This window comes from Janthinobacterium sp. UMAB-56 (genome assembly GCF_900095265.1).
Classification (GTDB): Bacteria; Pseudomonadota; Gammaproteobacteria; order Burkholderiales; family Burkholderiaceae_D; genus Janthinobacterium.
Genome location: NZ_LT607652.1, coordinates 1 through 57671, shown reverse-complemented (window position 1 = coordinate 57671; position 57671 = coordinate 1). Strand labels below are relative to the sequence as shown.

At 59.4% G+C, this 57671-nt stretch carries 49 protein-coding genes, 1 tRNA gene and 4 pseudogenes (1 of these 54 running past the window's edge); 29 read left to right on the top strand and 25 right to left on the bottom strand.

The genetic code is table 11. The features are described 5' to 3' along the window. The 3 genes in view from K0F85_RS03310 to K0F85_RS03300 are tightly spaced (each overlapping or abutting the next) and all read right to left on the bottom strand, a layout consistent with a single transcriptional unit that may run on beyond the window. Positions 1 to 988, bottom strand: the 5' portion of a protein-coding gene (locus K0F85_RS03310; protein ID WP_219114552.1) for a cyclopropane-fatty-acyl-phospholipid synthase family protein. The gene continues 218 nt to the left of window position 1, outside the view; the window shows 988 of its 1206 coding nt (coding positions 1-988); the start codon lies at positions 986 to 988; the stop codon falls past the left edge of the window. Continuing rightward, the gene (locus K0F85_RS03305; protein ID WP_219114551.1) at positions 985 to 1761 is read right to left on the bottom strand and encodes a DUF1365 domain-containing protein; all 777 of its coding nucleotides are present in this window, start codon (positions 1759 to 1761) and stop codon (positions 985 to 987) included. The genes K0F85_RS03310 and K0F85_RS03305 overlap by 4 nt, the downstream gene beginning before the upstream one ends. Further along, positions 1758 to 3041, bottom strand: a complete 1284-nt coding sequence (locus K0F85_RS03300; protein WP_219114550.1) for an NAD(P)/FAD-dependent oxidoreductase — start codon at positions 3039 to 3041, stop codon at positions 1758 to 1760. Before K0F85_RS03300 ends, K0F85_RS03305 begins: the two co-directional genes overlap by 4 nt. Positions 3042 to 3136: 95 nt before the next feature. On the opposite strand from K0F85_RS03300, the gene K0F85_RS03295 reads away from it, so the two are divergent. The 5 genes from K0F85_RS03295 (at position 3137) to K0F85_RS03275 (ending at position 8603) form a co-directional block, all read left to right on the top strand. After that, positions 3137 to 3742 carry a TetR/AcrR family transcriptional regulator gene (locus K0F85_RS03295; protein ID WP_219114549.1) on the top strand — a complete coding sequence of 202 codons (606 nt, stop codon included), beginning with the start codon at positions 3137 to 3139 and terminating at the stop codon, positions 3740 to 3742. After that, positions 3739 to 4998, top strand: coding sequence for an AMP-binding protein (locus K0F85_RS03290; protein WP_219114548.1), 1260 nt, complete (start codon positions 3739 to 3741; stop codon positions 4996 to 4998). The genes K0F85_RS03295 and K0F85_RS03290 overlap by 4 nt, the downstream gene beginning before the upstream one ends. A gap of 119 nt (positions 4999 to 5117) precedes the next feature. Continuing rightward, positions 5118 to 5507, top strand: a complete 390-nt coding sequence (locus K0F85_RS03285; protein ID WP_219114547.1) for a phosphonate transporter — start codon at positions 5118 to 5120, stop codon at positions 5505 to 5507. Further along, positions 5504 to 6865 carry a sensor domain-containing diguanylate cyclase gene (locus K0F85_RS03280; protein ID WP_219114546.1) on the top strand — a complete coding sequence of 454 codons (1362 nt, stop codon included), beginning with the start codon at positions 5504 to 5506 and terminating at the stop codon, positions 6863 to 6865. Before K0F85_RS03285 ends, K0F85_RS03280 begins: the two co-directional genes overlap by 4 nt. Beyond that, positions 6855 to 8603 carry a bifunctional diguanylate cyclase/phosphodiesterase gene (locus tag K0F85_RS03275; protein WP_219114545.1) on the top strand — a complete coding sequence of 583 codons (1749 nt, stop codon included), beginning with the start codon at positions 6855 to 6857 and terminating at the stop codon, positions 8601 to 8603. Before K0F85_RS03280 ends, K0F85_RS03275 begins: the two co-directional genes overlap by 11 nt. Positions 8604 to 8746: 143 nt before the next feature. Here K0F85_RS03275 and K0F85_RS03270 read toward each other — a convergent pair whose 3' ends face one another. From K0F85_RS03270 to pepN, 5 genes are all read right to left on the bottom strand, one after another. Continuing rightward, complete coding sequence (locus K0F85_RS03270; RefSeq protein ID WP_257572494.1) at positions 8747 to 9193, bottom strand: BLUF domain-containing protein; 447 nt, start codon at positions 9191 to 9193, stop codon at positions 8747 to 8749. Between the two features lie 471 nt (positions 9194 to 9664). Beyond that, the gene (locus K0F85_RS03265; protein ID WP_219114544.1) at positions 9665 to 9877 is read right to left on the bottom strand and encodes a hypothetical protein; all 213 of its coding nucleotides are present in this window, start codon (positions 9875 to 9877) and stop codon (positions 9665 to 9667) included. A 170-nt stretch (positions 9878 to 10047) separates the two neighbouring features. Beyond that, positions 10048 to 10123 (bottom strand) — tRNA-Thr (locus tag K0F85_RS03260). A gap of 115 nt (positions 10124 to 10238) precedes the next feature. After that, positions 10239 to 11240: a class 1 fructose-bisphosphatase gene (locus tag K0F85_RS03255; protein WP_219114543.1), complete on the bottom strand. Its 1002-nt coding sequence runs from the start codon at positions 11238 to 11240 to the stop codon at positions 10239 to 10241. Positions 11241 to 11274: 34 nt separating this feature from the next. Further along, positions 11275 to 13929: an aminopeptidase N gene (gene pepN / locus K0F85_RS03250; protein ID WP_219114542.1), complete on the bottom strand. Its 2655-nt coding sequence runs from the start codon at positions 13927 to 13929 to the stop codon at positions 11275 to 11277. A gap of 196 nt (positions 13930 to 14125) precedes the next feature. Between pepN and K0F85_RS03245 the strand changes: the two genes are divergently transcribed. Beyond that, positions 14126 to 14755 carry a DUF4136 domain-containing protein gene (locus tag K0F85_RS03245; RefSeq protein WP_219114541.1) on the top strand — a complete coding sequence of 210 codons (630 nt, stop codon included), beginning with the start codon at positions 14126 to 14128 and terminating at the stop codon, positions 14753 to 14755. Between the two features lie 176 nt (positions 14756 to 14931). On the opposite strand, the gene K0F85_RS03240 is transcribed toward K0F85_RS03245, so the two are convergent. From K0F85_RS03240 to K0F85_RS03225, 4 genes are all read right to left on the bottom strand, one after another. Next, complete coding sequence (locus K0F85_RS03240) at positions 14932 to 15921, bottom strand: quinone oxidoreductase (protein WP_219114540.1); 990 nt, start codon at positions 15919 to 15921, stop codon at positions 14932 to 14934. Between the two features lie 23 nt (positions 15922 to 15944). After that, on the bottom strand, positions 15945 to 16334 hold the full coding sequence (locus tag K0F85_RS03235; RefSeq protein WP_219114539.1) for a methylglyoxal synthase: 390 nt from the start codon (positions 16332 to 16334) through the stop codon (positions 15945 to 15947). A gap of 29 nt (positions 16335 to 16363) precedes the next feature. Continuing rightward, complete coding sequence (locus tag K0F85_RS03230; protein ID WP_219114538.1) at positions 16364 to 17284, bottom strand: DMT family transporter; 921 nt, start codon at positions 17282 to 17284, stop codon at positions 16364 to 16366. 93 nt (positions 17285 to 17377) lie between these two features. Further along, positions 17378 to 19861: an alkaline phosphatase gene (locus K0F85_RS03225; protein ID WP_257572493.1), complete on the bottom strand. Its 2484-nt coding sequence runs from the start codon at positions 19859 to 19861 to the stop codon at positions 17378 to 17380. Positions 19862 to 20004: 143 nt separating this feature from the next. Here K0F85_RS03225 and K0F85_RS03220 point away from each other — a divergent pair, with 143 nt between their 5' ends. The 9 genes from K0F85_RS03220 to rng all read left to right on the top strand — a co-directional run bounded on the left by K0F85_RS03220 (position 20005) and on the right by rng (position 28030). Beyond that, positions 20005 to 20730, top strand: a complete 726-nt coding sequence (locus K0F85_RS03220; RefSeq protein ID WP_034786485.1) for a YebC/PmpR family DNA-binding transcriptional regulator — start codon at positions 20005 to 20007, stop codon at positions 20728 to 20730. A gap of 71 nt (positions 20731 to 20801) precedes the next feature. Next, positions 20802 to 22070 (top strand): phosphoribosylamine--glycine ligase, encoded by a 1269-nt coding sequence (purD, locus tag K0F85_RS03215; RefSeq protein WP_219114537.1) that lies wholly within the window; start codon positions 20802 to 20804, stop codon positions 22068 to 22070. Between the two features lie 140 nt (positions 22071 to 22210). After that, positions 22211 to 23005, top strand: coding sequence for a hypothetical protein (locus K0F85_RS03210; protein WP_219114536.1), 795 nt, complete (start codon positions 22211 to 22213; stop codon positions 23003 to 23005). 116 nt (positions 23006 to 23121) lie between these two features. After that, positions 23122 to 24036, top strand: a complete 915-nt coding sequence (hemF, locus tag K0F85_RS03205) for an oxygen-dependent coproporphyrinogen oxidase (protein ID WP_219114535.1) — start codon at positions 23122 to 23124, stop codon at positions 24034 to 24036. Then, the gene (nadD, locus tag K0F85_RS03200; RefSeq protein WP_219114534.1) at positions 24033 to 24728 is read left to right on the top strand and encodes a nicotinate-nucleotide adenylyltransferase; all 696 of its coding nucleotides are present in this window, start codon (positions 24033 to 24035) and stop codon (positions 24726 to 24728) included. Before hemF ends, nadD begins: the two co-directional genes overlap by 4 nt. Then, positions 24729 to 25418 carry a ribosome silencing factor gene (gene rsfS, locus K0F85_RS03195; RefSeq protein ID WP_219114533.1) on the top strand — a complete coding sequence of 230 codons (690 nt, stop codon included), beginning with the start codon at positions 24729 to 24731 and terminating at the stop codon, positions 25416 to 25418. It abuts the gene before it with no gap. A gap of 6 nt (positions 25419 to 25424) precedes the next feature. Further along, on the top strand, positions 25425 to 25895 hold the full coding sequence (gene rlmH / locus K0F85_RS03190; RefSeq protein WP_034747108.1) for a 23S rRNA (pseudouridine(1915)-N(3))-methyltransferase RlmH: 471 nt from the start codon (positions 25425 to 25427) through the stop codon (positions 25893 to 25895). A gap of 7 nt (positions 25896 to 25902) precedes the next feature. Then, positions 25903 to 26523 (top strand): nucleoside triphosphate pyrophosphatase, encoded by a 621-nt coding sequence (locus K0F85_RS03185; RefSeq protein ID WP_219114532.1) that lies wholly within the window; start codon positions 25903 to 25905, stop codon positions 26521 to 26523. Positions 26524 to 26566: 43 nt separating this feature from the next. Further along, complete coding sequence (gene rng / locus K0F85_RS03180; RefSeq protein WP_010401074.1) at positions 26567 to 28030, top strand: ribonuclease G; 1464 nt, start codon at positions 26567 to 26569, stop codon at positions 28028 to 28030. 59 nt (positions 28031 to 28089) lie between these two features. Here rng and K0F85_RS03175 read toward each other — a convergent pair whose 3' ends face one another. The 5 genes and pseudogenes from K0F85_RS03175 to K0F85_RS03155 all read right to left on the bottom strand — a co-directional run. Next, a complete protein-coding gene (locus K0F85_RS03175) occupies positions 28090 to 29208 on the bottom strand; it encodes a hypothetical protein (protein ID WP_219114531.1) in 1119 nt (372 codons plus the stop codon). A 1-nt stretch (position 29209) separates the two neighbouring features. Continuing rightward, the gene (locus tag K0F85_RS03170) at positions 29210 to 31039 is read right to left on the bottom strand and encodes a carbamoyltransferase (RefSeq protein ID WP_219114530.1); all 1830 of its coding nucleotides are present in this window, start codon (positions 31037 to 31039) and stop codon (positions 29210 to 29212) included. Between the two features lie 11 nt (positions 31040 to 31050). Then, positions 31051 to 31419, bottom strand: coding sequence for an SxtJ family membrane protein (locus tag K0F85_RS03165; RefSeq protein WP_219114529.1), 369 nt, complete (start codon positions 31417 to 31419; stop codon positions 31051 to 31053). 452 nt (positions 31420 to 31871) lie between these two features. Then, positions 31872 to 32094, bottom strand: a pseudogene (locus K0F85_RS03160) (transposase); the annotation flags it as partial. A gap of 110 nt (positions 32095 to 32204) precedes the next feature. After that, positions 32205 to 32550 (bottom strand): annotated as a pseudogene (locus tag K0F85_RS03155) (transposase); the annotation flags it as partial. A 470-nt stretch (positions 32551 to 33020) separates the two neighbouring features. Here K0F85_RS03155 and K0F85_RS29195 point away from each other — a divergent pair. From K0F85_RS29195 to K0F85_RS03130, 5 genes are all read left to right on the top strand, one after another. Then, positions 33021 to 33173 (top strand): DUF5989 family protein, encoded by a 153-nt coding sequence (locus tag K0F85_RS29195; protein ID WP_219114528.1) that lies wholly within the window; start codon positions 33021 to 33023, stop codon positions 33171 to 33173. A 23-nt stretch (positions 33174 to 33196) separates the two neighbouring features. Beyond that, entirely contained in the window at positions 33197 to 34153 is a 957-nt protein-coding gene (locus K0F85_RS03145; RefSeq protein ID WP_219114527.1) for an SGNH/GDSL hydrolase family protein, read from the top strand. Between the two features lie 6 nt (positions 34154 to 34159). Then, positions 34160 to 35524: an MBOAT family protein gene (locus tag K0F85_RS03140; protein ID WP_219114526.1), complete on the top strand. Its 1365-nt coding sequence runs from the start codon at positions 34160 to 34162 to the stop codon at positions 35522 to 35524. A gap of 75 nt (positions 35525 to 35599) precedes the next feature. Next, on the top strand, positions 35600 to 36388 hold the full coding sequence (locus K0F85_RS03135; RefSeq protein WP_219114525.1) for an AraC family transcriptional regulator: 789 nt from the start codon (positions 35600 to 35602) through the stop codon (positions 36386 to 36388). Positions 36389 to 36467: 79 nt separating this feature from the next. Beyond that, on the top strand, positions 36468 to 37091 hold the full coding sequence (locus K0F85_RS03130) for a LysE family translocator (protein ID WP_219114524.1): 624 nt from the start codon (positions 36468 to 36470) through the stop codon (positions 37089 to 37091). Here K0F85_RS03130 and K0F85_RS03125 read toward each other — a convergent pair. Both K0F85_RS03125 and K0F85_RS03120 read right to left on the bottom strand, forming a co-directional pair. After that, complete coding sequence (locus K0F85_RS03125) at positions 37067 to 37606, bottom strand: hypothetical protein (RefSeq protein ID WP_257572492.1); 540 nt, start codon at positions 37604 to 37606, stop codon at positions 37067 to 37069. The two genes, K0F85_RS03130 and K0F85_RS03125, sit on opposite strands and share 25 nt — an antisense overlap. A 72-nt stretch (positions 37607 to 37678) precedes the next feature. Beyond that, the gene (locus K0F85_RS03120) at positions 37679 to 38704 is read right to left on the bottom strand and encodes a LacI family DNA-binding transcriptional regulator (protein WP_219114522.1); all 1026 of its coding nucleotides are present in this window, start codon (positions 38702 to 38704) and stop codon (positions 37679 to 37681) included. Positions 38705 to 38911: 207 nt separating this feature from the next. Between K0F85_RS03120 and K0F85_RS03115 the strand changes: the two are divergent. From K0F85_RS03115 to K0F85_RS03100, 4 genes and pseudogenes are all read left to right on the top strand, one after another. Then, a pseudogene (locus K0F85_RS03115) lies at positions 38912 to 40150 on the top strand (malic enzyme-like NAD(P)-binding protein); the annotation flags it as partial. Between the two features lie 83 nt (positions 40151 to 40233). Beyond that, positions 40234 to 41613: an O-antigen ligase gene (locus K0F85_RS03110; protein WP_257572491.1), complete on the top strand. Its 1380-nt coding sequence runs from the start codon at positions 40234 to 40236 to the stop codon at positions 41611 to 41613. Between the two features lie 49 nt (positions 41614 to 41662). Next, complete coding sequence (gene msbA, locus K0F85_RS03105; RefSeq protein ID WP_219114520.1) at positions 41663 to 43396, top strand: lipid A export permease/ATP-binding protein MsbA; 1734 nt, start codon at positions 41663 to 41665, stop codon at positions 43394 to 43396. Between the two features lie 35 nt (positions 43397 to 43431). Then, entirely contained in the window at positions 43432 to 44532 is a 1101-nt protein-coding gene (locus tag K0F85_RS03100; RefSeq protein WP_219114519.1) for a glycosyltransferase family 9 protein, read from the top strand. Between the two features lie 15 nt (positions 44533 to 44547). On the opposite strand, the gene K0F85_RS03095 is transcribed toward K0F85_RS03100, so the two are convergent. The 4 genes from K0F85_RS03095 to K0F85_RS03080 all read right to left on the bottom strand — a co-directional run bounded on the left by K0F85_RS03095 (position 44548) and on the right by K0F85_RS03080 (position 48931). Then, the gene (locus tag K0F85_RS03095) at positions 44548 to 45159 is read right to left on the bottom strand and encodes a response regulator transcription factor (RefSeq protein ID WP_257572490.1); all 612 of its coding nucleotides are present in this window, start codon (positions 45157 to 45159) and stop codon (positions 44548 to 44550) included. Next, complete coding sequence (locus tag K0F85_RS03090; RefSeq protein ID WP_219114518.1) at positions 45146 to 46741, bottom strand: ATP-binding protein; 1596 nt, start codon at positions 46739 to 46741, stop codon at positions 45146 to 45148. The genes K0F85_RS03095 and K0F85_RS03090 overlap by 14 nt, the downstream gene beginning before the upstream one ends. Positions 46742 to 46859: 118 nt before the next feature. Next, on the bottom strand, positions 46860 to 48248 hold the full coding sequence (locus K0F85_RS03085; RefSeq protein WP_219114517.1) for an ATP-binding protein: 1389 nt from the start codon (positions 48246 to 48248) through the stop codon (positions 46860 to 46862). Further along, positions 48245 to 48931, bottom strand: coding sequence for a response regulator (locus tag K0F85_RS03080; RefSeq protein ID WP_219114516.1), 687 nt, complete (start codon positions 48929 to 48931; stop codon positions 48245 to 48247). The genes K0F85_RS03085 and K0F85_RS03080 overlap by 4 nt, the downstream gene beginning before the upstream one ends. 157 nt (positions 48932 to 49088) lie before the next feature. On the opposite strand from K0F85_RS03080, the gene K0F85_RS03075 reads away from it, so the two are divergent. The 4 genes from K0F85_RS03075 (at position 49089) to K0F85_RS03060 (ending at position 52005) form a co-directional block, all read left to right on the top strand. Continuing rightward, a complete protein-coding gene (locus K0F85_RS03075) occupies positions 49089 to 49910 on the top strand; it encodes a MipA/OmpV family protein (RefSeq protein WP_219114515.1) in 822 nt (273 codons plus the stop codon). 104 nt (positions 49911 to 50014) lie between these two features. Beyond that, positions 50015 to 50548 carry a universal stress protein gene (locus K0F85_RS03070; RefSeq protein WP_219114514.1) on the top strand — a complete coding sequence of 178 codons (534 nt, stop codon included), beginning with the start codon at positions 50015 to 50017 and terminating at the stop codon, positions 50546 to 50548. Between the two features lie 46 nt (positions 50549 to 50594). Further along, positions 50595 to 51596 carry a VirK/YbjX family protein gene (locus tag K0F85_RS03065; protein WP_257572489.1) on the top strand — a complete coding sequence of 334 codons (1002 nt, stop codon included), beginning with the start codon at positions 50595 to 50597 and terminating at the stop codon, positions 51594 to 51596. A gap of 178 nt (positions 51597 to 51774) precedes the next feature. Beyond that, the gene (locus K0F85_RS03060) at positions 51775 to 52005 is read left to right on the top strand and encodes a DUF6139 family protein (RefSeq protein WP_219114513.1); all 231 of its coding nucleotides are present in this window, start codon (positions 51775 to 51777) and stop codon (positions 52003 to 52005) included. Between the two features lie 63 nt (positions 52006 to 52068). On the opposite strand, the gene dnaE is transcribed toward K0F85_RS03060, so the two are convergent. Beyond that, entirely contained in the window at positions 52069 to 55608 is a 3540-nt protein-coding gene (gene dnaE / locus K0F85_RS03055; protein WP_257572549.1) for a DNA polymerase III subunit alpha, read from the bottom strand. 137 nt (positions 55609 to 55745) lie between these two features. On the opposite strand from dnaE, the gene K0F85_RS03050 reads away from it, so the two are divergent. Next, positions 55746 to 56627: a sulfurtransferase gene (locus tag K0F85_RS03050; RefSeq protein WP_219114512.1), complete on the top strand. Its 882-nt coding sequence runs from the start codon at positions 55746 to 55748 to the stop codon at positions 56625 to 56627. Positions 56628 to 56809: 182 nt separating this feature from the next. Here the strand turns inward: K0F85_RS03050 and K0F85_RS03045 are convergent. Then, positions 56810 to 57552: pseudogene (locus tag K0F85_RS03045) on the bottom strand (DDE-type integrase/transposase/recombinase); the annotation flags it as partial. Between the last annotated feature and the right edge of the window lie 119 nt (positions 57553 to 57671).

The window sequence follows — 57671 nt, the reverse complement described above, 5'->3', positions numbered from 1 at the left end:
TGCGGGCCGCCTGGCGTTCGAATCGTTCGACACTGGGCAGCATTCCGCCGGGGAAAATGTACTGCTGGATGAAATCGGTGCTGCTGCGGTAACGCGCAAAATACTGTTCACCGATGGTGATCGACTGTACCAGCGCCTGTGCACCGGGCTTCAACCGCGCAGCGACGGTATGGAAATACTGCTGCCAGTACTGCTCACCCACGGCCTCGAACATTTCAATCGACACCACGGCGTCGTACTCGCCACGCAGGTCGCGGTAATCGCACAGCTCCAGCTGCACGCGGTCGGCCAGCCCCAGCTCCTGCACGCGGCGCTGCGCCACCTCCAACTGCGACGGCGAAATCGTCACGCCATGCACGTGGATCCCTTGCTGTGCCGCATGTTCAGCAAAGCCGCCCCAGCCGCAGCCGATTTCCAGCACACACTGACCGGGCCGTAGTTGTAGCGTGTCGATGATACGCTGGTACTTGCGCCGCTGGGCGTCCTGCAGCGTCAGCTCGTAGTCGCCGTCGAACAGCGCGCTGGAATACGTCCAGCTGGGATCGAGCCAGAACTGGTAGAAGTTGTTGCCAATATCGTAATGCGCGTGGATATTGCGCTGGCTGCCCTTGCGCGTGTTGGGGCGCAGCCAGTGCCGCAGCCGGTACCAGCAGCGCGCCAGCGCGCCGCCGAACACCAACTGGTCCAGCGACGCTTCGTTGCGCAGCGCCAGGCGCAACAGCGCGGTCAGGTCGGGCGTGCTGGCCCAGCCAGCCGCGTAGGCCTCGGCAAAGCCGATGTCACCCGCGCGCAGGATACGCTGGCAGGCGCGCCAGTCGTGCAGCTTGAGCGTCGCGCCGGAAGACGCATGGGCGTCGCCGAACACCATGCGCGTATCGCAGGGGGTGATCAGTTCCAGGTGCCCGTGACGGATATTGTTCAGTAGCCTGAGGAATAGCCGGGCGCCAGCGGGGGCGGACAGCGTGGCGGTGGACAAGGTGCGATTCATCGGACAGTCTCCTGGTGCACGGTGGTTTGATGGGCGGGGGCAGGCGGCTTGCTGAAAAACGGCACGTGTTTCAGCCAGAGCCTGAACGCCTGCCAGTGAATGCGGAACACGATGCCCAGCCCCAGAAGCGGATAGCTCAGCAGGGCAAAAGCCAATGCGCTGTCGGTCATCGGCACGGGGCGGCCGCTAAGCGCGGTGCGCAGTAGCACGCCGTCGCCGTCGTGATAATCAAGCCCGGTGCAGTGGCTGGCACCGTCCAGGCGGAAGCGGAAGCGGTAGTGTCCCCGCACCTCGCAGAACGGCGACACGTGCATCTGCTTGACAGCAGTGGCCGTGGACGAGCCACCCTCCGTGTGGGCGATGCGCATCAGGTAGCGGTGGCTTTCGCCGAAGGTGTTGTTAACCTCGGCCAGCACGACGCGCAGCTGGCCAGCCGCGTCGTGGCAATGCCAGAAGCTGACGGGATTAAATACATAGCCAGCAACGCGGGGAAAGGTTTGCAGCCAGATTTCGCCATCCGCATCGATGTGGTGGTCGCGCAGCAGAGCGCGTATCCATTGTTCCAGACTGGAGCCATCGCGCGGGCCATAGTCGCGCCGCCGTATCGACAGCGGCCGCAAGCGGTCCACGCCGAACCAGCGAGAATGACATTCGTCCAGCCGGGCCAGGTTCAAGCGCACATAAAATAGCGGATAGACGAAGCGGTGCGGCACCGGACGCAGGCGCGTATGCGTCACCTGGCCGTGCAACAGTTGGGCGGCCGGCTGCTTCATGACAGCACACTCCATACTGGCGCCGTGTCAAATGCTGCGGAGATGCGCAGTGCCGATTTCAGGCCGTCTTCGTGGAAGCCATAGCCGGTCCAGGCGCCGGCGAACCAGGCACCGCCCTTGCCCTGGATCTGCGCCAGCTGCTGCTGCGCGCGTACGGTGGCCAGGTCCATCACCGGGTGGGCGTAGTTGAACTTCGCCAGCAGTTTGCTGTCGGCCGGCAGAGTGTGCGGGTTGAGCGTTACGATCACCGGTGCATCGAATGGCAATGCCTGCAACTGGTTCAGCCAGTAGCTCACGCACACTGGACGCTGCCCGTCCGACTGTGCGCCCGCCAGGTAGTTCCAGGCCGACCAGACCTTGCGCCGCCTTGGCATAAGATTCGCGTCTGTGTGCAGGTAGGCCGTGTTGGGCTGGTAGCGCACGCCGCCAAGGATGGCGCGCTCTGTCTGGCTGGCGTCGTGCAGCATGGCCAGCGTGGTCGGCGCGTGGGTGGCGAACACGACGGCATCGAACTCGTCGGCGACCGCGCTGCTGCTCCACACCTGAACGCCGCCCGCGCTGCGCCGCACAGAATACACCGGCGTGTTCAGACGAACGTCAGGCAGCGTGGCGGCGATCTTGTTGACATAGTGGCAGGCTCCGCCTGCGACCGTGCGCCACTGTGGACGGTCGTTGACCTGCAACAGACCGTGGTTGAGACAGAAACGCAAAAAGGTCGCCGCAGGAAATTGCAAGATATCGCTTGGCGAACTGGACCAGATTGCCGCCGCCATCGGCAGCAGGTAGGCGTCGCGGAAGCGCGCGCCATAGCTCTCCTGCTGCAGAAGTTGTCCCAGCGTCAGCGGGGTCTGGTTCGACAACTGCAGAAAACGCTCCGCGTTGCGGTTGAAATGCAGGATGTCCCACAGCATGAGCAGGAAGGTAGGTGAACCGACGTTGACGCGCTGCGCGAACACGGTATCTAGGCTTGCGCCTGCCCATTCCAGCGCGCCGCCGTCCATGGACACGCCGAACGACATGTCGCTGGCGATACTATCTACACCGAGCTCGTCGAAAAGCGCCACAAGGTTGGGATAGGTCCGCTCGTTATAGACCAAAAAGCCCGTATCGACACCATGGCAGCGCCCTTCCAGCGTCACGTCCACGGTGTTGGTGTGGCCGCCGAGATAGCCGGCGGACTCGAATAGCACGACGTCGTGCTTGCGGTTGAGAAAATAGGCGCTGGCCAGGCCTGAAATGCCGGAGCCGATGATGGCGATACGTTTGCGTGGCGGGCTCATGTCGTTTTGTTGATTATTCTGACCATTTTTTACTGACGTGCTAATATTACTACCTCCAAATAATAAAAGCTACTGATTAGTATCGAAAATTACCAATGAGTATCCTTCCAAGACTAAGCTTTAAAAATCAAGCATTTAAGCTGCGCGAGAACGCTATCCTTGATGCCGCAACGGCGGTACTGAGCCAAAAAGGCTATGACTTGATGACCATGGATGACGTCGCCGGTACCGTTGGCATCTCCAAGCCCAGCCTTTACAAGCACTTTAAATCAAAGGAAGAGCTAGTCGGTGAAGCGCTGATACGGCTGCTTGACGGCGCGCTCGATTATGTCGCCGCGCTGGACACTGCGCTTACTCCCCTGCAGAAATTGTCGTCCCTGCTGGAGTGGGCGTTGCGTGTGCGCCTGAACGGCGGACTGCCGTTCCTGCCATCGACCAGCCCGCACGTGCGCGACATGTTGATCCGCAATGTGAAGTACATGCTGCGAGTAATGAAACTGAACCGGCAGCTCGAGGCCTTGGTGAAGCTGGCACAGCAGCAGGGGCAGTTGAACCGAGAACTGCCCACCGACGTTATATTATTCAGCTATTACGCTCGAACCTGTGACCCTGCGGTCGAGTATTTGCAGAAATACACCAAGATGGCGCCTGACGATATAGTCCGCCACATGCTCAGAGTAGCGCTTGAAGGCTTAAAGTGAAACAGACTCAAGCAGCATACCGGCACTGCGCCAACTGGTGGCATGACGGGGAGTTGCTGCGCCGTTTTGTGTCGGACTTCATGCACGCTGAATTGATCATGATGCGGCGCGGAAGCGCCGGTTTGCCGTCGTTGCCGTGGCCGGGAGGGCTGCAGCTGGAAGCTGACTTAGGTATCGACTCACTGGAGCGCTACGCCCTTGCGACGGCAATCTCCGCTTGTTTACATCTGCACGAGAGTGGCGCCGACCAAGCGTTGCTGGGGTGCACGACGCTGGAGCAGTGGATCGCCTGCGCCAGTAACGGCCTGGACCATTACAGCGCCGAGCTGAGCTTTAAAACCTCCGGCAGCAGCGGCGTGCCCAAGTGCTGCCCCCACAAACTCGACATGCTATGGCAAGAGGCATGCTTTTTCGCAGCACAACTGCCGCATGCGCGGCGCGTCATCTATACCGTTCCTGCGCATCACATTTATGGCTTCCTGTTCAGCGTGCTACTCCCACTGGCATGCGGCCCGGTGCGCGCCTCGCTGATCGATGCGAGAAATATGCTTCCGATGGAGTTGATCGCGCAGGCCACGGAGGGGGACGTGATCATCGGCTACCCGGAACTTTGGTCCGCCGTTGCCCGACACGCGCCCAGTTGGCCTGGTGGTGTTGCGGGCGTGACGTCAACCGCGCCATGCCCGCGCGACGTGGCACTGCAACTGACCGCGTCCGGCTTGTATATGGCAGAAGTATACGGTAGCAGCGAAACCGCAGGTGTGGGCTGGCGCACCGATGCGCGCCGGCCCTATGTCTTGCTGCCGCACTGGCGGCGCTCTGCGTCCACCGACACTTTGCTGCGTCAGGCACCCGACGGCACCGAACTGCGCTGCGACTGCCAGGATCAGATCGACTGGCAGGGCGAGAATAGTTTCGTCCCCGTGGGCCGGCGCGACCAGGCAGTGCAGGTTGGTGGCAGGAATGTTTATCCGGCGCAGGTGGCAGAGATGCTCAAGCGCCATCCTGGCGTAAGCGAGGCCCACGTGCGGCTGATGCGTGCGGACGAAGGGCACCGGCTGAAGGCGTTCGTGGTGGCCGAGCACTTCGGCGGGGCCGAGCGCCTGCCGGACCAGTTGGCGTCCTGGGTCAGGGAGCGCTTGCCGCCTGCGGCGCGCCCGGTGTCGTTCACGGTCGGTGCCGCTCTGCCAGTGAACCTGCAGGGCAAGCTTACCGACTGGATCATCAGCGATGGTCCAGGGGCAGATGGAGCGTAATATGGATGGACAAGCCACGCTTGTATGGACGCGCTGCTGGGTGAGGTTTGGAGACACCATACAGCTTGATGAACACGATAACAGAGATCCTCTTGCGATCCGTACAGGAGTTGGCAACAATGAACATGCATGAAGAATTACAGTTTGACCAGCCTGGCATCACCATGCTGCTGGAAACGATGGATGAAGTTGCGCTGAATGCGCTCGGCTTCGGTGTCATCGGCTTCGGAAAGGACGGTCGGGTTCAGCGCTATAACACCTTTGAATCGAAGGCGGCCGGACTCAGCGTGGAGCGCGTGCTGCTGCAGGACCTGTTCATGGTGATCGCGCCGTGCATGAACAATTTCCTCGTCGCGCAACGGTTCGTGGACGCGCACGAAAGCGGGCAAGCCCTGGACGACACGATCAACTATGTGCTGACACTGCGCATGCGTCCCACAAGGGTCAAGCTGCGTTTGCTGTCGGATCCAGCGGCCGATCTATCCTACGTCCTGGTGCACCGCTTATGAGCAGCCTCATCCATTCTGAGGAGTCTCAGGAATACGAAGCATTGCTTCAGTTTCTGTACATGGCGCCGGTAGGCCTGGTTCAAATCTCGTCGGACGGTACCATCATCATGCTCAATCCGCTTTCGGCCCAACTGCTGATGCCGCTGAGCCGAGACGGCGAGCTGACCAATCTGTTCGATGCTCTCGCGCCGGTTGCACCCGACCTGCAACTGCAGTGCAGTCAGTTTTGTGCAAACTATGGCCAAATCTGCGACGCAACCCGGCTTTACCTGCACGCGGATGGCGCGGCTAGCGGCCCGCAGGTGCTATCGTTGAGTATGCTGAAGCTGGATGCGGAGCGGCTGATGGCGGTACTGAACGATATCACCCTGCAGGACAGGCGCGAACGACAGCTGCGCACGACGGATGCTTGGCTTAACGCGATCATGACTAATATTGCCGACTACGCGTTGGTTAGCTTAGACAAGCGAGGTCGCATCGAGTCCTGGAATGAAAGCATTGGACGGGTCACCGGCCATACACCGAGCATCAAGGGGCAGCCATATGCAATTTTTTACCCCTCCGAGGCGACCACCCCAGAACAGCAACTGGACCGTTTGCGGGAGGCAGACGAGAACGGCTGGGCCTTGGATGAGGGAGCGCGGCTACGCGCCGACGGCCGAGAATTCTGGGGTAGCGCAATGATCTCGCCACTGCCCATCCGTATCGATGAGAGCTCTCAGCCCATTCAGATGAACGATGAAGAAGCTGCCTATTGCATGATCATTCGGGACATTTCAGATAAGCGTGATGCCAGCGAGAATCTTCGCAAGGCGGCTTATTGCGACCACCTCACCGGCCTGTCAAACCGCCGCGCTTTTTTCGACGCTGCAGATCTGGAGATACTGCGCCGCAAAAACGCATTGCGGCCTGTGTCGTTGATCATGCTCGATGCCGACCATTTCAAGGCGATCAACGACCAATACGGTCACCCGGCAGGCGATGCAGTGCTGTGCCATCTGGCTGCCACGATGAAGAGCGTATGTCGACAGGTTGACGTACTGGCGCGCATCGGAGGCGAAGAATTTGCGGTGATTTTGCCCTCTGTGGATCTGACCGATGCAATGGCGGTGGCGGAGCGTCTAAGGGCACAAGTACAACTCATTCCCGCCATATATGAACAGCATGTCATCGCATACACTATTAGCATAGGCGTTGCGGCAATGGACGACAGCCTGACGGGATTCGACGGACTGATGAAGCGCGCCGACCAAGCCCTGTATGCAGCGAAACGCCGAGGTCGAAACCAAGTCGCATTCTTGGACAGTGATGCAGCTGATTTTCCTACGAAACATATAGGAGTAGGCCATGAGCGGTGAAAGTGACAGTGCCTATGAGGCTTTAATACAGTTTTTGTACCGTGCTCCTGTTGCGCTCATACAGCTGCAAGTAGACGGCAGCATAGAGATGCTCAACCCTATGGCCTCACAATTGTTAATGCCGCTTTCTCAGGATGGGGATCTTGTCAATTTTTTTCAGGTACTACAGCCGTATGCACCGGATCTGCAGCGCCTGTGCACTAACTTCAAACCTGAGCAAGGACTGATCTGCGAGGGTATGAGGGTCGCGGTAAATGAGAATCAACGACATCATCCTGACAGTCCCGCAGTATTGTCACTAGGCCTACTTAAAGTTGATGGCAATCGCTTAATGGCAATATTACTGGACGCTACTCATGAGGTAGTACGAGAGCAACGCCTACTGGCTAGTCGTCTCGCGAGTGCAGCAAAGCTGGATGCGTTGACACAGTTGCCTAATCGCGCGGGCGCACTCGAATTGTTACATACGATGACACAGCGCACACGTGCCCCCAGCGGCGATGATTGCGCTGTGCTGTTCATCAACTTTGATCGTTTTAAGCAGATCAATGACACCCTGGGCAATGAGGTCGGAGATCAGGTCATTGTTCTTGTGGCGGAACGCCTGCGCACGACAGTAAGATCGAGTAGCCGGCCACCTGTAAAGCGTACTTCGGCTGAGCTGACAACAAGAGTGGGAGGCGACGAGTTCGCAGTGATATTGGATGGACTTGCTGATCGTAGCGTTGCATCACGTATTGCTGCGCGATTGCTTGACCGCCTGAGCGAACCATACCGTATAGGGAATCATGAGCTCACGTGTACGTTCAGCGCAGGTGTAAGGATACTAGACTCTGAAGCGTATGAAGCTGATGATCTGCTTCGCGACGCTGCGATTGCCATGGCCGTCGCCAAGGCCGGAGGAGGGAATCGTTTTGAGGTATTTAGACCGCAGATGCGCGAGGATGCGTTGTTGCGCGGAGGCATGGAAACAGATCTCCGATATGCAATAGAGCGAGGAGAATTATATAATTTATATCAGCCTGTGGTAGGGCTCTTGGCTGGCGGGAAGTTTGATCCGGTTGCAGGCGTCGAAGCCTTGGTAAGGTGGCAACATCCGGTACGAGGGGTAGTCGGTCCCGTGGAGTTCATCGGCATCGCCGAGGACTGTGGCCTGATCGGAGCAATCGGTGAAAAAGTGTTGGAAATGGCATGCCGCGATTTTGTGCGCTGGGAGCAGCGATTGGGAACGCGAGCACCCCGGCTACTTGCAGTAAATTTATCACGTGCGCAGCTCAGCCAAGAAGATTTGTGCTGCAAGGTTAATGCCATTCTCGCAGCCAGCGGAATGGAGCCAGATAAATTGCAGTTGGAGATTACCGAAAGTTTGGCGGCTCAGGGAAAAGACATCCAAGAACAGTTACTCCGTCTGAAAGAGCTTGGGGTCAAGCTCGCCCTGGATGATTTTGGAACCGGTTATTCCTCCTTATCGAGCCTGCACCTATTGCCCGTCGATACCGTCAAGATTGACCGTTCATTTGTTACCTTAGCCGGTACCAGCCGCCATCATGAAGTTTTAATAGAAGCAACTGTGAAAGTTGCGCGTAGCTTAGGCATGAATACAGTCGCGGAGGGAATAGAGACTGCACAGCAAGCAGCGGTGGTTTACGCGCAGGGATGCGACAAGGGCCAGGGGTATCTATATAGCCGACCTCTCACCGGAGAGGCAATTGAGGAATGGTTAAGTAAAATGGCTTAGCGTAAGAAGTACTGCATATAGGCCACCTGCCAGATGTTCGCTTGCGCCTGAGGTGCTGCTAATCAAAGCTGAGATGCTGAGTATCCAGCTTACTCCTGGGCATTGACCAACGGCCGCCACAAGCAGGGTTTTCTGGTCAAACCCTACTTCGCGTCTCTCAGCCTCTTTGCAAACTCGCGCATCGTATCCGTGAACGTATTTACATCGATGGCCTCTAGACGGCGAGCGCGCAATTTGGATATATATTGAAATTGCAATGGATCGCTCTCGATACCCCCCATCGACCATTTCTCAAAAATCCGATTAGTCGCTGGCGAAATATACAGAATCTGTGCGCCGCTGTGTCTGGGATCATCCAGAATCTTCACATACTTCCGTAGCACCTCCTGTTCCGGCCCTTCTAAAACTTGCATGAACAGTCCGCCACCGTGGATTAGAATACCAGTGATACAGTTGGCCGAATTATTTCGACGCGAGGAAAGCAGGATGTCCTGCACTTGCTTATCTGATATTAAGGGGACGGCACTGCTGAGATATAGAAGTCGAATCATTGAGCTACCTCCGGCGGTCGGCAAAGTGTTGGGCTGCATGGAGGGCCCTCAAGCAATTTACCGACGAATTGCCGGCATGTTTGCCCAGGGACGCCCTGCCATTCGCAACTTGGCCGACGTCCTCTTGAATGGCCTCCCTCCACTAAGTCCTCTCGCCGGCGCAGACGCTAACGCGGCAAAAATGCCGACGACCAGTTTGCCGGCGGCACATGTCACTTATACGGTAGATTATGTGGCAATCTCCGGTAGCGATTGTAGATCGTTAAAAATTGACACTTAAGCGCTTATTTAACTCAAGACTCGCAAACGCTTCTTCAGACTCATAATGTAACAGAAATTCGGCGCAATTTTCTCTTGGCAAACATGGCCCTCAACTTTTACTGCGCGGCTAGGTCATGCCGCCCAATGACGCCAACTGGAACTGCACGCGAACCATCTCGTGTCTATGCCGCGCCTCGATGAGGGCTTCTTTAATCGCTTTGGCCGCCTCTCGCCAGTGATTGACGGGACTTAGCTATCCAGGATGCTGCACCACTGAAAATTCACGTCTGCCCACTTCAGTGCAGCGAGCTCTTCAAATCTGGCACCGGTAAGCAGCAGAACTTGCAGATAGACGGCAATGAGCAGATTTCCCCTCTTGCACACCGCGCCGTACCATAGCTGCAGCATGTCGCGTTGAAGAATGTCATGGCGCGGCTTCTCTTTACCCGAGCTTTCGCGCACTCGCGCGCTCCTTGTCGAATTGGTAGTAACCATCTCTTCTGCGCAGCGTATGCGATTGAATCCCCCTCCCCGCAAAGCCTACATCGGCCCTGCTGAAAGCGAGCTACAAGCTGAAACGACAAAGGGCTACAAGCCGAAGCGTGTAACCCTTTGATTTTACTGCGAATACTTGGTGCCGTTGGCCGGAATCGAACTGGCGACCTTCACATTACGAATGTGCTGCTCTACCAACTGAGCTACAACGGCGAAGACCCACATTCTACAAACAATGCACAAAATTTGCTAGTGTCAACGCGAACTTTTTTGCATTTTTTTAGCGGCCCGGCTGCAGGCCGCTGAAAATCATGCAAAAGTGCGCCGTTTACTCCGCGTGGTAGGACGTGACGCGGGCTACTTCGTCTTTCGAGCCGAGGAAGACGGGCACGCGCTGGTGCAGTTTGTGCGGGGCGATGTCCATGATGCGCTGCTGGCCGTCGGTGGCCGCGCCACCGGCCTGTTCAACGATGAAGGCCATCGGGTTCGCTTCGTACATCAGGCGCAGCTTGCCCGGCATCGAGGTGTCGCGCAGGTCGGCCGGGTACATGAAGATGCCGCCGCGGTTCAGGATGCGGTGCACGTCGGCCACCATCGAGGCGATCCAGCGCATGTTGAAGTTGCTGCCGCGCGGACCCGTGTCGCCGGCCAGCAATTCGTCGACATAGCGCTTCACGGGCGGATGCCAGTGGCGCGCGTTCGACATATTGATGGCGAATTCCTTGGTCGTCGGCGGAATCTGCATATTGCTTTGCGTGAGGACCCACGAACCCATTTCGCGGTCCAGGGTGAAGCAGTTCACGCCATTGCCGAAGGTCAGCACCAGCATGGTTTGCGGGCCGTACACGGCGTAGCCGGCCGCCACTTGCTTGCTGCCCGCCTGCATGAAGTCCTGCTCGGTCGGCTGCCCCATGCCTTCCGGCGCTTTCAGCACGGAGAAAATGGTGCCGATGGAAACGTTGACGTCGATGTTAGACGAGCCATCCAGCGGGTCGAACAGCAGCATGTATTCGCCCTTCGGATAGCGGTTCGGGATCGGGTGGATCGACTCCATCTCTTCCGACGCCATGGCCGCCAGGTGGCCGCCCCATTCGTTCGCTTCGAGCAGGATCTCATTGGAGATGATGTCGAGTTTTTTCTGTACTTCGCCCTGCACGTTTTCCGTGTCGGCCGTGCCCAGCACTTCACCGAGTGCGCCCTTGCCGACGGCGTGGCTGATGGTTTTACAGGCGCGCGCAACGACTTCGATCAGCAGGCGCAGTTCGGCCGGAATGCTGTTGTTCGAGCGCTGCTCTTCAACCAGGTATTGCGTAAGACTGATGCGTTTCATGAATTCCCTTTTGTTTTGGTGATGATTTGCCGTGCTAGTTCGCTAAAGCCTTGCTGACCACTTCCATCACGTCATTCGACAGGCTGGCCTGGCCGGCGACTTTTTCCAGCGCGTCGCGCATCAGGCCTTGCAGCGCGGGCACGTATCGGCGCCAGCGGTCCATGGAGCGTGCCAGGCGGGCCGCCACCTGCGGGTTCAGGGCGTCGAGCGCGATGACTTGCTCGGCCCAGAAGGCGTAGCCGCTGCCGTCTGCCGCGTGGAACTGCGATGGATTGGCGTTGGTGAAATTGAAGATCAGGCTGCGCGCGCGGTTCGGATTTTTCAAGGTGAACGCCGGGTGCGTCATCAACTGGCGCACGGCCTGCACATCGGTCGCTGGCGCGGCCGCCTGCATGGCGAACCACTTGTCGACCACCAGCGCTTCGTTTTCGAAGTCGCTATAAAAACCGGCCAGTGCCGCCTGCGCATGTTGCGCGGAACCCGAATGTATCAGGGCGCCCAGGGCGGCCGCGCGGTCCGTCATGTTGCCAGCGCTGTCGAACTGCTGCTGCGCCAGCGTCATTGCTTGCGCGTCTGGCGCAATCAGCAAATAGGACAGGGCCAGGTTTTTCAAGGCGCGCTTGCCGGCCGACAGGGCGTCGGGGCTGTAGTCGCCTGGCGTCTGGTTGGCGTGGTACTGCGCCAGCAATTCAGGTTTCAAAGCTGCAGCAAGCGTGCGGCGCATGAACTGGCGCGCCGCATGGATTGCTTGCGGATCGACTTGCGCCATGCGCTCGGCAATGATGGTTTCCGATGGCAGGATCAGGGCCAGTTCGCGGAAGGCTGGATCGAGCGTGTCGTCGGCCAGCAGGGCGCGCTGCGCTTCGATGAAGGTGTCGTCCAGCGCCAGCGCTTCGCCGGCGGCGACGGCGCCGGTCAGTTTCAGCAGGCGCTCCATGGCCAGGCGCTGACCCGCTTCCCAGCGGTTGACGGGGTCGCTGTCGTGACGGAACAGGTGCAGCAGTTCGGCGTCGCTGTAGTCATACTCCAGCACCACGGGTGCGGAAAAGTCGCGCAGCAGCGAAGGCACGGGCAATTCCGCCACCTGCGTGAAGCGGAAAGTCTGCGAGGCTTGCGTCAGTTCCAGCACGACGCTGGTGGCGCCGTTGGCTGCCACGCCATCCACATGCAACGGCAGGTCGCTGCCGTCGGCCGCCAGCAAGCCGACGGTGACGGGGATGTGGAACGGCAGTTTTTTCGGCTGGCCCGGCGTGGCGGGGCAGCTTTGCGCCAAGGTCAGCTCGAACGTCTGGCTGGCGGCGTCATAGCGCGTGGAAGCGGTGACGATGGGCGTGCCGACCTGGCTGTACCAGCGCTCGAACTGGGTGAAGTCGCGGTCATTCGCATCCGCCATGGCGGCGCGGAAGTCGTCGCACTGCACGGCCTGGCCATCATGGCGCTCGAAGTACAGGTCCATGCCCTTGCGGAAACCGTCGCGGCCCACCAGGGTCTGATACATACGCACCACTTCGGCGCCTTTTTCGTAAATCGTGACCGTATAAAAGTTATTGATCTCGACGAAAGAATCGGGGCGCACGGGATGCGCCATCGGCCCGGCGTCTTCGGGGAACTGCGCCTGGCGCAGGGTGCGCACCTGGTCGATGCGCGTGACGGCGCGGCCCGTGTCCGTGCCGATCATGTCGGCCGAGAATTCCTGGTCGCGGAAGACCGTTAAGCCTTCCTTCAGCGACAGCTGGAACCAGTCGCGGCACGTGACGCGGTTGCCGGTCCAGTTATGGAAGTATTCATGACCCACCACCGCTTCGATGCCCGCGTAATCGACGTCGGTAGCCACGCGCGAGTTGGCCAGCACATACTTGGTATTGAAGATGTTCAAACCCTTGTTTTCCATGGCGCCCATGTTGAAATCGCCCACGGCGACGATCATGAAGCGGTCCAGGTCCAGTTCCAGGCCGAAGCGCTCCTCGTCCCAGCGAATCGAGTTTTTCAGCGACTGCATGGCGTAGTCGGTTTTATCCAGGTTGCCGTCTTCCACCCACACCTGCAGCAGCACTTCTCGGCCGGACTTCAGGGTGTAGCGTTCTTCCTGGCACACCAGGCGCGCCGCCACCAGGGCGAACAGGTAGGATGGTTTCTTGAACGGGTCTTCCCACTTGGCGTAATGGCGGCCGTCATCAAGGTCGCCCTCTTCGATCAGGTTGCCGTTCGATAGCAGCACCGGATATTTGTCCTTGTCGGCGCGCAGCATGACCGTGTATTTGGCCATCACGTCCGGGCGGTCCGGGAAGAAGGTGATGCGGCGGAAGCCCTCGGCCTCACACTGTGTGAAGAAATTATGGTTCGATACGTACAGGCCGGACAGCGAGGTGTTGTCTTGCGGCGCCAGCACGGTTTCGATATCGAGCAGCACCTCGTCCGGGGCCTTGGGGATGGTCAGCATGCTGGCCGTCAGCTTGTACTGTGACGGTTTCAGCAGCTTGCCATTCAGGCGCACCTGCACCAGTTCGATGTGCTCGCCGTGCAATTCGATGCTGCGGCTGCTGCTGGCCGGGTTGTGGCGCATACTGATCCTGCTCGCCACCACTGTGCGGGCGGGATCAAGATCGAAACCAAGTTCGACGCTGTCAACCAGAAAGCTGGGCGGCGTGTAATCTTTGCGGTAAATCGTCTGAGGGCTGTCTGTGCGCATAGGGAATGGGTGGGAGCGGAGGCAAAAGCCTATTTTACCAACACCAGCCCCCGATAGTCGCGATTCAGCTCAGGAATGTTGGATTCCCTTGCACGCCGACATGCCAGGTAACATTCTGTAATAATGAATAGAAACAAATGGAACTATTCTTATAATACTAAGCGATGAATTGCGTCTACTATCAGGAGGTCATGCAATGAAACGATATCTCACCATCATGATGGTCGCATTGACCGTGTTGCTGACTGGATGCGCCACCACCATACGCAGCGATGTGACCGTCTTCCATGAGTGGCCTGCGCAATTGCAGGACAAATCGTATGCCTTCGAGGCGCCAGCGGCGGAAAACGACACGCTGGAGTACCGCAGCTACCAGAACCTGGTACGCGCGGAACTGGCCAGGCACGGCTTCGGCGAAGCTTCCGGCCCTGCAGCCGCCAATTTGCGCGTGGCGATGCAATTTTCCACCGTCGACTATCCTGAGCGCGTGCTGCAAGCCACCGACCCATTCTGGTATGGCCCAGGCTACTGGCCTGGCCGCTACGGCTACCGCTACGGCGCATGGCCAGGCTATGGCCGCTTTGGCTACAACCCCTACTGGTATGGTCCGATGGACATGGAAGAAAGCGTGCGCCATAAATACGAACGCGAATTGCGCGTGACGATCAATGACCGCAACGGCAAGAAACTGTACGACGTGACTGTGCAATCGACCAGCAACAAGCGCGCCACGTCGCAGGTGATGCCGGCCATGGTGGCCAGCGCCTTTGCCGACTTCCCCGGCCAGAGCGGCGTGCCGCGCAAGGTTGAAGTCAAGGTGGAATAATTACGTGGCAACACCAAAAAACCGGCTTGTGCAGCGATGCGCAAGCCGGTTTTTTTTCACTCAAGAATAATACGCCTCGGCGGCAAAGGTCAGTACGCCGATCAGGGCCACGGCCAGCAACAGCACGATCAGCAGGCGGCCGAACTTCGGCGTGCCGTCGTTTTCGCTGCCGCCGCTCATGGCACGATGATGCTCGAGCCGGTCGTCTTGCGCCCTTCCAGGTCCGCGTGCGCCTGGGCGATATGGCTTAAACCGTAGCGCTGGTTGATCTTGATTTTGACTTCGCCGCTGCTGACGACGCCGAACAGCGAGGTGGCCATTTCTTCCAGGTTCGCGCGGTTGGAGGCATAGCTGAACAAGGCCGGGCGCGTGATGAAGAGCGAACCTCGCGAGGCCAGTTCACTGAGGGTGAAGGCCGGCACGGGACCGGACGCGTTGCCGAAGCTGACCATCATGCCCAGCGGGGCCAGGCAGTCGAGCGAGCCCGTAAACGTCTCCTTGCCGATGGAATCGTAGACCACAGAGACGCCCTTGCCGCCCGTGATCTCGCGCACGCGCTCAACGAAGTTTTCCGTGTTGTAGTTGATGACGTGGGCGGCGCCGTGGGCCTTGGCCAGCGCCGCCTTTTCATCGGAACCGGCCGTGCCGATCAGGTTCACGCCCAGCACCTTCGCCCACTGGCAAGCGATCAAGCCCACGCCGCCCGCGGCAGCGTGGAACAGGATGGTATCGCCCGCCTTCAGCGCCACCGTGCGGTGGAACAGGTATTGCACCGTCAAGCCTTGCAGCATCATGGCAGCCGCCGTATCGAAAGCGATGCGCTCTGGCAGCACCAGCAGCATGGCCGCCGGCAAGTTGCGCTGCTGCGCATACGCGCCATTGATGCGTGCCGCATACGCCACCCGGTCGCCCACTTTCACTTCGCTGACGCCCTCGCCCACCGCCTCGACGATGCCCGCGCCCTCGACGCCGAGGCCATTCGGCAGCGGCTGCGGGTACAGGCCCGTGCGGAAATACACGTCGATGAAATTGAGGCCGATGGCCTCATGCCTGACGCGTGCCTCGCCCGGGCCGGGCGGCGGCAGTTCCACGTCCACGTATTCCATCACTTCCGGGCCGCCCACGCGCTGTACGCGGATCGCCTTGGTGCTAATCGTTGCGCTCATGCTCATCTCCTCATTCAGGTGTATCAGGCGGCGGCGTTGGCCCGCGCCTGCAGCTGCGACAGCACCAGGTGCGCCGACGACAGATTCGTCGCGCACGCCACGTTGTGCACGTCGCAGGCGCGCACCAGGGCGTTGATGTCCGGCTCGTGCGGCTGTGGCGTCATCGGGTCGCGCAGAAAGATCACGCAATCGATCAAGCCTTCCACCAGCAGGGAGCCGATCTGCAAGTCGCCGCCGAACGGGCCGGAATGCTTGCGCTCGACGCTCAGGCCCAGTTCCGCGATCAGGCGGCCGCCCGTGGTACCCGTGGCCGACAGTTCGCAGCCTTTGAGAAAGTCCAGGTATTCGCCCGCCAGGGTAATCATGTCATCTTTTTTCTTGTCGTGGGCAATCAGGGCGATGCGTGTTTTCATGGTGAGGACCAATTCAGTGGGTGGAGGAATTATTTCTTTTTCGACAGCAAGTAAATACCGGCCAATACCAGGCTGGTGCCCGCCAGTTGCCAGTGGGTGATCGGTTCATCGAGGATCATGGCGCCCAGGAACAGGGTCGATACGGGGCCGATCATGCCGGCCTGCGAGGCGACCGGCGCGCCGATACGCTCGACGGCGATCATCGTCATGAAGACGGGCATCACCGTGCAAAAGATGCCATTCAATAACGACAAGCCATACACGGGCATGGGCTGTATCAGCAGCTCGACGGGACGCAAAATGAAAAACTGGGCGATGCAGGCAAAGCTGGCCACGCACATCGCGTAGGAAACGAGCCGCATCGAGCCGATGCGCTTCACCAGTTCGCCCGAGCCCAGCAGATACACGGCATACGAGCAGGCCGAGCCCAGCACCAGGGTGGAACCGAACGCCACATTGCTGGCACCGCCCTGCAAGTCGTGTACGAAGACCAGCACGATGCCGCAATACGAGGTGAGCAAGGCCAGCCACTGCAGGCGGCTGATGTTCTGCTTGAAGTACACGGTGGTAATGAGCAGCACGAAGGTGGGCGTAAGGAACAGGATCAGGCGCTCCAGGCCCACGGAAATGTATTGCAGCCCGAGAAAGTCCAGATAGCTGGACAGGTAATAGCCGACGAGACCCAGCCCGACCAGACGCCAGCGGTCGCTATTCGATAGCGGCGGCTCCGTGCGCATCTTCCACCAGGCGATGACGGCGAACACGGGCAGCGAAAAGATCATCCTGAAGGCGATCAGGGTGACGGCATCGATCTGGTAGCGGTACAGCAGCTTGGCGACGATGGCCTTGGTGGAAAACAGCACCGCCCCGCCCACGGCGATGGCCAGGCCACCGAGGTAGACGGAACGGGGAAGCGATGCAGGGGATGCTTGCGGGGAACTGGAGCTCATGCCCAGATTGTAAGGCAAAAGCTGGGGTCAGCCCCCCCGCAAACGACAGCGCAAGGCTCCAAGTTAGCGGCATTGAGGGTCTGACCGCATAAGTTACGCCACCACCACCGCCACCGCGCCCGCCGCCACCGTGGCCGTCGTCACGCGCGCAATCACGTTCGAAGGCGCCGCCGTGCCGATCAGTTTATTCACCTGCTTGAACTGCGCCACCAGCTTGCCTGGCGTCAAAGTGACCACCGTGTAGCCCTGCGCATCCGTGTTCAGGTGCTTGATCCACGGGTTGTTGCCCAGGCCGGACAATTGCTGCGCCAGGCCCAGCAGGGTTGCATTGAAGTCAGTGCTCGCTTTCAAGCCAGCCTGCACGGCAGAAACTGTCGTATCCAGTTGCGCTTCCGGCACGCCCTTGGCGGCCAGGGCGCCGCGCAGTTGCACGCGCAATTGCTCCAGCAGGCTGTCGACGCTAGGCGCCGCCTTGCCCATGGTGTAGTCGAGCAAGTTGATGTCGAGATTGAGCGTGCCCAGGCCCGTGACGGGTATGGCCAGCGGGTAGCTGACGAGAGTACCGATATCGCCCATGGCGCCGGCGGCCGACTTCAGGTAGCTGAAGAAGGAGTCCGAGCTGATGCCGGCCGACACCAGGTCCACCATGACAGGCGTGCCGCCGCCGGCCGCATCGAAGTCATCGCTGACCGTGCCGGCAAAGAAGGAATGGATATCGCCCGTGATGGCGACGACATTGCCGATGGCATTCGTCTTCAGGTGCGCCATCAGGTTCTTGCGCTCGCTATTGTAACCATCCCACTGGTCGCAATTGAGCAGGAAACGCGTGAAGAAGGGCGCCAGCGCCGCTTGTTGGCCGGAAGCGGCGACAAAGCTTGACGCTGCGCCCTTGGCCTGCACGTCTGGCTTGATCCAGCCGAAGGCGATCACTTGCGCGGCAGCGGCAGGCGAGCCGCTGTTAAAGGCGGCCACCGTGATGCCGGCCTGGGCCGCGCTCAAGCCGGCGCCCACGGCAGCGGCGCCCTGCGCGCTGGCATTCGCGGCCGCGCCGGCAATCGCCATGGCCGCTGCCTGCGCCACGCTCGTCGATGCGCCCGCCGTCGAGGCCGCGACGATGCTGGAGGCCAGCGGTACGCTGCCGCTCACCAAAGGCAGTGTGCTGGCGATAGCCTTGCCCAGGTTCGACATGGCGCTCAGCGCCAGCAGGGTGGCAATCGCATCCGTGCCATTCAAGCCCATGCGCAGCAGCGACACTTCATTGCCCCACAGCTTCCAGGTGGACGTGGCCGCCTTCATCTTGCTCTTCCACCAGTCGCGCTGGGTAGCGCCCAGCATGCCGACAGCGGCCAGCGGGTCGGCGCCAGCTTTCGTGGCGGCGGCCATTTTCTGCCCTTCCGCGCTGTCGAACAGCGCTTGCGGCACCAGATAGCGGCTGCCGATGCTGCCCAGCGGCTTGCCCGTGGACGGGTTGATGGTCGATTCGGCGATCGCGTGGTCGGCGCGGTACAGGCGCTCGTCCGTCATCACCAGCTGCATCAGCTTGCCAAACTGGAAATCGCGGTAGATCTGGATGTTCTGGAACGTCGTCGCGGCGGCGTCGAAGGTGACGTCGGCCGGCATGTATTCGAACCAGGCCTGGTTGGCGCTGCGGCGGCGGGCCGGCTGGTGCAAGTCGCTGCCGTCGGCGGCCACGATGCCTTCATAGGTGGACGCATCCTGCCAGGCGTCGTCCGTGAACTCGTGGTCGTCCCAGATGGCGATGAAGGCGAAGCGCTCATGCACGGCTTGCAGGCGCGCATCGGTGCGGTATTTTTTGTACAGGTAGCGGTAATCGGCCAATGTGGTGGCGTACTTGGCGCCGGACGCGCCGCTTTTATACGTGCCATCGGGCAACTTCAGCTGGTCGTGCCGGCTTTCCACGGCGCCGCTCTGGAAAGCCTCGCCCACCGTTTCATAGATGTAGTCGCCGAGGTGGACAATAAAATCGAGCGACTCGTTGGCGGCGATGTGCGACAGCGCGCCCCAGTGGTTGACGCTCCAGTCCTGGCACGTCAGATAGGCGAACTGCAGTTGCGACACGTCGGCCGTGGCGGCGGGTGCCGTCTTGAAGCGCCCCACGTTCGAGCGCACGTCGCCGGCGATGAACTGATAGAAATACACCTGGCCCGGCTGCAAGCCAGTCACCTTGTGGCGCAGGGTATTGTCGAAATCGGCCTTCAGGGGCAATTTCGCGTCGACGATGGGCGTACCGGCCAGGGCCGTATTGCCGCCCAGGGCGGACGAATTGTCGCTGGCGCTGACGATCAGGCGCACGGCCACGTCCGACTTGCTGGCTACGGCGGGCGCGACGGCGTCGAAACTGGCGGGCACGACGCGCGTCCACAGCATGGCGCTGTCGGCGCGCGGATCGCCCGAAGCCACGCTTTGCGGGAATTTCCAGTCGCTGCCCGACGCCAGCGGCACGCCAGGATCGCTGTAATCGGTACTGCCGCAGGCGGCCAGGCCGGCGGTCGCCACGGAAACCGTAATAAAGCCGCCCAATTTCAGAAATTGCCGCCTGTCCATTTGACTTGCCATGATGTCGCGCCCTCGATATGGTGAAAGCGCGTCACTTTAGCAACAGATTGTGTCATCCTGATGACGCGGCCATGCCGCTTGGCAGGGGGCCGATATGCTAAAATGTCGGCCACAATTGAACACCCGTCTAAGGAAGATTCGACATGGCAGGACATAGCAAATGGGCCAATATCAAGCATAAAAAGGCTGCCACCGATGCCAAGCGCGGCAAAATCTGGACGCGCCTGATCAAGGAAATCACGGTCGCTGCCCGCATGGGCGGCGCCGACGCCATCACCAATCCGCGCCTGCGCCTGGCGGTCGACAAGGCGGCTGACGCGAACATGCCGAAGGACAACGTCCAGCGCGCGATCAACCGCGGCAGCGGCGGCGTCGATGGCGCCAACTACGAAGAAGTGCGCTACGAAGGCTACGGCGTGGGCGGCGCAGCCGTCATCGTCGAATGCATGACCGACAACAAGGTGCGCACGGTGGCCGAAGTGCGCAACGCCTTCAACAAGAATGGCGGCAACATGGGCAACGAAGGCTCGGTCGCCTTCATGTTCCAGCATTGCGGCCAGCTGCTGTTCGCGCCGGGCACCGACGAAGACAAGCTGATGGAAGCGGCCCTGGAAGCGGGCGCCGACGACGTCATCGCCGATGAAGAAGGCGGCTTCGAAGTGGTCACCCCCGTGCACGATTTCGCCACCGTCAAGGAAGCACTGGAAGCGGCCGGCTTCAAGGCCGAAGTGGCCGAAGTCATCATGAAGCCGGCGACGGAAACCGTGTACGCGGGCGACGACGCCATCAAGATGCAAAAGCTGATCGATGCGCTGGAACTGCTGGACGATGTCCAGGAAGTGTTCACCAACGCACTAATTGAAAACTAAGTCGACAAGCAAGCAGTCCACCTCAAGGGCGGCACCGCCGCCCTGCAACCCACACTGAACGAACGGTCCCTATGAAAATTCTGGTAGTCGGCTCTGGCGGCCGCGAACACGCCCTGGCCTGGAAACTGGCCCAGTCCGAACGCATACAGATGGTGTATGTCGCGCCGGGCAACGGCGGCACCGCGCGCGATGCGCGCCTGGTCAATCTCGACATCAGCGACCCGCAATTGCTGGCCGACTTCGTTCAACAGGAACACATCGGCCTGACGGTCGTCGGTCCGGAAGTGCCGCTGGCCGCCGGTATCGTCAACCTGTTCCGTTCGCGCGGCCTGAAAATCTTCGGCCCGACGAAGGAAGCGGCGCAACTGGAATCGTCGAAAGATTTCGCCAAGGCCTTCATGCAGCGCCACGGCATCCCGACAGCCGCCTACCAGACCTTTTCCGACGTCGCCCCGGCGCACGCCTACGTCGACGCCATGGGCGCGCCTATCGTCATCAAGGCAGACGGCCTGGCCGCCGGCAAGGGCGTCGTCGTTGCCATGACCCTGGAAGAAGCACATCAGGCAGTCGACATGATGCTGTCTGACAACCAGTTCGGCGACGCCGGCGCGCGCATCGTCATCGAAGAATTCCTGGCCGGCGAAGAAGCGAGCTTCATCGTCATGTGCGACGGCAAGAACATCCTGCCGCTGGCCACCAGCCAGGACCATAAACGCCTGAAGGACCAAGACCAGGGCCCGAACACGGGCGGCATGGGCGCGTATTCGCCTGCGCCCATCGTCACGCCAGCCATGCATGCGCGCGTCATGCGCGAGATCATCGTGCCGACCATCCAGGGCATGGCCAAGGACGGCATCACGTTTACAGGCTTCCTGTACGCGGGTCTGATGATCGACGACAAGGGCACGCCGAAGACCCTGGAATTCAACTGCCGCATGGGCGACCCGGAAACGCAGCCCATCATGGCGCGCCTGAAAACCGACCTGGTCACCGTCATGGAACACGCCGTCAACGGCACGCTCGACGCCGTGGAACTGGAATGGGACCGCCGCACGGCCGTTGGCGTCGTCATGGCCGCCGCCGGCTACCCGGACGACCCTGTCAAAGGCACGTCCATCGGCGACATCCCGGCCGAAACGCCAGACGCCATCACCTTCCATGCGGGCACCCGCATCGAAGGCGAACGCCTGGTCACCAACGGCGGCCGCGTGCTGTGCGTGGTGGGCCTGGGCGACAGCATCAAGATGGCGCAGAAACAGGCGTATGAAACCGTTGAAAAAATTCATTTCGACGGCGCGCAGTACCGCCGCGACATCGGCTGGCGCGGCCTGAAGCACTAAGCACCAGGCACTAAGCACGCCCATTGATGGCAAAATGGAAGGGCCGGCGCAGAGATGATCTGCCCGGCCCTGTTTTCATCGGCGCGCCGGAAAAATAGGCCATGCGCTAAAATTTTGCCTTTCAGACACAGTTCCAGCCCATGACCAGCCACATTCCTCCTGCCCTCGGCGAACTGCGCCAACTTGGCCTGATCACCGCCATAGAGTTCGACGAGGCGATGGCCGAACTGGAAATCCTCGCCCTCGACGAGGAAGACGACATCGACATGCCACGACTTGCCGCCGGCGCAGGTCTGGCCGACACCCTGGCATGGCTGCTGCGCACCGACCTGCTGCCACAGGACGGCTTCCTGCGGCGCGTACAGGACCTGTCGCGGCAGCATGGCGGCGCGGACCTGCTCGAACGCCAGCGACTGGCCGCCGACGCGCTCAATCTGCTCAACCGCCAGGCCATCGACACCCTGTACGACGAAGACCTGATCAACCAGTGGCAGCGCGACGCCGCCCACGCCAGCTTGCCTGCGGATCGCCTGCTCGCCTCGCCGATTGCCGCCCTGCGCGAGATGCTGCGGCAAGGCACCGTGACGGCGCAGCAATTCGAGGTACTGCGCACGCGCCAGCATGGCTCGGAGCTGGGCCGCATCATCGTCGACGCCGCCGCGCGCCAGGCCCGCCAGGAGGGCCCCATCTACGCGCGCCCGGGAACGTGGGTGATGGCAGCCCTGCTACTGTTGCTAATGGCCTTTGCCGGCCGCGCCATCGTCTCCAGGCCGGCGCCCTCTGCCGCCGCAGTCCCCGTCGCTGAGCAGGGCGTCGAACGGCCCGACTTGCAACAGCGCGCCGCGCACGCCGTGGAGAGTGCGCGCTTGCCCGGCGCCGGCGCGGACCTGTCCATCACGGTGGTGCAGGACGCCGCCACGCCACCGGTGCGCTGAATCACAGCACAAACGCACGGCAGAAGCGCACAGCGCAAGCGCCGCCCTATCACAAAAACGCGTAACAGGGTACAATCCGTCCTTACTTTTTTATTTCGGCCTCGTCGGCCCACGCGATGTCGTCAACTCCCTCTCCTTCGGCCGTCAAGGCCTATTTGCTCGATTTGCAAAGCCGTATCGTGCAGGCGCTCGAAGCACAGGACGGCAAGCCCTTCCTGACCGATAGCTGGCAGCGCCCCGAAGGCGGCGGCGGCATTTCGCGGCTGATCGAGGAAGGCAATGTATTCGAGCGGGGCGGCGTGAATTTTTCGCACGTCACCGGCGCCGCATTGCCGCCTTCTGCAGCGGCCGCGCGCCCTGAGCTCGGCGGCAAGGCATGGGAAGCGATGGGCGTGTCGCTGGTGCTGCATCCGCGTAATCCGTATGCGCCCACGGTGCACATGAACGTGCGTTTTTTCAGCACCGTCAATGCCGGTGGCGAAGCCGTATGGTGGTTTGGCGGCGGCATGGACCTGACGCCATATTATGGCGACGCGGGCGACGTGAAGCACTTTCATCAGGTGTGCCATGATGCGCTGGCGCCGTTTGGCGACGAACTGCATCCGCAATTCAAGCAGTGGTGCGATGATTATTTCTACCTCAAGCACCGGCGCGAAGCGCGCGGCGCGGGCGGGATTTTCTTCGACGATTTCAATGCCCTGGGCTTTGACGACAGCTTTGCGATGTTGCGCAGCGCCGGCGACGCCTTCATACACGCCTATGTGCCGATCCTGGCGCGGCGCAAGGATACGCCCTACGGCGAACGCGAACGCGATTTCCAGTGCTACCGGCGCGGACGTTATGTCGAGTTCAACCTGGTCTTCGACCGTGGCACCCTGTTCGGCCTGCAGTCGGGCGGCCGCACCGAAGCGATCCTGATGTCGATGCCGCCCGTGGTCAAGTGGCGCTACGACTGGCACCCGGAAGCGGGCAGTCCCGAAGCGGCGTTGTATACTGACTTCCTCGTGCATCGCGACTGGCTGCAGGCGTGACGGCACCTGGCACGGCGGCTGGCGCAGCGGGCAGTACCCCATGCGTAGCGCTACTCGGTGGCAGCTACGATCCGGTGCATATGGGCCATGTCGCGCTGGGGACGCATTTTTCCAGCCTGCTGCACGCCGATGAACTGCGCGTAATTCCGGCCGGCGCGCCATGGCAAAAGAGTCAGCTGGGCGCCACCGGCCAGCAGCGCGCCGAAATGGCCAGCCTGGCGTTTTCCGGCCTGCCACTGCCGGTCGTGATCGACCGCCAGGAAATTGCGCGCAGTGAACATGGCCAGGCCAGCTATACCATCGATACCTTGCGCCAGGTACGCGCCGAGTTGGGAGCGCGCGCCTCCATCGTTTTTCTGATGGGTGCCGACCAGCTGCAGCGGCTCGCGACCTGGCGCGAATGGCAGCAATTATTTGAATACGCGCATATCTGCGTCGCGGCCCGCCCCGGCTTCGCGCTGAATGACACCGCAGTGCCGCAAATGGTCGCCGAAGAATTTTCGCGCCGCCTGGGGGCACTGGAAAGCATCCGCAACACGCCGCACGGTCTGACTTATCTGGCACAGGACTTCGCGGTGGATATCTCCGCCACCGAAATACGTGCGGCATTACAACGGGGGAATCGGGCAAACTCGCTTGTTTCCCCGCTAGTGCTAGACTATATTGAACAACATAATTTATACAAAAGCTAAATGGACATCAAAAAACTGCAAACCCTCGTCGTTGACGCCCTTGAAGACGTCAAAGGCCAAGACATCGCTGTCTTCGAAACGAGTCACCTGACCAGCCTGTTCGACCGCATCGCGATCGTTTCCGGCACCTCGAACCGTCAAACCAAGGCGCTGGCTGCCTCGGTGCGCAACAAGGTCAAGGACGCCGGCGGCGACATCATCGGCATGGAAGGCGAGGACACCGGTGAATGGGTGCTGGTCGATCTGGGCGACATGATCGTCCACATCATGCAAGCACCTATCCGCGCCTACTACCGCCTGGAAGAAATCTGGGGCGACACCCCGGTCAAGCTGGGTGCCGCCAAGCGCGCGCCGAAAAAAGCCGCCGGCGACGAGCCGAAGAAGGTCAGCGGCCATCTGGCAGCGAGCAAGGCCAATGTGGAAGCGACGCCCGTGATCGAGAAAAAGACGCCGGCCAAGAAAGCCACGGCCAGCACCGCCGCCAAGAAAGCCCCGGCGAAAAAAGCCACCGCTTCCAAAGCCGTCGGCAAGACCGTGAAAGTCGCGCCAACCAAGACCGAAGCGGCTGCCGTCAAAGCCTTGAAAGCGCTGCCAGAGAAAAAAGTACGCGCCCCACGCGCGGCCAAGCCGGCAGCCGATGCTGCACCGGAAAAAACCGTGATCAAGCGTATCAAAAAAGTCGAAGCGTAAGCCTCGATGCAGCTCATCATCGCTGCGGTCGGCCATAAAATGCCGGCCTGGATCGAGACGGGCTTCGCGGAATACGCGAAGCGCATGCCGCCGGAATTGCGCATCGTGCTGAAAGAAATCAAGCCGGTGGAGCGTTCCGGCAGCAAGACCGCCGCGACGGCGATGGCGCTGGAACGCGAACGCATCGAAGCCGTCCTGCCCAAGGGCGTGCGCATCATCGCCCTCGACGAACGCGGCAAGGACCTGACCAGCGTCGGCCTGTCGCAGCAATTGATGGCGTGGCAGCAGGATGGCCGCGACACCGCTTTCCTGATCGGCGGCGCCGACGGCCTCGATCCGCAACTCAAGGCACGTGCCGAAGGCATGCTGCGCATTTCCAGCATGACCCTGCCGCACGGCGTGGTGCGCGTGATCCTCGCCGAGCAGCTCTATCGCGCCTGGTCGATCACGCAAAACCACCCTTATCACCGCGTCTGAACTCCACATGAAAACGGCTGATCACAAGATCTACCTTGCTTCCAAAAGTCCGCGCCGGCGCGAACTGCTGCGCCAGATCGGCATCGATTTCGAATTGCTGCTGCTGCGCAGCGACGGCCCGCGTGGCGCCGACGTCACCGAGGAAGTACTCGCCGGCGAGTCGGCGCTCGACTATGTCGCCCGCGTATCGAATGAAAAAGCCGCCTTCGCCTGGGATCTGGTGCGTCGCCGCCACCTGACCCCGCGTCCCGTGCTGGCGGCCGATACCACCGTCACCATCGACGGCGTCATCCTCGGCAAACCGGCCGACCGGGCTGAAGCCGTGGCAATGCTGCAGCAACTGTCGGGCCGCACGCACGAGGTGCTCACCTCGATTGCCGTGCACTACAAGAACTTCGCGGAACAGCGCACACAAGTGTCGCAAGTGCGCTTCGGCGTGCTCTCGCCCGCCTCCATCGCCGCCTACTGTGCCACGCCCGAGCCCTACGACAAGGCCGGCGGCTACGGCATCCAGGGTAGCGCCGCGCTGTTCGTCGAGCATATCGAAGGCAGCCATTCCGGCATCATGGGCCTGCCTCTGTACGAAACTGCACAGTTGCTGAGGCTAGCAGGTTTTCCCCTGCCCTGATCCCGGGTATGATGTCATTCGTTGCCTCCACTCCCGCGCCTCCATGAACGAAGACATCCTGATCAATATCACGCCGCAAGAAACGCGCGTCGCCCTCATCCTGCAGGGCGCCGTGCAGGAATTGCACATCGAGCGCACGCTCACGCGCGGCCTGGCTGGCAATGTGTATTCCGGCAAAGTGGTACGGGTGTTGCCGGGCATGCAGTCGGCCTTCATCGACATCGGCCTGGAGCGCGCCGCCTTCTTGCACGTGGCCGACATCTGGGAAGCGCGCGGCCACGACGGCCAGAACACCACGCCCGCTCCCATCGAAAAAATCCTCTTCGATGGCCAGGTGCTGACGGTGCAGGTGATCAAGGACCCTATCGGCACCAAGGGGGCCCGCCTGTCGACGCAGATTTCCATCGCCGGGCGCATGCTGGTGTACCTGCCGCAAGACAAGCACATCGGCATTTCGCAGAAAATCGAAAAGGAAGCGGAGCGCGAACAGCTGCGCGTGCGCCTGCAAAGCCTGCTGCCCCCCGATGAAAAGGGTGGTTATATCGTGCGCACCATGGCTGAAGACGCATCCGACGCGGATCTGAAGGCGGACGTCGACTACCTGCGCAAGACCTGGAGCACGATCACCCACGGCGCGCGCACGCGTCCCGCCACCAGCCTGCTGCATCAGGACTTGAGCCTGGCGCAGCGCGTGCTGCGCGACTTCGTCGGCGATGAAACGGCCACCATTCAGGTCGACTCGCGCGAAAACTATGTGAAATTGCGCGAATTCGCGGAAATCTACACGCCCAGCGAACTGACACGCCTGCAGCACTACACGGGCGAGCGCCCACTGTTCGATTTATATGGCGTAGAAGAAGAAATCTTGCGCGCGCTGGGCCGCAGGGTCGACCTGAAATCGGGCGGCTACCTGATCGTCGACCAGACCGAGGCAATGACCACCATCGACGTCAACACCGGTGGCTTTGTCGGCGGGCGCAATTTCGCCGACACGATTTTCAAGACCAACCTGGAAGCGGCGCACGCCATCGCGCGCCAGCTGCGCCTGCGCAACCTGGGCGGCATCATCATCCTCGACTTCATCGACATGGACAATGCCGAGCACCGCAACGCCGTGCTGGCCGAACTGAAACGCACCCTGTCGCGCGACCGCACCAAGGTTTCAGTGAGCAATTTCTCGCCGCTGGGCCTGGTGGAAATGACGCGCAAGCGCACGCGCGAATCGCTGGCCCACATCCTGTGCGAACCATGCCCCGCCTGCGCCGGCAAGGGACAAGTCAAGACCTCGCGCACGATCTGCTATGAAATCCTGCGCGAACTGCTGCGCGAAGCCAAGCAATTCAACCCGCGCGAATTCCGCATCCTGGCCTCGCAGGAAGTGGTCGATCTGTTTTTAGAGGAAGAGTCGCAGCACCTGGCCATGCTCGGTGACTTCATCGGCAAAAAAATCTCGTTGCAGGTGGAGAACGCCTATCACCAGGAGCAGTACGACGTGATACTTATGTGACTATCCAAGACAAGGAAAATTCAGCCAAAAACGCATAAACCGATGACGCCAAAACAATACTAAAGTGTTAAGCCGATATATCCGGTGGATTGGGTGTGCTGGGGGAAGCGTGTCGCCACTTGGCTTTTGTTGCCCCAGATGTGGTCAAAAATTTTCTCTGAAATAAGCCTGTTTCCTTCCTTTGAGAGATGTCCTCCCATATCTAGAAAGTAAGTTTTATCAGCTGGTAGTGCACGGGATAGATCGATAAACTCCGGAATATCGAGCTTGGTCAACTCTTCATGGTAGTGACTAAATACTTTTCGCATTGATATATAATCTGCTGTATTGGCAGCATTTAAAATATTGTCGACATTGACATTGGCGTCATAAGGACTTGGAAGATTAATTATATAAAAAGGGACCCCATTTTTACGAGCGAATGTAACCGCATTTTCTATAGAAAGTATGGAGTTTCGGACGGCTAGTTCCAAACTTTCACTGGAGGCACAAGGCATAATTTTCTCGTTTGAGAGCTTGCCGATAAGCTTGTCAGTTAGATATAAAAAAATGTTTGACTGCAGACTTGCCGGTATGTACGTCCTCGGAATTGGCTGGCAATCATTGTATAACTGGTAGTTTACGCCAGCGAGAATGAAAAAATCTGGTTTTCCGTTTCTCTTCTGCAAATCGTACCAGCGCAATATATTATCAGGGACGGGTTGGGCTAAACCTGCATAATTATAAATTTGAGTATGATTCAATGCTCGCTCTAGATGTGCGGCAATAGTCTGATTATCGGCGACACCGTATCCGAATGCAGTTGATGAGCCGAGCAGGAAGCCAACGTAATTCACCTTCTCTGGAGGTGCCTGACCGTTGTAGCGCAGACCATCTGCAGTTACATTAATACTTTTTGAATGATATTCGGAAACAATGTTCCGAATTCCTGGTTCATTCCGAAAGGGAAAGCCTGAGGCCGGAATTATAACTTCCTGGGATTCATTGAGTTCCATCGGCCCAGAATTTTTAATCTCGGAAATTACGCTGCCAATTTTTTTTTGGGCGACTGTCGCTACTGGATAAATTATATCGAAAAGCCCATCGACTAAACAGATAACGATGAAAACCTGAAATAATCTAATTAGATATGGACGGAGTTTTGACTGGAATTGCGAGGAATTTGATTTCTCACTCATGTTAATCCATTTCGAAACGGGAGGCATAATTCGTAGATAACGTGTGATCCTGTTCTACTTTGCGCATCACGAAGTTCCCAACAACTAAGCGATCCATATCAGTAGCCATAAAACAGTCGAATGCATCTTTCGGTGTGCAAACAATCGGTTCATTCCGTACATTAAAGCTGGTATTGATTAACACAGGGCAGCCAGTATGTCTTTCGAATGCCTTTAGAAGTGCGTGATAACGGGGGCTCTGTTCGGCGTGAACAGTCTGCACACGGGCAGAAAAATCTGTGTGCGTCACTGCAGGAATGACGGAACGTACCAGATGTTGGTCTTTTAATGCGTGATGTTCCGCTGCATGCTGCGCCGATATTTTTCGATGTTTTTCCGCTACCGTAGAAACGGTCAGCATGTATGGAGAGGCCGGTGCGCTCATATCGAACCAGTCTGTTGCTGCCTCTGCTAAAACTGATGGAGCAAAGGGCCGAAAACTCTCTCGGAATTTAATCTTGAGATTGAGTTTCTTCTGCATATCGGATCTGCGTGGATCCCCCAGGATAGAGCGATTGCCGAGGGCACGAGGACCAAACTCCATTCGTCCTTGAAACCAGCCAACCACTTCGCCAGCTGCCAGCGCCTGAGCTGTCTCATCAAATAATACCTCATTCGGGACAATAGTGAAACGCGCCCCGACTGCCGATAGCGCAGCGTCGATCTGGCTGGGTGAGAATTCTGGACCCAGTGCGCTAGCGTTCATCGCATCTGGAAAAGTCACCTGGCGCGGCGCCTTGACATGGAGATGGTAGGCAGCAAGTGCGGCACCAAGTGCTCCACCAGCATCGCCGGCAGCGGGTTGAATCCAAATATTCTCGAATGCACCATCAGCGGCGATCTTGCCATTGGCTACGCAGTTAAGCGCTACTCCTCCAGCCAGACAGAGATTCTTCTGGCCGGTTTCTTGTGCCAGTGCCCTAGTCATGCGAAGAATGATGTCTTCCGTTACTTCCTGGATCGAAGCTGCTATGTCGGCATAAAAGTCTTCGAGCGGGCTCTCCGGTAATCGAGGTGGACGACCGAATAGCTTATGGAAGCGGGAATTTGTCATGCTCAACCCGGTGCAGTAGTTGAAGTATTTCTGATTCAATCGGAAGCTGCCATCTTCCTTTACATCAATTAGGTGTTCGCGAATGATTCTGCTAAATCGTGGTTTCCCGTAGGGGGCGAGGCCCATTAGCTTGTATTCACCAGAATTTACTCGGAAACCTGAATAGGTAGTAAATGCGGAATACAGAAGTCCAAGCGAATGGGGAAAGACTAGATCGCGGATGATTTTCAGTTCCGAGCCATGACCGATTGCCACCGATGTGGTCGCCCATTCTCCCACGCCGTCCATGGTCAGCACCACTGCCTCATCAAAGGGCGAGGGATAAAAGGCGGAGGCTGCATGGCTTAGATGATGTTCTGAAAATAGCAACTCATCAGAAGTAAATCGGCCGGGTGCAAGGGCGTTCAGTTCCTTTGTGAGCAATGATCGCTGAAACAGTTTCTCCTTCGCCCAGACCGGTAAGCCGGCACGGAAGGAGGCGTACCCCTTCGGGGCAAAGCTGAGATATGTTTCTAGAAGGCGCTCGAACTTGAGGAGGGGTTTATCATAAAAGACGACGTGATCGATCGCAGAGCCTTGTGCTGCTTCAAGACAGAAACGAGTTGCGGTGCGAGGGAAATCTGAATCCTGCTTTTTTCGAGTGAAACGTTCTTCCTGTGCGGCTGCCACAACGATACCATCACGGATTAAGGCGGCGGCGCTATCGTGATAGTATGCGGAGATACCGAGAATTTGCATTGAATGTATGCTTAATATGGGTGGTTGAAGTTCGTGTCGCCCGAAGTGCGCTCGGTCCAGTATGTTTGCGTCTTTGAATCAAATTGCAGTTTTAGCTGTCTGCGACCACACAGACGCAACAGTGCTGCCCCTGGAGTAAGAAAGAAAAAATAAATCACGAAAAGCGCAACGTTGCTGGTTGCTGCATGTAATTTTTTTCCAAAATATGTCCATAATCTGTTTGGTCGATCAAGAAGACCCGGCGCAGCAAGGGCGATCAGTGCGAGCAGCACTGCAACAACCGCTGGCGGCACATGCACGGTTTCTCCGTGCAGCAAAGGCCGGAGAGAGAGAGAGCCGATGATGAGGCACCAAACTAAACCAAAAACTCTGTTACTCACGTTTATTCCTCTTTACAGTTTTCATATCTCAGTCGGCGGAGGCTGAAGTTGCATGCATTGCAATTCAGACCGGATTCACTAAGAGCCTTTCAGGTGGCTAGAACGCCTGCGCCAAACTTGCACTTGCACTTGCAGCGTGAAGCACTCGGCGCACTGTGCCAACTGTCTTTGCGCCTGCTGCGTCATGACAGCGTTGGTGATACCGCATCAGATTGGGGTATTCCACTATCGATGCAAACTTCGCTGATTTTGAAAGGTTAACCAGCGGACGTGTAGGGAATTCTGTGGATATGCGGGGCCGGGTTTTAGTTATTCGCGTATGTGTAGCGTTCGCCGTACATGACGGCAAACTGGTTGGCTGACAGTTTCCACATGCGCTACAACATCTTCCAATATTTTTTAATATTGCGCAAGGCCAGTCATAGTAGCTTGCAGAGCAATTGCATGAAGCATCAGGTCGGCAAGCCCAAAACCTTGGCGGGATAGTCGGCACTCCAACCGGCTTTTAAGCGTTGGATAGCGATGCCGAACTTGGTCGTTTTTTCATTTTTTAATAAACTGAGTGCTATTCGACGCAAGATGGCGGAATTTTGCGCCCCCTTCGCCACCCCGGTTGCGGCAATCGTCCTCGCGGAATGCGACATCAAGCACCCAGTGCATGCTGTTTTCGATACCCCGGTCGACACTGTATCTTTCTGGGCTTCTTGTTGGTCATTACATCGGTCATGGAACATCCCTGTCGGTATTATTTTATGATCCCGTTTCACCCATAAATTCTTACAGCCCACCAGGCAAGTGGGCCGGACGCTCATGCGACCTGCCTCAACGTAGTGACGCGCCATCTCACGCTGGCGAGATGGCTTCATCACTTTTTTGCCAGGGCCACCACAACGATCTTGGCCTTCAAGCGCTCCTCGGCGCACATCTTGTTCAGGCGCCGATTTTCATCTTCCAGTCCCTTCATGCGGGCCATCAGCGAGGCATCCATGCCGCCGAACTTGGGGGGGGCGACTTGTAGAACGTGGAATGGATAATACCGTGCTCGCGGCAAAGTTCAGGCACTGGCGAGCCATCCTCGACTTGCTTGAGGATGGCGATGATCGGGCTATCGGTAAGACGGAAGGTCTTCATGCAGAACTTTCAAAAATCTGAGTTTGAAAATTTCCACCTTTGAACGCGATCATTTGCTGGGAGGATCACCGTTGCATGCGTCATAATACAATTGCCTGGTCTGGTCGGAGACTGGCCGACCGAGGGACTTGATCTTCAGATAGATTAGGATTGCTGTATTCGATTGTGTCGGCGTGTGTCTTCGCTTGCCACTGGCTGCATCAATCGCTAAAGGTGGTGCTTACAGTTCACAAGCTTGTACTTAGCGGCGGACTCGTGCCGCACTCTGTTGCGCATCATGGACGCACATACGTCCCGAGACTAATTTAATTTGACAGGATCGACAACGGATGATAAGAATAGTTGCTATGAATTCAGGAGCTGATGGCAGATTTCCAGTCTACATAAAGATTATTTCCTGCGATTTCAAATAAATTTAATATCAATTCATCCCTTCTCATTTTAGATTGACTACATAGTGGAGTAATTTTGTGAAATTCTTGCAAGACCTTTTTGGATTCCTTTTTAGTAGCAAATCGAGGTTGATATTAATTCCATTCTTGGTGGTAATACTGCTATTCGCTGTCCTTTTTGTCGTGTTGGCTAATTCGTCTTGGGCGCCATTCGTATACGCGGTGTTTTAAGCGTGAACAGTCGAAAATCTCTCATGAAGAGGCTCCTCTCGGGAACTGGCCTCGTGCTTTTTGGTCTGCTGCTGGCCTGCGCGGCAGTGGAGGGGTTGGTGCGCGTGGCAACCTCCTCGCAGCAGAATTATCTAATCGAGATGTGGCGTTATGCAACGCTGCTAAAGCGCAATAGTGCCGACCCTCTCATTGGCCATGAGCACATTCCTGGCGCATCTGCTTTGCTGCAAGGGGTCGAGGTCTCCATTAATTCGCTCGGCATGCGCGGGCCTGAGCCGGACCTATCAACTTTCGGCAGGCATAAGGTTGTCATTGCTGGGGACTCTATTGCCATGGGTTGGGGCCTTCCTGAGGATGAAACGTTGCGGGGTCAACTCGCTAGTCGGCTCGGCTCGGGGACCGAGGTAATGACGACAGGTGTCGGCAACATGAACATGACGCAGATTGTTGCCAACTGGCTAAGGTACGCTGACAGAGTACGCCCGGATACGGTCATCGTGCTGGCTACTGCACGTGCCCCGGCTGTGCAGGATACTGGCCAGGCCGGATGGCTGGTGCGTAACAGCCAAGCCTATGCTCTGCTCGTTTCCTTCATCGAAATTGCTTCGAGTAATACTCCTGGCCAAGCAGGATTGATTGCAGCCTATGAAAAGATGTGGGCTACAGGCGCTGGCCGCGCTGCCATGGACGCGGCGCTTGACCGGCTGAAGGCGGATCAAGCGAAGCATGGCTATCGAGTGCTGGTAATGATGATTCCGGAGCCACACAGTTTCCAGCCATACAATTTCGACTTTGCAACCAATATCATGCGCGCGGAAAGTGAAAAGCGTGGCTGGATTTTCCTGGATCCACTGCCAACTCTTCGGAAAGAACCTGCCGAAAGCTACTGGGTTGCCAATAATGATGTCCACCCTAACGCAAAGGCATTCCAAATTATGACGGATGTACTTAGGCCGTATTTGCTTCCCGCTCAGGAGTAACAGTCGATGTTGTTTCAGCTGCCTTCGTTCCTGCTGTTTTTCCTGATTTTTTGCACTATTTTTTCCTTTTGTCCCAAGCGTTTGCAACTCAGCTACGTCACCATCTCTAGCCTGGTCTTTTACGCTTGGTGGTATCCGCCCGCTGTTCTGTTGCTGGTCGCGATGATTGTTGGCTGCTGGTGGATGCTGCGGCTCGTTTGGCATGATCGGAGCAAGCTGGCGCTTTGCGTGTTCGTATCCTTGATTCCGCTTTTACTTTACAAGTACGCCGACTTCTTATTTGAGACCATTGAGAACATTTCAGGTATCCAGACTCCGCAACTCGGCTGGGCGTTGCCGCTCGGCATTTCGTTTGTTACTTTCACCATAATTAGTTATCTCGTCGATACGGCACGCCAGCCTCAGGAGAGGCCGCCCGGCTTCTGGCCGACGGCTGTGTATTTGACTTTTTTTCCTCACCTCATCGCAGGTCCGATTCTCCGTGCGCGCCACATCCTGCCGCAGCTGCAGCAGATGAGGATTGCAAGCGCCAATCTCATGCCCAATTTAGCCCTGTTTACGGTCGGCATACTGAAAAAGGTGCTGGTGGCCGATCCTATCGGGGCTTTTGTCGACCAGGCTTATGCGGCGCATACTACCTTATCTGGCTGGGAGGGCGTGGCGGCGATATTCGGTTTCACGATACAAATCTATTGCGATTTTAGTGCCTATTCCGACATGGCAATCGCTCTGGCCGGCATGCTGGGGATCGCATTCCCTGCAAATTTTCACTCGCCCTATTGCTCGGTCTCGATGAGCGAGGTTTGGCAGCGTTGGCACATGACCCTGAGTTTCTGGTTGCGCGATTACGTGTTCAAGCCGCTGCATGGCTATCTGTACAAGTATTCTCGCCACCTCTCTATCGTCTTCACCATGGGGGTTTCCGGATTGTGGCATGGTGCTGCATGGACTTTTGTTCTTTGGGGACTAGCCCACGGACTTGTTATGGTCGCAGAAACCGCCAGCGGCTATAGGCGTTTTGCAGCCGCCGCCTCGGGATGGAAGCGGTGGCTTTGCATACTCTGCACTTTCCTGATCTGGAGTTTACTTACGGTAATTTTTAGATCCCCTTCTATATCCGTGGCCTATGACGTTGTCGTCGGCAGCTTCTCTCGAGGCAGCTTTGGCAATTGGCCTGCCGCTGCTACCATACCTGTTCTTCTCGGTATAGGTGTGCTGCTGCTGCATCCATTTGATCAGGTAGACAAGATTCGTTCCATGGCCTCACTTGTGCCGACGGCTGTCTTAGCTCCGGTGCTTCTGATGTTATGCCTAGGGTGCTCGGCAGTTGCTTCGATGCAGCCAGCAAATTTCTATTATTTTGATTTTTAGCAGCGGTCGGCAGAATTTTGATCAATAGATGCCAATAGACACTAAAAAGCAATACGACGTGATTTTGATGTAGCCATGCCCGGCACCACCGCCTTCTGGCGCGACCCGTTTCTGCCCCACGTGGAAAGCCGGCGCGCCTGCCACAGCCGGGCGTGCTACAAGCCCCACAGCCATCCCACGTTTTCCATCGGCGCCGTCGATGCGGGCGGCAGCATCTTTACGGGCAGCAAAGACGGCAAGGTCGCACTCGGCATTGGCAGCCTGGTGCTGGTGCCGGCCGGCTGCGTGCACGCCTGCAATCCCCTCCCTGGCACCCCCTGGAGCTACCAGATGCTGCATCTCGATGCGCGGTGGCTGCAAGCACACGCGCCGGCGCTCGATGGCGACACGGCGGCGGTGTTGCACTGCCCGCTGCTGTACGCGCAGTTTTGCGCCATGAATGCGCTGCTGTTTTCCAGGGCCGGCGCGGCGGAGAAGGATGCGGCGCTGCTGGCGTTCCTGGGCACCTGCGCCTGCGCCCGTGCAGACCTGCTGCCATCGGAACGCAAGCCGGTGCCGCAGCAGTTGGCGCCCGTGCTCGCAACGCTGCAGGCGCAGCCCTCGGCCAGCCTGCGACAACTGGCGGAAGCGGCAGGCCTGAGCCCTTATCAATTGATCCGCGCTTTTCGCGCCACCACTGGCATGACGCCGCATGCCTATCAGCTGAACCTGAGCGTCAACCGCGCGCGCAGCCGCTTGCAGGCAGGGACGGCTTTGGCGCAGCTGGCGCATGAGCTGGGCTTTGCCGACCAGAGCCATCTGCAGCGCGTCTTCAAGGCGCATGCGGGCATCACGCCGGGGCGCTATCGCCGCCAGGACAGCTGAAGCGCCTGCAATTTTCTTCAATACAGGCTGTCGCCGGCCCCTGCATACTCGCGCATCCCTATAGCCGGAGCCGAACTCCATGCACGATTTCTTCTTCATCGCCGCCGCCCACTTTCTCTCCCTGCTGTCGCCCGGTCCCGATTTTTTCCTGATCGCGCGCACTTCGCTGGCCCACGGCTGGCGCGGCGCCGCCGGCACCTGCATGGGCATTACCGCAGCAAATGCGGTGTTTATCGCGGCGGCGTTTGGGGGACTATCGGTGCTGCAGGCGGGCAGTACGGCATTCATGGTGGTGCGCCTGGCAGGATGCGCCTATCTGCTGTACCTGGGCTGGCTGTTCTTGCGCCATGCAGGCAAGAGCAGCCTGGATGCAAAGCCCGCCGCAGGCAAGGCGCGCTGGCGCGGCGGTGTCGTGATGGGATTTGTCTCCGCCATCCTGAACCCGAAGAATGCGCTGTTCTATGTCAGCCTGGCCACCGTGCTGGCCGGCAGGCAGACGAGTCCCGCTGCGATGGTGGCGTATGGCGCATGGATGGTCTTTGCCGTGCTGGCGTGGGATATGGCGGTGGCGCTGGCTATCGGCAGCAGCGCCCTGCGGCAGCGCTTTGCGCGCGCGCTGCCGTCGCTGGAACGGCTGTCGGGCGTGATGCTGATCGTGCTGGCACTGGTGCTGCTGGTTCAGGCTGGCAATGGGTCCAGGTAAAACACGGCATACACTTTCAAGGGCGTGGTTTCCGTTGCCTTTTCCGAGCGCACGACGGAGCAGTCGTCGGCGGCCAGGCTGCGCCAGTTCTGGATGCCAGCCTTGGCGAACATCGCGTGTGCGGGGGCATTGGCGGCCAGGTCCAGCACCAGGCAAGCGTTGCGCGGGCCGGCGCCATAATTGACGGCGCGGATTTCGATGCCAAAGGTCGTCATCCACGGCTCCCACAAGCCTTTTTCCTTGCCGGCCGCCATACGCTCGAGCATGTCGCCGAAGCTCAGGCCCTTTTTGACGGTGCTGCGCAGCGCAGCCAACGACGGCGCCAGGCGGGGATCGGCTTGCTTGTTGCCGGCACGGATCTCGGCGATCGCTTTCAATTCCTTGATGATGGCTGCATCGCGCTCCGTGTAGTCGCGCATGCGCGCGTAAAATTCGGCGTCGAGGAAGGGATTGACGGTCAGCTTGGCGACGCCCTCTTCGCGGCGTTTCGGGGAAGGCGTGTTGGTTTTGGTCATGGCGATGGCGGGCAAATTACGTTGAGGGGCGCCAGTGTACCACCTTGCAGCGGCGCGGCCCCAGGCGTTGCATCAGCCTCTGGGGGCGGCCGTCGATTCGCGCACCACCAGTTCGGGTTTCAGGCGCACGTCGAGCACCGGGGAATCGGACGAGGCTATGGTTTGCAGGATCAGCCGGGCCGCTTCCGTGCCGATGCCGTGGTGACGGATGCGGATAGTGGTCAGGGGCGGACGGATCATGTCCATGTACGGCATGTCGTTGTGTCCCACCACGGAAATATCTTCGGGGCAGCTCAAGCCCAGTTCGCGGATGGCGTCGTAGCAGCCGAGGGCCACCAGGTCGCTGCCCGTCACCACGGCCGTCGTCTGCGGGGACTGGCGCAGCAGTGCCAGCAGGGCCGCCTTGCCACATTCGCGCGAATAACCACTGCTTTCAAACACGAAGGCTTGTGAGGGATCGAGTTCGCTGGCCTGGATGGCGGCCAGGAAACCGAGGCGGCGCACGTGACCGGTAGACAGGTTTTCCGGTCCCGCGATGTGCGCGATATGGCGGTGGCCCAGGGCCAGCAAGTGGTCCACTGCCAGGCGCATGCCGACCACGTCGTCGCTGACGACGCAGGAAGCGACGCCCGTCTCGTCACTGCGGTTGACGGTGACGACGGGCACATTCTGGTCGATGCACATCTTGATGACGGGATCGTCGCGGCGAGCCGTGGCCAGGATCAGGCCATCAACCTGCTGCCCCAGCAGGCGATTGATGACGAACAATTGCTCTTCCTCGTCAGCGCCGACATTGGCGACGATGGCCAGGTAGCCATGCTTGCGCAAGCCTTCCTCGATGCCCAGCAGGATAGGCGGGAAAACCGCGTTGGTAATGTCAGGCAAGACCACGCCGATGATGCGCGACTTGCGCGTGACGAGGGTGGAGGCGGCGCGGTTTGGCCGATAGCCGAGCCGACCCGCTTCGGCCAGCACGCGCGCGGCCACCTCGGCGCTGACCATTTGCCGCGTTTCCGGGTTCATCACGCGCGAGACGGTGGAAAAGTGCACACCGCTGGCCCGCGCGACGTCGCTTAAGGTGGGGTTCTTGTTTGTCATGGGCTTCCCGGATCGCAATACGCTAATTTTATCGCAAATAATCCGCTTTCCGTTAAAAACCGAGCAAACGCTTGCATTGAGATAAACGTGCTCTCCAAAGCGGTTTTGCTCGACTTCCCCACAAACGAGCCTTGACAGCGTGCAAACGCTTGCATAACATGGCCCGGATTGACCACTCGGGCCCTGTATGCCCTTCCCAGAATTCTTATGTCTACTTCCCACAGCAAGCACGCCGAACAGAACGGCGAAACCTTCAACCTGAAAGAAGCCGCTCTCGCCTATCACGCCGAACCTCGCGCCGGCAAGATTTCCGTGACGCCAACCAAACCGCTGGGCGACGCCCGCGCGCTGACCCTGGCGTACTCGCCGGGCGTGGCCTTCGCCTGCGAAGCCATCGTGGAAGATCCGCGCACGGCCGGCACCTACACCTCGCGCAGCAACCTGGTGGCCGTGATCACCAATGGCACGGCCGTACTGGGCCTGGGCGATATCGGTCCGCTGGCCAGCAAACCGGTGATGGAAGGCAAGGCCTGCCTGTTCAAGCAATTTGCCGACGTCGATGTGTTCGACATCGAACTGGCCGAGAACGATCCCGACCTGTTCATCGACACCGTGGTGCGCATGGAGCCGACCTTCGGCGGCATCAACCTGGAAGACATCAAGGCGCCGGACTGCTTCTATATCGAACAGCAATTGCGCAAGCGCATGAACATTCCAGTCTTCCACGACGACCAGCATGGCACAGCCATCATCGTTGCGGCCGGCATCCTGAACGGCCTGGAATTGGTGGGCAAGGATATCGGCAACGTGAAAGTGGCCGTCTCGGGCGCCGGCGCGGCGTCGATCGCCTGCCTGGACCTGCTCGTCTCGCTGGGCCTGAACAAGTCGCTGCTGAAGGTATGCGACAGCCAGGGCGTGATCTACCCGGGCCGCGATGCCAACATGGAAGAGAACAAGGCGCGCTACGCGAACGACACAAGCGACCGCGACCTGGCCGACGCCATGGTCGGTGCCGACATCTTCATCGGCGTCTCGAAGGGTGGCGTGGTCAGCGCGCAGATGGTCGAATCGATGGCCGCCAAGCCGCTGATCTTCGCCCTGGCCAATCCGCATCCGGAAATCGCCCCGGAAAAAGTCCACGCAGTGCGCGACGACGCCATCGTGGCCACGGGCCGCTCGGACTACCCTAACCAGATCAACAACGTGCTGTGCTTCCCGTACATCTTCCGTGGCGCGCTTGACGTGGGCGCCACCACCATCAACGAAGAGATGAAGCTGGCCTGCGTGCGCGCCATCGCCGCACTGGCCAAAGAGCCGTTACCGGGTCATGAGAGCAGTGCGCTGACGCCGCTGCAACTGATTCCGTCGCCGTTCGACGAACGTCTGCGCAGCTGGGTCGCGCCCGCCGTGTCGCAAGCGGCCATCGCCACCGGCGTGGCCACCCGCGTGCCAGTCATCGCCTGAGTCACATGACAGGCCTTGCTGCATTAGCAAAATAACAGCAAGTTACCATTGCTTACAAAAAAACCATGGCTAAAAACCATGGTTTTTTTCATTCCCCCCTTGAGACCGCCCATATAGTTATCAAATCGAAAATTTCCAGGGGCGTTTTTGCCGCGGCCTTCGATTACAATGACGCCTACTTTATGTTGCTACAGTTGCCAGAATGGCAACGACGTGCGTTACCAAGGATTTTCATGCTCGGCCTGACTTCTGTTTCTGTTTTTCTTTTTTTGGCATTGGCACTGGCTGTCACCAGCGGATATTCCCTTGGCGCGCTGGTTCTCCTGCTGGCCAGCACCTGCCTGCTGTGGAAACGTCCGCGCCTGAACCTGCAACGCCAGGATTATCTGCTGCTGGGCACCCTGTTGCTGTATTTCTGTGTTTTCTCTGCCAACATGCTGTACCACGCAGATCCGGCCCGTGAACTCGATATGCCATTGCGGGCACTGCTGGCCGTACCCGTCATGCTGCTGCTGCTGGCATACCCGCCCCGGGCAGAGGCCTGGTGGGGCGGCCTGGCCATTGGTGCAATCGGCGGCGCGGCACTGGGCTTGTGGCAACTCTTAATCCTGCACATGGAACGGCCGCAGGCGGCCACAAGCAACGCCATCCACTATGGCAACGTCAGCATCCTTCTGGGCATACTATCGCTGTGCGGCCTGAGCTGGGCCCGCCAACAGCGCCATCACCGCGCCTGGATGGCGCTACTGGTCACAGGCGGCATCGCTGGCGTCGCCGGCTCAATCGTCAGCGGAAGCCGCGGCGGCTGGCTGGTGCTGCCGATCTGCGTCTGCATCTTTGCATGCCAATATGCCAAGGGTCGCGGCAAGTACTACCTTCCCGCCATCCTGGCCGTCTTCATTGCCGTCAGCGCCCTGGCTTACACGCTGCCCAACTCCCCCTTGCGCGAGCGCGTAGAAGTGGCTGTCGACGACGTGCAGAAATTTAACGAAATGGATAATGTCACCACCTCGATCGGGCAACGCTTTGAAATGTGGCGCACGGCGGTAACCATGTCGACTCAGCACATCTGGTTCGGCATGGGCCGCGACGGCTACATGGCGGCGAAACAGTCACTGGCCGATCAGGGCAAGATGAACAAGAGCATCCTCAAGCACACCAATGCGCACAACGACTACTTTGATGCGCTGGTTAAGCGCGGCCTGACGGGCCTAGCGGTCCTCCTGGCCTTCTTCTTGCTGCCGCTGGTCATGTTTGCCGGCGCACTGCGCCACTGCACGACGGCGGCCCGCCCTTATGCACTGGGTGGCGTGGTACTGTGCACCTGCTATATGATTTTCGGCCTGACAACGAGCTCGCTCACCCTGAATATCGGCATCATCATGCTGCTTTTCCCGATGGTGATATTGTGGGCCATGTTGCGCCAGCAAGAGCACACGAGCTGAGTTCACTTTCCACCTGACCGTTTTGCCTTGCTTGCCAGGAACCATACCGATGCTCACGCCCGACCTGAAGCGCCTCACCGCGCTACACGCGCCCTATAAAAAACACTTGGCCCTGGCCCTGCTGGCGATGGTCGTCACGGCGGCCACGGAACCACTGTTGCCGTATGCGCTCAAGCTGCTGCTCGACAATGGTTTTGGCGGCAAGGTGAGTTTTTCCTTCTGGCTGGTGCCGCTGATCGTCATCGGCATCTTTGCCATACGCGGTACCTCGACCTTTGCCAGCAGCTACCTGATGAGCTATGTCTCCACGCGCATCCTTAACGAGTTGCGGCGCAGAATGTTTGCCAGCATGCTCAACTTGCCCATCGACTTCTACAACACGCACACGGTGGGCAAAGTCATCAATTCCATCATGTTCGAAGTGCAGCAGATCATTGAAATGGTGACCAAGGTGTTTACCTCGATCGTGCGCTCCTCGCTGACGGTGCTGGGCCTGCTGGCGTGGCTGCTGTACCTGAACTGGGCACTGACCCTGGTGACCCTGGTGCTGCTGCCCGTGCTGACCATCGTCGTGCGTACCACGGGCAAGCGCCTGAAAAAACTCAACCGCGACTCGCTGGCCGTCAATGCCGAACTGACCCAGGTCATCGAGGAAACCACGCGCGCGCAGCAGGTGATCAAGATCTTCGGTGGCCAGGAATACGAAAAGGCCCGCTTCGAAGAGCGCGCCGAACAATTGCGCCGCTACAGCATGCGCATGACGACGACCTTTTCTGCCACCGTGCCCATCACGCAGGTGATCACGGCCGCCGCCGTGGCCCTGGTCATCGTGATGGCCCTGTTCCAGTCGGAGCAGGGCCAGATCACGGTCGGTGGTTTTGTTTCCTTCATCACCGCCATGCTGATGCTGCTGACGCCCTTGAAACAACTGGCCGAAGTCAACGGTCCCCTGCAGCGCGGCATGGCCGCCGCCGAGGAAGTCTTCCAGCTGATCGACAAGACTCCGGAACGCACGGGCGGCCAGCCACTCGCCGGTCGCAGCAAAGGCCGCATCGACTTCAAGGATGTGAGCTTTGCCTACCCCGGACATCAGGAAGCGGCCCTGCGACACATCGACCTGAGCATTGCGCCAGGACAAACGGTCGCCTTTGTCGGCATGTCCGGCGGCGGCAAATCGACCCTGGTCAGTCTGCTACCCGGTTTTTACTCTGCCAGCAGTGGTGAAATCTTGCTCGATGGGCAGAATATCGATGCCATCTCCCTCACCAGCCTGCGCAGCCAGATCGCCATGGTCAGTCAGCAGGTCGTGTTGTTCGACGATACCCTGGCCGCCAATATCGCGTACGGCGATGCAGCCCCTGACCGGCGGCGCGTCGAAGCGGCCGCTGCGGCCGCTTTCCTGTCTGATGTCATCGATGGCTTGCCAGACGGCCTGGAAACGCGCCTGGGTGACAACGGCTCGCGCCTGTCCGGCGGCCAGCGCCAACGCGTGGCCATCGCCCGCGCGATCTACAAGGATGCACCCATCCTGATTCTCGATGAAGCAACCTCGGCACTGGATACCGAGGCGGAACGGGCCGTACAAGCGGCACTGGAGCACCTGATGCAAGGTAAAACTACATTGGTTATTGCTCATCGGCTATCAACAATTGAACGGGCGGACCGTATCGTGGTATTGTCACATGGGAAAATAATGGAAACCGGCAATCACCAGCAATTATTGGATGCCAACGGCGCGTATGCCAATCTGCATCGCCTGCAATTTTCCCAGCAAGTGCTTTGACACCATCGAATGAATACCTGAAATCGTACTGATACATGACGCCTTTGATTCCCGCCGAACTTCTACAAAAGTCGGACAAAATTCTTTTCATCGCTCATCTGGCGCTGGGAGACTTTACCTACCTGCAAAACGGTTTCCGCGCCTTTGCCGCGGCCTATCCCCATATGCAGATTCACCTGTGGGTCGACGAAGTGCGGCGCACGTCCGACGCACGGCAATGGGAAGGCTTGCGCACCTATTCGCTGTACGACTGGGTCGAACAATCAGGACTGTTCTCCAAGGTGTATCGCAAGACCTACAGCCCGGCGCTGTACGAAGAGTCGCTGCGCGAAGCCAAAGCGGAACACTATCCTGTCGTCGTGTCATTGGCCCACGTACGGCCACAGCAATATGCAGACCTTGCCCGCGCCATCAGCCCGCACGGGCTGGTAATCGGCACGCGCAAGCCGTTCAGCCCGCTGCGTCCCTGGCATTACCTGGCCTATCGCAAGATCGATGCCGTCCTGGCCTCGTATGCGGGACAGGATGCCGGCGAACACCATATCAGCAGCGTGTATGCGGACTGGTTCCATCAATTGACGGGGCTCGACATTCCCGTGGCCGAACGCTATCCCTTCGTGCACATCCCCGAGCATGCGCTGCAGCAGGCGCAGCAGCAGTTGGCCACCTGGGGCTTTGCCCCGCGCCAGGGTCCGCTTGTACTACTGAATCCGTTTGCCAAGTCGCACAAGCGCGGTTGGCCGCTGGAACGCATTGCCGAGCTGATCGCACGCATGCAAACGATGCCGCAATGGCAGCATGCCTGTTTCCTGATCAATGCCATGCCGCAGGAACTGGCCAAGGTGGATGCCGTCGTGCAAGCACACAACTTGCCGCGCACGCAAGCCTTCAGCGCCGTCGACAACTTTTTCCAGCTGCCGGCCATGCTGGCGCAATGCGAGCTGATTATTTCTGTGGAAACATCGATCATGCATCTGGCGAATGCCGTGCATGTGCCCGTGGTGGCATTGATGCGCAAGAAGAATCCGGAATGGGCACCGTTCGACAGCGCCAACAGCACCGTCATCACGGTGGCGCGCCGCAGCGACTGGGTCAAGGCGATTTCGGTCGATCAGGTATTGCAAACCATCGCGTAGAGAACTCTTTAACGGCTAGTCGGTGCCCAGCATGCTGATGCGCACCAGGTCGGCCACATTATCGATCCCGAGCTTGTCCATCAGGCGCGCCTTGTGCACTTCCACCGTGCGCACGGAAATACCCAGCGCCGGCGCGATATCGCGGTTGTGCTGGCCCGTCACCACCAGATGCATCACTTCCCGTTCGCGCGGCGTCAAGGCGCGCAGCAAGGCTAGCCCCTCCACCTGGCGCAGCAATTGGCCGCGCGCCTGCGCCTCGCGCGAAAACGCTTCATCGATGGCAGCCAGCAACTTGTCGTGGTCAAACGGTTTTTCCAGGAAATCGCTGGCCTGCGCCTTGAAGGCCTGGCGCGCGAGCCCGACATCGCCATGTCCCGTGATAATGATAATGGGCAGCATGCATTTGAGCTCCAGCAAGCGGCGCTGCAGGCTCAGGCCATCCATGCCAGACATGCGGATATCGATCAGCAAACAGCCGGCCCACTCTGGCAGCCAGCTGTGCAGGAAATCCTCGCCGCAGGAAAACAGGGCCGTGCGGTAACCGCGTATGCCCAACAGCAAACCCAGCGCATCGCGCACGGCGGGATCGTCATCCACAATAAACACTGTCAAATTACTTGTCACCATGCTCTCCTGTAGCGGCCACACTGGCGCGCGCCAGGGGCAGGACAAAACGAAAAATGCCATGCCTGCCCACTTCGGCCCATAGCTGGCCGCCATGCGCTTCGACGATGCTGCGGCTGAGCACCAAGCCCAGCCCCAGGCCGCTGGCCTTGGTCGAGACAAACGGTTCGAACAGGCGTGCCGCCAGGCTATTGGAAATGCCTGGCCCACTATCTTCCACGGACAGGCGCAGCCGCCCGCCCTCGAGCCGCTCGGCCGAGACCGTGATGCGGCGCTGGCCGCGCGGCAGGCCCATCACCGCATCCTGCGCATTGGCCAGCAAGTTGCGCAGCACCAGTTCGATTTGCAGACGGTCCGCGTTGACGGCCAGCGGCGACGGCGGCGCCAGCACCAGTTCGATGCCATGCTCATGGAACAACGGCGTAAACTGGCGGGCCATGCCCTCGATCAAGGCGCTCGCCTCCACCGCTTCCAGCTGCATTGCGCCCGTGCGGAAAAAGTCGCGCAGGCGGCGCACCACCTCTGCGGCACGTCCCGATTCGACGATCATATGCCCCACCGCGCCCTGCAGCAAGGCGCCGGTCTCGCCGCGCTCCAGCAAGTATTCGCAAGCCTTGCCATAAGTCGACAAGGCCGTCAGCGGCTGGTTCAGCTCATGCGCGAGCGCAGCCGCCATCTCGCCGGCGGCCGCCAGGCGCATCGTGTGCTTCAGTTCGCCGGCCACCTGGCGCATTTCATCGACGACGATACCGATAAAAAATCCCACCAGCGCCAGCACGGCATCGAGCAATTGCAATTCATAAAACTGAATATCGACTGCATGCGTCCATTTCACCACGGTGATGATGCACAGTTGCAAGACAAACACGGCCAGCACGGCGCCATGCAAACCCTGGCGCGAGGCGGCCCAGATCACGGGGAGAAAGAGGAAATAGAAATGCTTGTATTCGCAACGCGCGATGGAGCCGAAGAGGCTCCATAACACGAAACTGGCGAGTGCCAGATACGCCAGGGTTTCCCAGCGCCAGACGGCAGCATGCAGGCGCTCACGCCCGCGCTCGCTGAACAGTACCCAGATCAGCGGCATCGACACCAATATGCCTACCGTGTCGCCGATGCCGAAATGCCATACTGCCATCCCCCATTCACCGGCCGGGATGCGTCCGGTGAGCGACAGCAAGGAAATATAGCCGAGCGCATTGAGCGCGGTACCCAGCAGCACGATGGCGACCCAGGCGCTCAGGCGGCGCCGGTTGTCGAAGATATCGCTACTGGTAAAACTGCGACGCAAGACTGCGCCGATACTGCCATAGCCGAGCACCAGCCACGCCGAACAGAGCAAGGTCAGGGGCAGACCTGCCGGCATGCCGCGCACCAGCACTTCGCCAGCCAGCAAAGCGATAAACCACGGCAAGGCCGCCTTGCGGCCGTGGATCAGCCAAAATACCAGGCCCAACGCAGGATCGGGATTCCACGGGGTGATGTTCAACCCATACATCGGGTCGATATAGGTCGCCCAGTCAAACAGCAGATACAGGCCGACAAAGGCGGGATACGGCAGGTAGCGGGACAGGGATGGGCGCATAACGGTGTTTTTTAACTGTCCCGCATTATGCATCGCAAGCGTGCGCCACGCCATGCCATCTTACGTTATAAGCACATGGAATAATTTTCATGCAATATCGCAAGGCGCGCCAGCGCAGTCAGGCCATGACCAAAGGCAAGCGCACTTCCACCAGCAAGCCCAGGCCGCCATTGCCGCTGTGCAACTTAATCGTGCCGCCATGCTGGCGCACGACGGAGGCGACGATGGACAAGCCCAGGCCACTGCCTGGCTGCGCCTGTTGCGGCGCGCGGAAAAAGCGGTCGAACACACGTTCATATAGCGCCGGCGCGATGCCCGGCCCCTGATCGGCCACATGCAACACGGCCTGGCCACGCTCAGCATGCAACGACACCGTCACGCTGCGGCCGCGCGGGCTGTACTTGATGGCGTTTTCCACCAGGTTATCGATCAGCGAGACCAGGCTCTCGCGCTGACCGGGAACGCTGAGCGAGACGCTGGCTTGCAATTCGAGTTCGATATCACCCGCCTGGGCCAGACCGGACAGGGCTGCCAGACGGTCTTGCAGCAAGGTATCGAGTGCCTGCCGCTGCGACTGCTCGCCCGCACCTGCCTGCAATTCGCTGCGCGTCAATTGCAGCAGCTGGCCCACCAGGCGCGCGGCCCGGTTGCCGCTGTTCAAGATGCCGTCCAACAACTCTTGCTGGCGTGCATCATGTGCCTGGCCTTGCAAGGCCTCGACATTCACGCGCATGGCCGCCAGTGGCGTGCGCAGCTCATGCGTGGCATCGGCGATGAAGCTGCGTTCACGCGAAGCACTGGCATCGACCCGCTGCAGCAGTGCATTGATATTGTCGACCAGTCCCGCCAGTTCGCCATGCGGCGGCTTGAACGCCAGCGGACGCAAATCCTGCGGCCCGCGCGCCGCCACCTCTTGCGCCACCTTGCGCCACGGGCGCATGGCAAGGCGGATCGACAGCCAGGCCGGCACCAGTAAAAATGGCAGGCTGATCAGCAGCGGCAGCAGGTAATAGCCGTGTGAATTAATCGTGATGAAAAACTGCCACGGGCCGCCCACCTCCAGCACCGTCACGCGCGTGACACCCTCGGTCAGGCTGCGGCTGCGCCAGGCCTGTCCCTTGATATACACCACTTCCATCTGCTCGGGGCCGGCGCTGCGGATGCCGCTCGGTGCTGCGGGGGACTTGTAGACCAGTTTGCCATCGCGCCAGACCAGGATGCGCGGCGCCAGTTCCGGCACTTGCCCCATCTCAAACTCCTCGCGCAAGGCTTCGTCGATCGCGCGCAAGCTTTGCTCCTGGCGCTGCGGCTGCTCGGCCAGGTTATCGGCCACGCTGATAATAGCGTGCAAAACGCCCCGGCTGACATTGCTCGCCTCGCCCGTGCCCTCGAACAGCACATAGGCCACGGCCAGGCTCCACAGCACGGTCAGCATCAGCATTTGCGCCATCATCAAGCGGCGCACCAGGGTGGGCCGCCTGATGATGGCCCAGAAACGCCCCATCATGCGCCTGCACCCGGCGGGGTCGCTGTCTCGCCCTGCTGGTCGATAACATAGCCCACGCCGCGCACGGTGCGGATATAACCTTCTCCGATCTTGCGACGCAGGTTGCCCATATGCACATCCAGGGTATTGCTGGCATTGGCCAGACCGCCGGGCAGGATATGTTCCTCCAGCACGCGGCGCGTGATGACTCTGTTGGCGCGCATCAGCAAGGTCTTCAGCAGGGCATATTCACTGGCGGTGAGCTCCACCGGCCGACCATGCACGCTGACACGGCGCGTTGGCACTTGCAGCACCAGGCCGCGCAATTCGATGGTATCGCCATCGAAGCCATAGCTGCGGCGGGCCAGGGCGCGCACGCGCGACAGCAGCTCGGCCAGTACGAAGGGCTTTACCAGGTAGTCGTCGGCGCCACCGTCCAGGCCCCGCAAGCGCTGTTCCAGCGTATCGCGGGCGCTGAGGATCAGCACCGGCAGACGCGCCGCGCGCAGCCTGGCCAGCAAATCGAGGCCATCGCCATCGGGCAAGCCCAAGTCCAGCAACACCAGCTCACAACTGTCGTGCTCGATGCTGCGCGCCGCATCCTCCAGGCTGCGCACCCAGACCACTTGCATGCCCTGGTCGCGCAAGGCAATCCGCACGCCATTGCCCAGGTCCATATCGTCTTCAATCAGCAGTATCTTCATGATGAGTATTAAACCACCGCAAGCTGAAGAATGGGTAAAGAAGCCATCTTCATACAATCTTAATAAAAGGCTCATTTTTCCTTCATGGCAAGGATGGATACTGTCGGCTGTCAATCGAGCCAATCCGGACTCGGTTCTCTACCTGACGGAAAACTCCATGCACGCACCTACAACCTTGTTGACCTCGCTGGCACTGGCCTGCGGCCTGAGCTTGAACCCCCTGGCAGCTGCAGCGGCGGACCCGGCGGCGGAAAATGTCTTCACCATCGGCGGCGGCGTTGCCGCCGTGTCCAGCTATTCCGGCTCCGACAAGCTGTCCGCCTCGCCCCTGATCATCCTCGATTACGCCATGGCCAATGGCCTGTTCATCAGCACCTCGCGCGGCATCGGTTACGGCGGACAGGCTGGCCCCTTCAGCTACAGCGCCGCACTGGGCTACCGCGGTAATCGCGAAGACCACAAGCGCAAGGGCATCAACGGTTTCGGCGGCAGCGATTATCTGAAGGGCATGGGCGAAGTCAAGGGCAACGCCAGCGCCCTGCTCAGCGCCGGCTATTCGCCCTTGCCGGGCCTGTCGCTGAGCGTCTCGAGCGACATTCCCCTGTCGAATCGCGAAAATGGCGCGAATGTGCATTTCGGCGCGACAGGGCAAATCTACGGCCGGGCAGATGCCAAGGGCGTGCAGCAAGATAGCGTGAGCATCGGCGGGCAGTTGGGCTGGGGCGAGCGCAAGTACGTGCAGACCATGTATGGCGTGACGGCCACCCAGGCCGCAAATACTTCGTTCAAGCAATACACGCCGAAGGGCGGCTTCTATGAAGCGCAGGCCACCGTCAACTGGGAGCACCGCTTCGATGCACGCTGGGGCATCAATACCCTGGTCGGCGTCGAGCACCGCATGGGCGACGCAGCCAAGAGCCCCATCGTACAGCGCAAGACATCCCCGGTCGGCGCCGTGTATGTCACCTACCGCTATTAAAAGCGGGACGGCATAAGGGGAACCCGTACGCTGTTTCGCCAATTTACAGGGGCGGGGTGGCATGGATAAGATGGCATGGTTTCCCCACCACGGCCATCTCTCCCATGCATGCATCGCGCCTTGCCCCGCAACGCCACCGTTCCCCGGACAGCGCCGCAGGCGGCAAGCCGGACCAGGATACTTTGCTGCTGCTCTTGCCCGTCAAGCGCGCCAGCGACATCATCTACGGTGCGCGCTACGCCAGGCGCTTGCAGGAATGGGGCATCAAAGTCTGCGTCAGCCTGTTGCACGTGACACCGGCGCCGCCGCGCCAGGCTGATGGCTTTCCCCGCCAAAGCACCAGCGACTGCCAGGCGCTGGACCTGGCCACGCAGCTCATGATGCACGAGGCGGGACTCTACCTGAGCCGTTCTCATCTCTCCTTCAGTAGCCATATTTTTGCCGGCGAACTGTTGTTTACGATCCTCGATACGGCTGAACTGCTCGGTTGCCACGAAATCGTCTTGCCCGCGCATCGGCACAGCGGCTGGCCCCGTCAGTTTTCGGGCGGACTGGCCACCAGGCTGGCGCGTGGCAGCCGCGACACCACCATCTTGCTGGCTAACCACGAGGGCGTCAGCAGCCCGGTACCCGTCTGAGCCAAAACGGCTTGGAGGTACTCTCTTTATCATGGACATGCGCACAATGATGCCAACTATTACCCTGTCTGACGGTTTGATGGCGATGCCGAAAGGCATACGCCGCTGGCGCGAAATGCTCAAACTGCATCTGCGCGCCCGCGTGCAACAGCGCCCAACCCGCCGCTGGTTACAATTACTGAACTCGCACCCGGTTTTTCATGAGCTGGTGCAAGCCTATCCGCACATGATCCACAAGGTTTACCGCCCTTATCTGAGCCTTACACTGAATTGTCGCCAGCGCGTGGAATTGCTGGCCGAGCACTACCACTTCATCTTGCAGCAAGGCTGGGGCAAGCTGATGAGCCAGGCGGCCCACGGGCCCGTGCGCCTCGGCACGGTAACGGGCAAATCGGGTGCGCCCTATCACCTGCAACTGTGTTCGCTGCACCCCATGGACCGCGAAGGCGAGATGGTGCTGCAACTGATGCACGACGAAGACGACGTGCTCTACTCGATCGCCTTTTCCTTCTTCGGCAGCCAGTTGCGCGCCACCCTGAGCATGCGCATCGGTTGCGTGCAAGGCCCGAAAGGCCAGGATAGCGCGCACCGCGTGCGCGAGGCAACGCGCGACTTGCACGGCATGCGCCCCAAGACCCTGATGGTGCGCCTGGTACGCCAGCTGGGCTATGAGCACGGCTGCCGCAAGATGCTTCTTGTCGGCAATAGCAACCGTGCCGTGCACCACTCCGCCAAGAAAGGCCGTTTGTTTGCCGACTACAATGCCTTATGGCAAGAACTGGGCGCGCAAGCATGCCAGGATGGCGACTTTGAGCTGCCATGCGAAAACCTGCCCTTGCCTGCGCTGCAAGAAATACCGTCAAAAAAACGCTCGGAAGCGCGCAAGCGCCACGAACTGACGCTGGCCATGATCAGCAGCCTGCGTAGCGGCCTCGACGCCCATCGCAGTCAGATGCAAGTCGCCACGCCAGGCGCCGCAGCAGCCGCCAACGAGATACGGCAATCGGCCAGCCTCGATGACGACGACTATGCTTCCGCTATCGCCTGAGTGGCCCTGAGCTGCGTACGACGCCCCACCCCCGCGTCATTGCGCTGCGTCACTAGCCACACCGCCTTCCCTCTTGCGCCACACGCGTCAACCCGTGCGCGACGTAATCCTGTTACGCTAGCGCTATCGGTATGCACTGCGGTGCACCGGTTCCCCCAACGTTTACTAGGAGGCATTCATGCGCGTAGACATCTACCGCCGGGCCGAGCACGACGGCATTTTTTCCTACCTCGCCGTGCCGGAAGGAAAGATCATTCCGGAAGAAGTGACCAATACCGACTGGCTGCTGGAAGTACGCGCCAGCGAAGTGGCAGACGATGCCCTGGCCTTGCCCGACTACCATATCGAACAGCCGCACCAGCAGATCGCCGCCAAGGGCTATGCGATCACGGGCCTGAAAGACATGTAAACGAAAAAAGCCAAACCAGCATGTCTGCAGTTTGGCTTTATTGTACGTGCCGGGCGGTGCCGGTCAGTATTCGACCGCCACCTCTTGCGCACCCAGCATCTGTTCCAGCGCCATCTGCAATTCATCCGATGGCGCCACTTTCCAATCGTCACCAAACTGCAGCACGCAACTGACGCCTTGCGGGCTGACCCGCGCGGCGATCGGCAAGCCCGTCTCGGCGCGGTGCGGCAGGATAACGTCACGGATGCGCTTGGCGTCCAGAGTAGCAGGCAAGGTCAGACCCAGCTGGCGGCCATACTGTACGCGCGCCGCGATGATGTCGAAGGCGCTCTCGGCCGTGATGCGCAAGCCACCCGAAAAACGGTCTTCCGACACCTTGCCCACGACGGCCAGGAATTCATCTTCCTTGAAAATTTTCCGGTTGGCGTCGAACAGTTCGCCATACACCGTCACTTCCACCGTGCCGCTCTTGTCGTCCAGGGTGACGATGAGGATCTTGCCGCGCTGCGTCATCTGCGTGCGCAAGCCCGTGATGACGCCGGCCATCATGCGCGGTTCGCGCGACGGCGACAGTTCCGACAATTTCGTGCGCGCAAACCGGCGCGCCTCGGGCGCATACGAGTCGAACAGGTGGCCGGACAGGTAGAAGCCCAGCGCAATCTTTTCTTCCGTCAATCGCTGTTTATCCGTCCACACGGGCACCTTGACGTACTCGGGCGGCGCCACCATGTCGCTGTCGTCGCCGCCGAACAGGCTCACCTGATTTGCCGCCTTGGCCGCCTGGTCCGCGCATTCCATGGCGAAGGCCACGGACGCGAGCAGGATGGCGCGGTCGACCTTCAGGCAATCGAAGGCGCCGCTGCGTATCAGGGACTCGATGGTCCGGCGGTTGATCTGCTTTTTATCCACGCGCTTACAGAAATCAAACAGGCTCGTGAATGGCCCACCCGCCTCGCGCGCGGCGATGATGGCCTCGATGGCGTTCTGGCCCGAGCCCTTCACGGCGCCCAGGCCATAGCGGATCTGCGTGACTTTCTTGCCGCTCACGGAAGGCGCCGCGCCGCTCGGCGTGAAGCGGTAATCCGATTCGTTGATGTCTGGCGGCAACAAGGTCAGCTTGCAGATGTCCAGCGAGTCTTCCACCAGGATCTTGATCTTGTCCGTGTCATCCATGGCCAGCGACAAGTTGGCAGCCATGAAGGCGGCCGTGTGGTGCGCTTTCAGGTAGGCCGTATGGTAGGACAGCAAGGCGTAGGCGGCGGCGTGCGATTTGTTAAAACCGTAGCCGGCGAACTTTTCCATCAAGTCGAAGATCTCGTCGGCCTTTTCCGCCGTCAAGCCATCCTTGGCCGCACCGGCGCGGAAGATCTCGCGGTGCTCGGCCATCTCTTCGGCCTTCTTTTTACCCATGGCGCGGCGCAGCATGTCGGCGCCGCCCAGCGAGTAGCCGCCGACGATCTGCGCCATCTGCATCACCTGCTCCTGATACACCATGATGCCGTAGGTTTCGGACAGAATCGATTCCGTGCGCGGATCGGGATAATCGAAGCGTTCGCCGTGCTTGCGCTTGCAGAAGTCGGGAATCAGGTCCATCGGGCCGGGACGGTACAGGGCCACGAGCGCGATGATGTCCTCAAAGCGGTCGGGACGCGCGTCTTTCAGCATGCCCTGCATGCCGCGCGACTCCAGCTGGAACACGGCCACGGTCTTGGCCTTGGTCAGCAAGTCATACGATGGCTTGTCGTTCAGCGGCAAGGTCGCCAGGTCGAAATCGGCTTGCGCCGGATCGAGCTGCTTGATATAGCGCACGGCGCGGTCGAGTATCGTCAGCGTGGTCAAGCCCAAAAAGTCGAACTTCACCAGGCCGACGGCTTCCACGTCATCCTTGTCGTACTGCGAGACGACGCCCGAGTCGCCGCCCTGCGTGTACAGTGGGCAGAAATCCGTCAGCTTGCCCGGGGCGATCAGCACGCCCCCAGCGTGCATGCCGATATTGCGCGTGATGCCTTCGACTTGCTGCGCCAGCTCCAGCAATTGCTTGACCTCTTCCTCGTTTTCCAGGCGCTCCTTGAGCAGCGGCTCTTCTTCGATGGCGTCGGCGATCGACACGGGCTTGCCCGGCTTGAACGGGATCAGCTTGGAAATACCGTCGCAGAAGTTGTAGCCGAAGTCCATCACGCGGCCGACGTCGCGGATCGCCCCCTTGGCCGCCATGGTACCGAAGGTGGCGATCTGCGAGACGGCCTCCTTGCCATACAAATCCTTGACGTGCTGGATGACCCGGTCGCGTCCTTCCTGGCAAAAGTCAATATCGAAGTCGGGCATCGAGACGCGTTCGGGATTCAAAAATCGCTCGAACAGCAGGTTGTACTGCAATGGATCAAGGTCGGTAATGAGCAGCGAATACGCCACCAGCGAACCGGCACCCGAACCGCGGCCCGGGCCGACGGGCACGCCGTTTTCCTTGGCCCACTGGATAAACTCGGCCACGATCAGGAAGTAGCCGGGGAACTTCATGTTGCAAATCGTGTCCGTCTCGAATTTCAAGCGTGACTCGTAGCGCGGGCGCTCCTTTTCACGGCGCTCGGGATCGGGATACAGCTGTAATAGCCGCTTTTCCAGGCCCGCCTGCGATTCGGCAACCAGGAACTGGTCGATCGTCATACCGGGCGGCGTGGGGAAATTCGGCAGTTGCGGCTTGCCCAGGGTCAGGGTCAAGTTGCAGCGCTTGGCAATCTCCACGGAATTGGCCAGCGCGGCCGGCAAGTCGGCGAACAATTGCGCCATGTCGGCCTGCGACAGGAAGCGCTGGCTATCATTGAAACGTTTCACCCGCTTGGCGTTGGCCAGCATTTCGCCTTCGGCGATACAGGTGCGGGCTTCGTGGGCGATAAATTCTTCAGGAGAAATGAATTGCACGGGATGCGTGGCCACCACGGGCAGACCCAGCTTGGCTGCCAGGGCCACCGCATGGCGTACCTGCGCTTCCTGGTTAGCCTGGCCGCCGCGCTGGATTTCAATATAAAAATGGCCAGGGAAAATCTCGGCCCAGCGCTGCGCGTTGCGCTCGGCCAGGGCCAGGTTGCCATTTTCGATGGCGATGCCGACATCGCCAAAATGCGCGCCCGACAGCACGATCAAGCCATTCGCCGCGCTTTCACCCGGATACAGCTCGTAGGTATTCGTCGCCAGCGCCTGCAGCCACTCGATGCGCAGCTCGGCGCGTCCCTTGTACTGGTTGGTCAGCCAGGCCATCGACAGCAGTTCGCACAGTTGCAAATAGCCCATGCGGTTCTTCGCCAGCAGCAGCAAACGCGAGGGTTTTTCGCGGTTGTCGTCATTCGTGATCCAGACGTCGACGCCGACGATGGGCTTGATGCCCTTGCCGCGCGCTTCCTTGTAGAACTTGACCATGCCAAACAGGTTCGACAGGTCGGTGACGGCCAGCGCCACCTGCTTGTCCTTCGCCGCCGCCTTGACAACATCGTCGATGCGCACCAAACCATCGACGATCGAGTACTCCGAGTGCACGCGCAAATGGACGAAGGCAGGACCGGGCTGCATCGCTTGCTGTGAACCTGCCGGAGTGCCGGCCTCTTGCATAACCATTTCCATCCTGTGTACCGTTTCGTGCAAAATTCAATGGGGTCTATTCTACCGCGTCGCGGGTGTGCACCGGGTATCCTGCCTGGCCTCTCGGGCTTATAATATCGGCTGTTCAGTCTAACCCGATCGCCATCATGCAAGCCATCACGCAAGCCACACCCGCCGTTTCCGCCGCCGCCAGTACTTTTGTCAATATTGCAGCGTATAAATTCATTACGCTAGCCGATACGGAAGCCATGCGCCCCTTGTATCAGGAGCAATGCCTGGCGCTGGGCCTGAAAGGCACGATCCTGCTGACGCCGGAAGGCATCAATATGTTCCTGTCCGGTACGCGCGAGCATATCGATGCCTTCCTCGCGTGGGTGCGCAGCGACGAGCGTCTGGCCGATCTGGAATGGAAGGAAAGCTTGTCGAACGAGCAATCGCACAAGCGCATGCTGGTCAAGCTGAAAAAAGAAATCATCACCATGCGCATGCCGCTGATCAAGCCGGAACTGGGCCGCGCCCCGTCCGTCGACGCGCACACACTCAAGCGCTGGCTCGACGCCGGCGTCGACGACGCGGGCAAACCCGTAGTCATGATGGAAACGCGCAACGCCTTTGAAGTGGACGTGGGGACGTTCAACAACACGCTTGATTATCGCATCGACAAGTTTACGGAATTCCCGGCCGTTGCCGCCGCGCACAAGAATGAACTGGAAGGCAAGACCGTCGTCACCTTCTGCACGGGCGGCATCCGCTGCGAAAAGGCCGCCATCCACATGAAGGAAATCGGCTACGACAGCGTGTACCAGCTCGACGGCGGCATCCTGAAATATTTCGAGGAAGTGGGCGGCGAACACTACACGGGCGACTGCTTCGTGTTCGACTACCGTACGGCCCTGAACCCGAAACTGGAACCGACGGAAACCGTGCAATGTTTCGTCTGCCGCGCCGTCGTCACGCCGCGCCAGCAATTGGCGCAGGAATATGTGTATGAAGTGTCATGCCCGCATTGCCATGAGAAAAAAGTATAACGCGCACTGCCAAAAAAAACACGGCTCTATGCTGTTCTGTCAGGGCCAGGGTATTAAAAATTCTTTACAAATAGATAGTTGCAGCAGGGCATTGTAAACAAAAGGGAAGTATTGTTTGCTTTTGACGCAGGAGTAGGCATGAACTTGGGTATCAAGACCCGCGTGGTTTTACACGCGCTAACGAAGGATTCAGACTTCTTTTTCTGCCATTCCTTGAGTGCCTGAATCAGTGTCATATGGTTTAACGCGCGCTACGGAATGCTGTTGTTATAGACTTTCAGATAGCCGCGCAGAGTTGATTCGAGTTCGGTGGCGTATGCGAATCTGGTTCGGTAGATGATCTCGCTGATGCGTCCGTTGAAGCGGTCCAGCATGTCGTTTGTTTGCGGATGGCGTGGCGGGATGAAGCGATGTTCGATGTCCAGCTACTTGCAGGGGCGATCAAAGACGTGGTGGCCAGAAGGGATCTGCTTGCCCTCGGCCCCTTCTTCCTGCTGGTGTAGCGGTCGATGAATTGGCTGCCGTTGTCGGTCGACAGTTTGACGATGGTGACCGGACTGGCATTCTTTACATTGATGAGAAAGTCGGTGCTGCTGTCGGACTGGTCGTCATAGATTTCCATAAAGACCCAGCGGGTGGCGCGGTCAATGGCCACGAACAAGTAGCGCCGCGACGACTCGTATGACATCTGCAGTAGGTGCTTGATATCAATGTGAATGAAGCCTGGTGCGTTGTCCTTGAAGGTCTTCTTCTTCGCGTGCGTCACTTTCCTGGGCCACTAGACTGTCGCGCCCCTACCACTTGCGGATGGTTTGCCGCGTGACGTTGTAAGACGTGCCAGTTGGGCCTGCGTATCGATCGATTCCCGTATCTCCTTACCGATCAGGCGGGCGGTTCTGGCAAGACTGTGCAGGGCTTGACTCATGATGCGTGTCGTGCTTAGGTGGAAGGAAAGAGCGTAATTGTTTAGATTCGTAGGATCATGTACCTATGCGTAGTTGGCCGCTCTTCAAGGCCAGGCAGGTTTTGCGTACACTGTTCCAA

Bases quoted from the DNA above. Each gene is read 5' to 3' on its own strand.
- rng (WP_010401074.1), top strand. From the start codon at position 26,567: ATGAACGAAGACATCCTGATCAATATCACGCCGCAAGAAACGCGCGTC.
- K0F85_RS03095 (WP_257572490.1), bottom strand. From the start codon at position 45,159: ATGGTGACAAGTAATTTGACAGTGTTTATTGTGGATGACGATCCCGCC.
- K0F85_RS03185 (WP_219114532.1), top strand. From the start codon at position 25,903: ATGAAAACGGCTGATCACAAGATCTACCTTGCTTCCAAAAGTCCGCGC.
- dnaE (WP_257572549.1), bottom strand. From the start codon at position 55,608: ATGCAAGAGGCCGGCACTCCGGCAGGTTCACAGCAAGCGATGCAGCCC.
- K0F85_RS03130 (WP_219114524.1), top strand. From the start codon at position 36,468: ATGCACGATTTCTTCTTCATCGCCGCCGCCCACTTTCTCTCCCTGCTG.
- K0F85_RS03060 (WP_219114513.1), top strand. From the start codon at position 51,775: ATGCGCGTAGACATCTACCGCCGGGCCGAGCACGACGGCATTTTTTCC.
- K0F85_RS03230 (WP_219114538.1), bottom strand. From the start codon at position 17,284: ATGAGCTCCAGTTCCCCGCAAGCATCCCCTGCATCGCTTCCCCGTTCC.
- K0F85_RS03295 (WP_219114549.1), top strand. From the start codon at position 3,137: ATGAGTATCCTTCCAAGACTAAGCTTTAAAAATCAAGCATTTAAGCTG.
- purD (WP_219114537.1), top strand. From the start codon at position 20,802: ATGAAAATTCTGGTAGTCGGCTCTGGCGGCCGCGAACACGCCCTGGCC.
- K0F85_RS03085 (WP_219114517.1), bottom strand. From the start codon at position 48,248: ATGATGGGGCGTTTCTGGGCCATCATCAGGCGGCCCACCCTGGTGCGC.
- K0F85_RS03070 (WP_219114514.1), top strand. From the start codon at position 50,015: ATGCATGCATCGCGCCTTGCCCCGCAACGCCACCGTTCCCCGGACAGC.
- K0F85_RS03170 (WP_219114530.1), bottom strand. From the start codon at position 31,039: ATGCAAATTCTCGGTATCTCCGCATACTATCACGATAGCGCCGCCGCC.
- K0F85_RS03210 (WP_219114536.1), top strand. From the start codon at position 22,211: ATGACCAGCCACATTCCTCCTGCCCTCGGCGAACTGCGCCAACTTGGC.
- hemF (WP_219114535.1), top strand. From the start codon at position 23,122: ATGTCGTCAACTCCCTCTCCTTCGGCCGTCAAGGCCTATTTGCTCGAT.
- K0F85_RS03075 (WP_219114515.1), top strand. From the start codon at position 49,089: ATGCACGCACCTACAACCTTGTTGACCTCGCTGGCACTGGCCTGCGGC.
- rsfS (WP_219114533.1), top strand. From the start codon at position 24,729: ATGGACATCAAAAAACTGCAAACCCTCGTCGTTGACGCCCTTGAAGAC.
- K0F85_RS03255 (WP_219114543.1), bottom strand. From the start codon at position 11,240: ATGAAACGCATCAGTCTTACGCAATACCTGGTTGAAGAGCAGCGCTCG.
- K0F85_RS03100 (WP_219114519.1), top strand. From the start codon at position 43,432: ATGACGCCTTTGATTCCCGCCGAACTTCTACAAAAGTCGGACAAAATT.
- K0F85_RS03140 (WP_219114526.1), top strand. From the start codon at position 34,160: ATGTTGTTTCAGCTGCCTTCGTTCCTGCTGTTTTTCCTGATTTTTTGC.
- K0F85_RS03235 (WP_219114539.1), bottom strand. From the start codon at position 16,334: ATGAAAACACGCATCGCCCTGATTGCCCACGACAAGAAAAAAGATGAC.
- K0F85_RS03120 (WP_219114522.1), bottom strand. From the start codon at position 38,704: ATGACAAACAAGAACCCCACCTTAAGCGACGTCGCGCGGGCCAGCGGT.
- K0F85_RS03125 (WP_257572492.1), bottom strand. From the start codon at position 37,606: ATGACCAAAACCAACACGCCTTCCCCGAAACGCCGCGAAGAGGGCGTC.
- K0F85_RS03110 (WP_257572491.1), top strand. From the start codon at position 40,234: ATGGCTAAAAACCATGGTTTTTTTCATTCCCCCCTTGAGACCGCCCAT.
- K0F85_RS03065 (WP_257572489.1), top strand. From the start codon at position 50,595: ATGATGCCAACTATTACCCTGTCTGACGGTTTGATGGCGATGCCGAAA.
- rlmH (WP_034747108.1), top strand. From the start codon at position 25,425: ATGCAGCTCATCATCGCTGCGGTCGGCCATAAAATGCCGGCCTGGATC.
- K0F85_RS03285 (WP_219114547.1), top strand. From the start codon at position 5,118: ATGAACATGCATGAAGAATTACAGTTTGACCAGCCTGGCATCACCATG.
- K0F85_RS03300 (WP_219114550.1), bottom strand. From the start codon at position 3,041: ATGAGCCCGCCACGCAAACGTATCGCCATCATCGGCTCCGGCATTTCA.
- K0F85_RS03080 (WP_219114516.1), bottom strand. From the start codon at position 48,931: ATGAAGATACTGCTGATTGAAGACGATATGGACCTGGGCAATGGCGTG.
- K0F85_RS03275 (WP_219114545.1), top strand. From the start codon at position 6,855: ATGAGCGGTGAAAGTGACAGTGCCTATGAGGCTTTAATACAGTTTTTG.
- K0F85_RS03280 (WP_219114546.1), top strand. From the start codon at position 5,504: ATGAGCAGCCTCATCCATTCTGAGGAGTCTCAGGAATACGAAGCATTG.
- K0F85_RS03270 (WP_257572494.1), bottom strand. From the start codon at position 9,193: ATGCAGCCCAACACTTTGCCGACCGCCGGAGGTAGCTCAATGATTCGA.
- K0F85_RS03090 (WP_219114518.1), bottom strand. From the start codon at position 46,741: ATGCGCCCATCCCTGTCCCGCTACCTGCCGTATCCCGCCTTTGTCGGC.
- msbA (WP_219114520.1), top strand. From the start codon at position 41,663: ATGCTCACGCCCGACCTGAAGCGCCTCACCGCGCTACACGCGCCCTAT.
- K0F85_RS03050 (WP_219114512.1), top strand. From the start codon at position 55,746: ATGCAAGCCATCACGCAAGCCACACCCGCCGTTTCCGCCGCCGCCAGT.
- K0F85_RS03225 (WP_257572493.1), bottom strand. From the start codon at position 19,861: ATGGCAAGTCAAATGGACAGGCGGCAATTTCTGAAATTGGGCGGCTTT.
- K0F85_RS03245 (WP_219114541.1), top strand. From the start codon at position 14,126: ATGAAACGATATCTCACCATCATGATGGTCGCATTGACCGTGTTGCTG.
- K0F85_RS03305 (WP_219114551.1), bottom strand. From the start codon at position 1,761: ATGAAGCAGCCGGCCGCCCAACTGTTGCACGGCCAGGTGACGCATACG.
- K0F85_RS03145 (WP_219114527.1), top strand. From the start codon at position 33,197: ATGAAGAGGCTCCTCTCGGGAACTGGCCTCGTGCTTTTTGGTCTGCTG.
- K0F85_RS03240 (WP_219114540.1), bottom strand. From the start codon at position 15,921: ATGAGCGCAACGATTAGCACCAAGGCGATCCGCGTACAGCGCGTGGGC.
- K0F85_RS03175 (WP_219114531.1), bottom strand. From the start codon at position 29,208: ATGAGTGAGAAATCAAATTCCTCGCAATTCCAGTCAAAACTCCGTCCA.
- K0F85_RS03220 (WP_034786485.1), top strand. From the start codon at position 20,005: ATGGCAGGACATAGCAAATGGGCCAATATCAAGCATAAAAAGGCTGCC.
- pepN (WP_219114542.1), bottom strand. From the start codon at position 13,929: ATGCGCACAGACAGCCCTCAGACGATTTACCGCAAAGATTACACGCCG.
- K0F85_RS03135 (WP_219114525.1), top strand. From the start codon at position 35,600: ATGCCCGGCACCACCGCCTTCTGGCGCGACCCGTTTCTGCCCCACGTG.